This window comes from Kitasatospora sp. NPDC057940 (genome assembly GCF_042887425.1).
Lineage (GTDB): Bacteria > Actinomycetota > Actinomycetes > Streptomycetales > Streptomycetaceae > Kitasatospora.
Window position 1 is genome coordinate 156,563 of record NZ_JBHVPH010000012.1, and the last position, 56,968, is coordinate 213,530.

48 protein-coding genes and 2 tRNA genes (1 of these 50 only partly in view) are annotated in these 56,968 nt (G+C 73.5%); 27 read left to right on the forward strand and 23 right to left on the reverse strand.

What is annotated here, in order from left to right; translation table 11 throughout:
* Positions 1-111: 111 nt before the first annotated feature.
* From ACFVTF_RS20170 to ACFVTF_RS20180, 3 genes are all read right to left on the reverse strand, one after another.
* Complete coding sequence (locus ACFVTF_RS20170) at positions 112-846, reverse strand: DsbA family protein (RefSeq protein ID WP_371517429.1); 735 nt, start codon at positions 844-846, stop codon at positions 112-114.
* Between the two features lie 118 nt (positions 847-964).
* Positions 965-1,789 (reverse strand): class I SAM-dependent methyltransferase, encoded by an 825-nt coding sequence (locus ACFVTF_RS20175; RefSeq protein ID WP_387815138.1) that lies wholly within the window; start codon positions 1,787-1,789, stop codon positions 965-967.
* Positions 1,790-1,960: 171 nt separating this feature from the next.
* The gene (locus ACFVTF_RS20180) at positions 1,961-2,695 is read right to left on the reverse strand and encodes a chitinase (protein WP_387815140.1); all 735 of its coding nucleotides are present in this window, start codon (positions 2,693-2,695) and stop codon (positions 1,961-1,963) included.
* Positions 2,696-2,980: 285 nt separating this feature from the next.
* On the opposite strand from ACFVTF_RS20180, the gene ACFVTF_RS20185 reads away from it, so the two are divergent.
* Positions 2,981-4,915 carry a hypothetical protein gene (locus ACFVTF_RS20185; RefSeq protein ID WP_387815142.1) on the forward strand — a complete coding sequence of 645 codons (1,935 nt, stop codon included), beginning with the start codon at positions 2,981-2,983 and terminating at the stop codon, positions 4,913-4,915.
* 68 nt (positions 4,916-4,983) lie between these two features.
* Here ACFVTF_RS20185 and ACFVTF_RS20190 read toward each other — a convergent pair whose 3' ends face one another.
* Both ACFVTF_RS20190 and ACFVTF_RS20195 read right to left on the reverse strand, forming a co-directional pair.
* On the reverse strand, positions 4,984-5,253 hold the full coding sequence (locus tag ACFVTF_RS20190) for a DUF6011 domain-containing protein (RefSeq protein ID WP_387815144.1): 270 nt from the start codon (positions 5,251-5,253) through the stop codon (positions 4,984-4,986).
* Positions 5,254-5,378: 125 nt separating this feature from the next.
* Positions 5,379-6,956 (reverse strand): MFS transporter, encoded by a 1,578-nt coding sequence (locus tag ACFVTF_RS20195; protein ID WP_387815227.1) that lies wholly within the window; start codon positions 6,954-6,956, stop codon positions 5,379-5,381.
* 262 nt (positions 6,957-7,218) lie between these two features.
* Between ACFVTF_RS20195 and ACFVTF_RS20200 the strand changes: the two genes are divergently transcribed.
* Together ACFVTF_RS20200 and ACFVTF_RS20205 are read left to right on the forward strand one after the other, a co-directional pair.
* Entirely contained in the window at positions 7,219-8,214 is a 996-nt protein-coding gene (locus tag ACFVTF_RS20200; RefSeq protein ID WP_387815146.1) for an Lrp/AsnC family transcriptional regulator, read from the forward strand.
* Between the two features lie 82 nt (positions 8,215-8,296).
* Positions 8,297-9,064, forward strand: coding sequence for a TetR/AcrR family transcriptional regulator (locus ACFVTF_RS20205; RefSeq protein WP_371517422.1), 768 nt, complete (start codon positions 8,297-8,299; stop codon positions 9,062-9,064).
* Here ACFVTF_RS20205 and ACFVTF_RS20210 read toward each other — a convergent pair.
* Positions 9,051-9,464, reverse strand: coding sequence for a winged helix-turn-helix transcriptional regulator (locus ACFVTF_RS20210; RefSeq protein ID WP_387815148.1), 414 nt, complete (start codon positions 9,462-9,464; stop codon positions 9,051-9,053). The two genes, ACFVTF_RS20205 and ACFVTF_RS20210, sit on opposite strands and share 14 nt — an antisense overlap.
* A gap of 133 nt (positions 9,465-9,597) precedes the next feature.
* On the opposite strand from ACFVTF_RS20210, the gene ACFVTF_RS20215 reads away from it, so the two are divergent.
* The gene (locus ACFVTF_RS20215; protein WP_387815150.1) at positions 9,598-10,446 is read left to right on the forward strand and encodes an SDR family oxidoreductase; all 849 of its coding nucleotides are present in this window, start codon (positions 9,598-9,600) and stop codon (positions 10,444-10,446) included.
* Positions 10,447-10,599: 153 nt separating this feature from the next.
* A complete protein-coding gene (gene rarD, locus ACFVTF_RS20220) occupies positions 10,600-11,568 on the forward strand; it encodes an EamA family transporter RarD (RefSeq protein WP_387815152.1) in 969 nt (322 codons plus the stop codon).
* Between the two features lie 64 nt (positions 11,569-11,632).
* Here rarD and ACFVTF_RS20225 read toward each other — a convergent pair whose 3' ends face one another.
* The 3 genes from ACFVTF_RS20225 to ACFVTF_RS20235 all read right to left on the reverse strand — a co-directional run bounded on the left by ACFVTF_RS20225 (position 11,633) and on the right by ACFVTF_RS20235 (position 14,942).
* Positions 11,633-12,553: an ABC transporter permease gene (locus ACFVTF_RS20225; RefSeq protein WP_387815154.1), complete on the reverse strand. Its 921-nt coding sequence runs from the start codon at positions 12,551-12,553 to the stop codon at positions 11,633-11,635.
* Positions 12,540-13,574 carry an ABC transporter ATP-binding protein gene (locus ACFVTF_RS20230; RefSeq protein WP_387815156.1) on the reverse strand — a complete coding sequence of 345 codons (1,035 nt, stop codon included), beginning with the start codon at positions 13,572-13,574 and terminating at the stop codon, positions 12,540-12,542. The genes ACFVTF_RS20225 and ACFVTF_RS20230 overlap by 14 nt, the downstream gene beginning before the upstream one ends.
* Positions 13,575-13,652: 78 nt before the next feature.
* The gene (locus ACFVTF_RS20235; RefSeq protein WP_387815158.1) at positions 13,653-14,942 is read right to left on the reverse strand and encodes an outer membrane lipoprotein carrier protein LolA; all 1,290 of its coding nucleotides are present in this window, start codon (positions 14,940-14,942) and stop codon (positions 13,653-13,655) included.
* Positions 14,943-15,124: 182 nt separating this feature from the next.
* Here ACFVTF_RS20235 and ACFVTF_RS20240 point away from each other — a divergent pair, with 182 nt between their 5' ends.
* Together ACFVTF_RS20240 and ACFVTF_RS20245 are read left to right on the forward strand one after the other, a co-directional pair.
* A complete protein-coding gene (locus ACFVTF_RS20240; protein ID WP_387815160.1) occupies positions 15,125-17,734 on the forward strand; it encodes a bifunctional FO biosynthesis protein CofGH in 2,610 nt (869 codons plus the stop codon).
* Positions 17,735-17,941: 207 nt separating this feature from the next.
* Entirely contained in the window at positions 17,942-19,057 is a 1,116-nt protein-coding gene (locus tag ACFVTF_RS20245) for an ADP-ribosylglycohydrolase family protein (protein ID WP_371517415.1), read from the forward strand.
* A 234-nt stretch (positions 19,058-19,291) separates the two neighbouring features.
* Here ACFVTF_RS20245 and ACFVTF_RS20250 read toward each other — a convergent pair whose 3' ends face one another.
* From ACFVTF_RS20250 to ACFVTF_RS20260, 3 genes are all read right to left on the reverse strand, one after another.
* Positions 19,292-19,501 (reverse strand): DUF397 domain-containing protein, encoded by a 210-nt coding sequence (locus ACFVTF_RS20250; RefSeq protein WP_350877671.1) that lies wholly within the window; start codon positions 19,499-19,501, stop codon positions 19,292-19,294.
* On the reverse strand, positions 19,501-20,361 hold the full coding sequence (locus tag ACFVTF_RS20255; protein ID WP_350877673.1) for a helix-turn-helix transcriptional regulator: 861 nt from the start codon (positions 20,359-20,361) through the stop codon (positions 19,501-19,503). The genes ACFVTF_RS20250 and ACFVTF_RS20255 overlap by 1 nt, the downstream gene beginning before the upstream one ends.
* Positions 20,362-20,980: 619 nt before the next feature.
* A complete protein-coding gene (locus ACFVTF_RS20260; protein ID WP_371517414.1) occupies positions 20,981-21,724 on the reverse strand; it encodes a GPP34 family phosphoprotein in 744 nt (247 codons plus the stop codon).
* 298 nt (positions 21,725-22,022) lie between these two features.
* Here ACFVTF_RS20260 and ACFVTF_RS20265 point away from each other — a divergent pair, with 298 nt between their 5' ends.
* Positions 22,023-24,290, forward strand: a complete 2,268-nt coding sequence (locus ACFVTF_RS20265) for a hypothetical protein (protein WP_387815163.1) — start codon at positions 22,023-22,025, stop codon at positions 24,288-24,290.
* A gap of 137 nt (positions 24,291-24,427) precedes the next feature.
* Here the strand turns inward: ACFVTF_RS20265 and ACFVTF_RS20270 are convergent, their stop codons facing one another.
* Positions 24,428-25,960, reverse strand: a complete 1,533-nt coding sequence (locus ACFVTF_RS20270; RefSeq protein ID WP_371517412.1) for a glycosyltransferase family 39 protein — start codon at positions 25,958-25,960, stop codon at positions 24,428-24,430.
* Positions 25,961-26,689: 729 nt separating this feature from the next.
* Between ACFVTF_RS20270 and ACFVTF_RS20275 the strand changes: the two genes are divergently transcribed.
* The 3 genes from ACFVTF_RS20275 to ACFVTF_RS20285 all read left to right on the forward strand — a co-directional run bounded on the left by ACFVTF_RS20275 (position 26,690) and on the right by ACFVTF_RS20285 (position 29,867).
* Positions 26,690-28,135, forward strand: coding sequence for a hypothetical protein (locus ACFVTF_RS20275; protein ID WP_387815166.1), 1,446 nt, complete (start codon positions 26,690-26,692; stop codon positions 28,133-28,135).
* A gap of 149 nt (positions 28,136-28,284) precedes the next feature.
* Positions 28,285-29,577: a transglycosylase family protein gene (locus ACFVTF_RS20280; RefSeq protein WP_387815168.1), complete on the forward strand. Its 1,293-nt coding sequence runs from the start codon at positions 28,285-28,287 to the stop codon at positions 29,575-29,577.
* Positions 29,578-29,791: 214 nt separating this feature from the next.
* Positions 29,792-29,867 (forward strand) — tRNA-Arg (locus tag ACFVTF_RS20285).
* A gap of 101 nt (positions 29,868-29,968) precedes the next feature.
* On the opposite strand, the gene ACFVTF_RS20290 is transcribed toward ACFVTF_RS20285, so the two are convergent.
* Complete coding sequence (locus ACFVTF_RS20290; RefSeq protein ID WP_387815170.1) at positions 29,969-30,841, reverse strand: carbon-nitrogen hydrolase family protein; 873 nt, start codon at positions 30,839-30,841, stop codon at positions 29,969-29,971.
* A gap of 139 nt (positions 30,842-30,980) precedes the next feature.
* The gene (locus ACFVTF_RS20295; RefSeq protein WP_387815172.1) at positions 30,981-31,793 is read right to left on the reverse strand and encodes a phosphatase PAP2 family protein; all 813 of its coding nucleotides are present in this window, start codon (positions 31,791-31,793) and stop codon (positions 30,981-30,983) included.
* A gap of 441 nt (positions 31,794-32,234) precedes the next feature.
* On the opposite strand from ACFVTF_RS20295, the gene ACFVTF_RS20300 reads away from it, so the two are divergent.
* Together ACFVTF_RS20300 and ACFVTF_RS20305 are read left to right on the forward strand one after the other, a co-directional pair.
* The gene (locus ACFVTF_RS20300; protein WP_363585362.1) at positions 32,235-33,206 is read left to right on the forward strand and encodes a sigma-70 family RNA polymerase sigma factor; all 972 of its coding nucleotides are present in this window, start codon (positions 32,235-32,237) and stop codon (positions 33,204-33,206) included.
* A gap of 181 nt (positions 33,207-33,387) precedes the next feature.
* Positions 33,388-33,618, forward strand: a complete 231-nt coding sequence (locus tag ACFVTF_RS20305) for a hypothetical protein (protein WP_387815174.1) — start codon at positions 33,388-33,390, stop codon at positions 33,616-33,618.
* Between the two features lie 10 nt (positions 33,619-33,628).
* On the opposite strand, the gene mscL is transcribed toward ACFVTF_RS20305, so the two are convergent.
* The 5 genes from mscL to ACFVTF_RS20330 all read right to left on the reverse strand — a co-directional run bounded on the left by mscL (position 33,629) and on the right by ACFVTF_RS20330 (position 38,403).
* Positions 33,629-34,048 (reverse strand): large conductance mechanosensitive channel protein MscL, encoded by a 420-nt coding sequence (gene mscL, locus ACFVTF_RS20310; protein ID WP_363619194.1) that lies wholly within the window; start codon positions 34,046-34,048, stop codon positions 33,629-33,631.
* A gap of 30 nt (positions 34,049-34,078) precedes the next feature.
* Positions 34,079-34,342, reverse strand: coding sequence for a hypothetical protein (locus ACFVTF_RS20315; RefSeq protein WP_380491757.1), 264 nt, complete (start codon positions 34,340-34,342; stop codon positions 34,079-34,081).
* Between the two features lie 349 nt (positions 34,343-34,691).
* Positions 34,692-35,024 carry an FmdB family zinc ribbon protein gene (locus ACFVTF_RS20320; RefSeq protein ID WP_350877692.1) on the reverse strand — a complete coding sequence of 111 codons (333 nt, stop codon included), beginning with the start codon at positions 35,022-35,024 and terminating at the stop codon, positions 34,692-34,694.
* Between the two features lie 193 nt (positions 35,025-35,217).
* On the reverse strand, positions 35,218-36,600 hold the full coding sequence (locus ACFVTF_RS20325) for an MFS transporter (protein WP_387815177.1): 1,383 nt from the start codon (positions 36,598-36,600) through the stop codon (positions 35,218-35,220).
* Positions 36,601-36,918: 318 nt separating this feature from the next.
* The gene (locus ACFVTF_RS20330) at positions 36,919-38,403 is read right to left on the reverse strand and encodes a potassium/proton antiporter (RefSeq protein WP_350877694.1); all 1,485 of its coding nucleotides are present in this window, start codon (positions 38,401-38,403) and stop codon (positions 36,919-36,921) included.
* A gap of 311 nt (positions 38,404-38,714) precedes the next feature.
* Here ACFVTF_RS20330 and ACFVTF_RS20335 point away from each other — a divergent pair, with 311 nt between their 5' ends.
* Complete coding sequence (locus tag ACFVTF_RS20335; protein ID WP_387815180.1) at positions 38,715-41,426, forward strand: penicillin acylase family protein; 2,712 nt, start codon at positions 38,715-38,717, stop codon at positions 41,424-41,426.
* Positions 41,427-41,498: 72 nt separating this feature from the next.
* Here ACFVTF_RS20335 and ACFVTF_RS20340 read toward each other — a convergent pair whose 3' ends face one another.
* Positions 41,499-42,074 (reverse strand): 5-formyltetrahydrofolate cyclo-ligase, encoded by a 576-nt coding sequence (locus ACFVTF_RS20340; protein ID WP_371517400.1) that lies wholly within the window; start codon positions 42,072-42,074, stop codon positions 41,499-41,501.
* 101 nt (positions 42,075-42,175) lie between these two features.
* Between ACFVTF_RS20340 and ACFVTF_RS20345 the strand changes: the two genes are divergently transcribed.
* The 8 genes from ACFVTF_RS20345 to ACFVTF_RS20380 all read left to right on the forward strand — a co-directional run bounded on the left by ACFVTF_RS20345 (position 42,176) and on the right by ACFVTF_RS20380 (position 48,658).
* Complete coding sequence (locus ACFVTF_RS20345) at positions 42,176-43,087, forward strand: GGDEF domain-containing protein (RefSeq protein WP_387815182.1); 912 nt, start codon at positions 42,176-42,178, stop codon at positions 43,085-43,087.
* A 50-nt stretch (positions 43,088-43,137) separates the two neighbouring features.
* The gene (gene galU, locus ACFVTF_RS20350; RefSeq protein WP_363585354.1) at positions 43,138-44,058 is read left to right on the forward strand and encodes a UTP--glucose-1-phosphate uridylyltransferase GalU; all 921 of its coding nucleotides are present in this window, start codon (positions 43,138-43,140) and stop codon (positions 44,056-44,058) included.
* Positions 44,059-44,083: 25 nt separating this feature from the next.
* Positions 44,084-45,424: a gephyrin-like molybdotransferase Glp gene (gene glp, locus ACFVTF_RS20355; RefSeq protein WP_387815185.1), complete on the forward strand. Its 1,341-nt coding sequence runs from the start codon at positions 44,084-44,086 to the stop codon at positions 45,422-45,424.
* Positions 45,425-45,598: 174 nt separating this feature from the next.
* Positions 45,599-46,039 (forward strand): cyclic pyranopterin monophosphate synthase MoaC, encoded by a 441-nt coding sequence (gene moaC, locus ACFVTF_RS20360; RefSeq protein WP_387815229.1) that lies wholly within the window; start codon positions 45,599-45,601, stop codon positions 46,037-46,039.
* A 38-nt stretch (positions 46,040-46,077) separates the two neighbouring features.
* Complete coding sequence (locus tag ACFVTF_RS20365) at positions 46,078-46,581, forward strand: molybdenum cofactor biosynthesis protein B (RefSeq protein ID WP_371517395.1); 504 nt, start codon at positions 46,078-46,080, stop codon at positions 46,579-46,581.
* Positions 46,578-47,204 carry a GNAT family N-acetyltransferase gene (locus tag ACFVTF_RS20370; protein WP_371522704.1) on the forward strand — a complete coding sequence of 209 codons (627 nt, stop codon included), beginning with the start codon at positions 46,578-46,580 and terminating at the stop codon, positions 47,202-47,204. Before ACFVTF_RS20365 ends, ACFVTF_RS20370 begins: the two co-directional genes overlap by 4 nt.
* A gap of 149 nt (positions 47,205-47,353) precedes the next feature.
* Positions 47,354-48,502, forward strand: coding sequence for a gephyrin-like molybdotransferase receptor GlpR (glpR, locus tag ACFVTF_RS20375; protein ID WP_387815188.1), 1,149 nt, complete (start codon positions 47,354-47,356; stop codon positions 48,500-48,502).
* A gap of 82 nt (positions 48,503-48,584) precedes the next feature.
* A tRNA-Ala gene (locus ACFVTF_RS20380) sits at positions 48,585-48,658 on the forward strand.
* 247 nt (positions 48,659-48,905) lie between these two features.
* Here ACFVTF_RS20380 and ACFVTF_RS20385 read toward each other — a convergent pair.
* Positions 48,906-49,793, reverse strand: a complete 888-nt coding sequence (locus tag ACFVTF_RS20385) for a peptidase (protein WP_387815190.1) — start codon at positions 49,791-49,793, stop codon at positions 48,906-48,908.
* A 2-nt stretch (positions 49,794-49,795) separates the two neighbouring features.
* Positions 49,796-51,115, reverse strand: coding sequence for a VWA domain-containing protein (locus tag ACFVTF_RS20390; RefSeq protein WP_387815192.1), 1,320 nt, complete (start codon positions 51,113-51,115; stop codon positions 49,796-49,798).
* A 186-nt stretch (positions 51,116-51,301) separates the two neighbouring features.
* Here ACFVTF_RS20390 and ACFVTF_RS20395 point away from each other — a divergent pair, with 186 nt between their 5' ends.
* The 5 genes from ACFVTF_RS20395 to ACFVTF_RS20415 all read left to right on the forward strand — a co-directional run.
* Entirely contained in the window at positions 51,302-52,150 is an 849-nt protein-coding gene (locus tag ACFVTF_RS20395; protein ID WP_387815194.1) for an ATP-binding cassette domain-containing protein, read from the forward strand.
* Positions 52,147-52,830, forward strand: coding sequence for an ABC transporter (locus ACFVTF_RS20400; RefSeq protein WP_387815196.1), 684 nt, complete (start codon positions 52,147-52,149; stop codon positions 52,828-52,830). Before ACFVTF_RS20395 ends, ACFVTF_RS20400 begins: the two co-directional genes overlap by 4 nt.
* A 186-nt stretch (positions 52,831-53,016) precedes the next feature.
* Entirely contained in the window at positions 53,017-54,381 is a 1,365-nt protein-coding gene (locus ACFVTF_RS20405) for an FtsW/RodA/SpoVE family cell cycle protein (protein WP_387815198.1), read from the forward strand.
* Positions 54,381-55,901 (forward strand): penicillin-binding transpeptidase domain-containing protein, encoded by a 1,521-nt coding sequence (locus tag ACFVTF_RS20410; RefSeq protein WP_387815200.1) that lies wholly within the window; start codon positions 54,381-54,383, stop codon positions 55,899-55,901. The genes ACFVTF_RS20405 and ACFVTF_RS20410 overlap by 1 nt, the downstream gene beginning before the upstream one ends.
* 160 nt (positions 55,902-56,061) lie before the next feature.
* Positions 56,062-56,968, forward strand: the 5' portion of a protein-coding gene (locus tag ACFVTF_RS20415; RefSeq protein ID WP_387815202.1) for an amino acid permease. It continues 662 nt past the right edge of the window; only the first 907 of its 1,569 coding nucleotides appear in the window; the start codon lies at positions 56,062-56,064; its stop codon lies off the right edge, out of view.

Consider the following 56,968-nt stretch of genomic DNA (forward strand, 5'->3'; position numbering starts at 1 on the left):
CGCCACCCCCTTCCGGGTTTTGTCTGGGGGGCTCGTTTTTTTTTAAACGACACCGGCCGGGGGGGGCGCTGGACGGCGCCCCCGCCCAATCCCTCCCCCGCGCCCCTCACCTCACCGCTGCGGCAGCTCGCACCCGTCCGGCCCGCAGACCTCGCCGCTGCCGTCACCGCTCGTGCCGCCACCGGCGCCGCCGACCAGCAGCGGCACCACCACCCGGCTCTCCCAAGCCTGCTCCAGCGCCGCCGTGAACGTCTCGGCCGGCTGGGCGCCCGAGACCCCGAGCCGCCGGTCGAACACGAAGAACGGCACCCCGGTGGCGCCCATCGCGCCCGCCGTCGCCTCGTCCTCGCGCACCGCCTCCGCGTAGGCGTCCGGATCGGCCAGCACCGCCGCCGCGGCCTCCCCGTCCAGGCCCGCCTCGACGGCCAGTTCCACCAGCCGTCCTTCCGCGAACGCGGATCGCGCGTCGGCGAAGTTGGCCCGGTACAGCGCGTCCAGCAGCTCCCCCTGCCGCCCGTGGTCCTTGGCGAAGTGCAGCAGGCGGTGCATGTCGAAGGAGTTCGCCGCGTCGCGGCCCTCGCGGAGGTACGCCAGCCCCTCCCCGTGCGCGTTGTCCGCGATCCGGGCCTCCGCCGCCTCGGCCTGCTCCAGGCTGAGCCCGTACTTGGCGGCGATCAGCGGGACGACCGGTCGTGCCTCGGCCGGCGAGTGGGGGTCGAGCTCGAAGGAGCGGTGGACGACCTCCACGTCCCCACGGTGGGGGAACCGCTCCAGGGCCTGCTCGAACCGGGCCTTGCCGATGTAGCACCACGGGCAGTTGATGTCGGTCCAGATCTCCACGCGCACGGCGTCGCTCCCGTCTCCAGCCGTGCGGGGCCTTCCCGCACCCGGCTCCGTGGCCAACGCCGACGACCACCTGAATATTTCTCGTGATGAAATATTCAGGTGCCCGACGGGACCGGCCTCACCGCAGCCGCGCCGTCGCGAGGTGGATCCTGAACCCGTACGGGAGGTGCCCGTCCGCCGAGCCCGATGCCGCCCGGGCCTCCGCGAGGAACGCCTCGCGCAGGGCGGCGCGGGCCTCCTCGTCGAGCGGGCCCATGTCGTAGACGCCGGACACGGCCTCCCACACCCGTTCCGCCGGGCCGCCGAGGTCGATGAGGACCGTCTCCCACCCCACCGTCCCGAACCCGGCCGGCCCGAGCAGCCCGGCGAGGCCCTCGCGGCTCCGCGCCCGCCGATCGCCCAGCGCCGGGATACGACGGTCCGCGGGGAGCTCGGCGAGGGCGGCGGACAGCCGCTCGCCGAACCGCTCATGGACCTCGCCGCCGACCATTCCGCCGCCGAGTACGCAGGCGAGCAGTCCTCCAGGGGCGAGCACCCGGGCGATCTCGGCGGTGACCAGTTCCAGGTCGCCCATCAGCATCAGCGCGAGGTGGGAGACGCAGGCGTCGAACGCGCCGTCCGTGAAGGGGAGTTCCTGCGCCCGTCCGACGGCCAGCCGGGCGCCCGCGAGGGCCGGTCGGCGGCGGGCCAGCGCGAGCGCCTCGGGGGACAGGTCGATCCCGGCCAGCTCGCGACCGCCGGTCCCGGCGAGCAGTTCGAGCAACAGCCCGTCGCCGCAGCCGAGGTCGAGCACCCGGCGGCTCCCGTCGGCGCGGTCGCGGAGGACCTGGTAGCTGGTCCTGCCGTCCGAAGCCCTGGCGCGGCCGAGCACGTCCGAGGTCAGCGCCGGATGCTCGGCGTGGAAGGCCTTCAGGAACGCTTCCTGCGATGCGGTCGTCGTCATGTCCCCGAACGTAGGTACTCGGCGCCCCGCCCGCAGGCCGTTCGGCGGATCGGTGACGGTGGCCGGGGCGGGTGCCATCGCCACTCGCTCGTACGGCAACGGCCGCATCCGCGAAGCGCCCCCGTGAGCAGGAAGTCGGCCCGGCCGACTTCCTGCTCAACTCCCACCGCTTCAGCAGGAGATGTTGCCGCCGCCGACGTCGGTGCCGAGGACGCCGACGAACTTCTTGTAGAGGTTGATGCGGTCGTTGCGCTCGTCCGGGTTCTTGCCGTTGCACTCCAGGGCGCCGTTGATGCTGCGGATGGTCTCGCCGAAGCCCTTGCCGTTGACGATGGCGTCGTGCGCGGTCATCGTCCCGGCGCCCTTCTGGGAGTTCCAGAACCAGAGGCCGGTCTTCCAGGAGACGGCCGGGTTCTTCTCGACCTGGTACGGGTCGTGCAGCAGGTCGATGTGCAGGGCGTCGCCCGCCGCCTTGTAGTTGAAGTTCCAGCTGATCTGGAGCGGGCCGCGCCCGTAGTAGGCGCTCTGGCCGGCGGGACAGCCGTAGGGCTGCGAGGTGTCGCAGTAGTGCGGGTAGTTGGCGGTGTTCTGCTCGACGACGTACTTCAGGCCGCCGGTCTCGTGGCTGACGTTGGCGAGGAACGCCGCGGCCTCGCGCTTGCGGGTGGCGTCGTTGCCGGTGGTGGTGAACCCGGGGTAGGCGCTGAGGGCGTCGGTCAGGCCGCGGTAGGTGTAGAAGGAGTTCCGGCTCGGGAACATCTGGTTGAACTGGGCCTCGCTGACCACGAACGAGGCGGCGGCTGCCGGTGTGGCGTGCCCGGTGAGGGCGGTGGTGCCCAGGGCGACGGTGCTCAGGACGGCGGCCGAGGCGGCCATGGACAGGGTGCGGGAGAGCTTCATCGTCACTTCTCGCTTGTCGTCGAGGTGAGGGCGCTTCGGTGGCGCTTCGGGGTGCTCCGGGGATGCTTCGGGAGCGAAGAGCCGGGAACATCGTGGTGCGCCGATTCCGGGAAAAGGCGTAGACCAGCACCCAAACCACTCGTTCGAGGTGTATCCGGCCCAGAAGGTGGGCGTGATTCAGGCCAATTCCAGCTCGTCCGACACACCGACAGATTGATCATCCGGTCATCAGATGCGCGGGATAGCCTCGTCCGCGCACAGGGCAGACACCGCGAGCGGGGGGACGACCACATGGGGCACGCCGACGACGAGGGCGACGAGCGGCTGGCGGCGGAGGGCGAGGTGGCGGTGGCCCGGCTGGCGATCGACTCCGGAGACCTCCCGCACGCCGCCGACCACCTGGCCGACGCGATCCTCGCCGACCCCCAGCTCCCCGAACTGCACGAGGCGCTGGCCGAGTTGTGCGCCGCCGCCGGAGGACCGGCCGCCGCCCGCGACCTGTTCCCGCTGGACGGCCAGGTCTACCTGGGCACCGTCGCCTGCCGGGCCCACGTCGAGGCCGCCGCCGGGGACTGGGACACCGCCGTCGGCCTGCTCGCCTCCGCGATCCAGTACGAGCCCGCGAGACCCTGGGCGCACGCCGCCTGGCTCGCCCGCGAGGACCTTCCCGCCCTCGTCGACCCGGACGCCGTCGCCCAGGCGGTGGCCCGGGCCACCGGCGGACTGCCCGATCCGCTGCCCGCCGAACTCGCCGAAGCCGTCCAGCCGTTCGAGGACTTCGTCCAGTCCGTGGTGGCCCGCCACGGCGACCACGCACTGCTGCTCGCGATGGCCTCCGGCCTCACCCGCCGCCTCGGCGCCACCGACCGCGCCGTCGAACTCGCCGAACTGGCCCACCTGCTGTCCCCCGGCTACCTGCCGTCCGTGATGCTCGGCAACGCCCTGCGCGCGCACGGCCGGCCGGAACGGGCGCTCGCCGTCTGGGAGGCCGAACTGGCCCGGGTCGAACCGGAGCGGGACAACTCCAGCAGCTACCTCGCCGTCGACGTCGCCGAGTTGTACGGCGCCCTCGGCCGCCCCGCCGACGGCCTGCCCTGGCTGGACCGCGTGCTCGCCACCGAACCCGACCACCCCAAGGCGGCCCCCGCCCGGTACGGCCTGCGGCACGCCGCCGACGGCGACACCGCCCACCTGCTCGCCCTGGCCGACCACCACCGTGCCCACCCGGACCACGAGTACGCCCAGGACCTGCTGGAACGGCTCAGCCACCGGGAACCCTGGCTCGGCATGGTCTCCGGCGCCACCGAGGCGACCGTCAACGTGCTGCACCAGGTGCTCGCCGCCCCCGGCACCACCCGCGACAGCGAGATCGAGTGCAGCGCCTCCGCCATGGAACCGCCCAGCTCCCTGCTGGCCGTCCGCCTCGCCCTGCCGCGCTCCACCGTCGCCTACCAGTCCGTCGCCGAGCCCGACCCCCGGCTCCCGCTGGCCGAACCGGCCACCCGGATCTGGGCCTGGGACGGCACCGACCCGCGCCCGGCCGTCGCCCCGCCCGCACCGGACAGCGCCGAACTCGTCCGGGCCACCGCCGAGATCGTCTGGGCGACCGTCCCCGCCGCCTACGACCACGCCGTCCGGCTGGCCGGGCTGCCGCTCGACGACCTGCTCGGCGCGCTCGTCCACCCGCCGATGCCCCGGGAGGACGAGCTCGGCCGGGCCCTGCTCGCCCACCAGCCCGAACTGTGGGTGCGGGCCGTCCAGGTCTTCGCCTGCCTCGGCATCGCCCACCACCGCACCGACCAGCCGTGGGAGGACTCCGAGCGCCGCCGCGTGCTGGTCGACCTGCTGCTCGGGCCCGAGGACTGGGTGGTCGAGGCGGCCGGCTTCGCCCTCGTCGCGATCGGCTGGACGCACCCCGAGACCCGCGCCGACATCGCCGACCGGCTCCGGCAGCGGCTGCACTACAGCGCCCGGGCCCGCCGCACCCGTGTGGTGACCGTCCTGCGCTCGCTCGCCGCGCTGTCGCTCACCGCGCCCTGGCTGCCCCGGGCCGACCTCGACCTGGCCCGGCGGATGATCGAGCGGGCCGAGGCGCAGGAGGCCAGGGAGGCCCGGGAGGCGAGGGAAGCCCGGGAGGTCGGGGAAGTCCAGCAGGCCGAGGTGGCGCCCCAGGAGCAGCCGGAACCCCGCCCCGGCCTCCTGCGCCGCCTCTTCCGGCGCGCCTGACGGGCGCTACAACACCTGACGGGCGCTACAACAGGGGGCACCGGGCCACGCCCGTCACCCGACGTGCGTCACCCGATGCCCGGCAGCGGATCCTGGTCGACGTCGAAGCGCGCGACCCGCTCCGCCGGATCGCGGCACTCCGGGCCGAGCCGCAGGATCCGCGACTCCGGGTCGTGCAGCGGGCGGTGGCAGCGGCGGCAGGTGACGCGGGGCCGGATGGCCTCGGGGGTGTCGGTGCCCGGGAGCGGGTCCGGGCCACCGCTCGGGCCGCCGCCACTCGGGCCGCCACCGCTCGGGCCGCCGCCACTCGGGCCGTTGCTGGTCGGGACGCTGGTCATGGAGAGACGGTAGCCCGGCCTCGGGGAGCACCGGTACAGCGGTCGGCGCCGAGATCGATCACGGTCGGCCGGCGCACCGGCCGGGGGCTCCGCCGGGGTTCGCGGAAAGATCGCCGGGCGGGTCCTCAGGCCGGCTGCGCCGCAACCGGGACCGTAATCGGGACCGCAACCGGGACCGCGGCCTGCTCCGCTTCCGGCACCGGCCGTCCCGGACCAGCCGCCCTCGGTGCCGCGCTCGACGGGCTCCTCAGCAGCAGGGCGCAGGCCAGCGCGGCCAGCAGGGCGAGGCCGGCGGAGACCAGCAGGCACAGCCGCATGCCGTCCAGGAAGGAGTTGCTCAGCGCGGTCAGGGCCTGTCCCGTGGCGGGGCCGAGGTCGAGTCCGGCGACGGCGCCCAGGCCGTGTTCGCGGGCGGCGTCCAGGACGCGCGCGCCGGTCCGGTCCGGGACGCCGGCGTTCGCGAGCTGTTCGGGCAGGGCGTTCAGGGCACGGGTGGTGAGCAGCGCCCCGAGGACGGCGGGGCCGAGCGCGGCGCCGACCTGGCGGATCGCGTTGTTGCCGGCCGCGGCCATCCCGGCCAGGTGGAAGGGAACGGCGGAGACCGCGGAGGCGGTCATCGGGGTGAGCACCGCGCCCATGCCGAGTCCGAGCAGTACCAGCCGCCAGGTCAGCGCCGCGTAGGAGGTGTGGGCGTCGACGCCGGTCATGGCGAACATCGCGGTGGCGATCAGCACCAGCCCGGAGGTGATCAGCACCCTCGCCGGGATCCGGTGCATCAGCCGTCCGACCGGGAGGCCGGCCACCAGCGAGGTGCCGGACACCAGCACCATCCGCAGTGCCGCCTGCATGGTGCTCAGGTGCTGGACCAGGCCGAAGTACAGGCTGAGCACGAAGAAGAAGCCGATCAGGCCGAGGAAGCTGACCACGGCCACCAGCGCGGTGGCGGTGAACGCGGGGCTGCGGAACAGCGCCAGGTCCAGCATCGGGCCGGCACTGCGGAGTTCCACCAGGACGAAGGCTCCGGCGGCGACCGCGCCGAGCGTCAGCGCGGTGATCACAGCGGGTTCGTCGAAGCCTCCCGCGCCGCCCTCGATGACGCCGTAGACCAGTGCGGTGACGGCGACGGCGGCGGTGATCTGGCCGGGCCAGTCGAGCCGGCGGCCGTGCGGGGCGCGCGAGTCGGGCAGCCGGAACGCGGCGACGGCCAGCAGGGCCACGGAGAGCGGTATCGGCAGCAGGAAGATCCAGCGCCAGGTGGTGTGCTCCAGCAGGGCGCCGCCGATCAGCGGGCCGACGGCGAGCGGGGCCGTCAGGCTCATCGCCCAGAAGCCGATGAACCTGCCCCGCTCACGGTGGTCGGGCACGGCATGGCTGATCAGCGTGAGTGTGGTGGGCAGCAGAGCGGCGGCGCCGATGCCGGAGACCGCCTGCCCGACCCACAGTGCCTGCACCGAGTTGGACAGCAGCGAGATCGCGGCGCCCAGCGCACAGAGGACCATGCCGGTCTGGAAGACCTTCTTGCGGCCGTGGACATCGCCCCAGACGCCGGTGGTCAGGATCAGCGCGGCCATCGGCAGCACGAACGCGTCCGACACCCAGGACAGTTCGGAGGTCGACGCGCCCAGCGCGCGCTGGATCGCCGGCAGGCTCACCGACACGGTGGTGACGGGCAGGTAGGCGACGAAGACGCCCAGGCAGGCCATGACGAGCGTGGCGGCCCGTCCGGCCCTGGGGTCCGGCGTCGTTGTGGAGTTCACGGGGTCGTTCCTTCGGCTGCTGCGGGGGAGGCCCCGCGTTCTCGGAGCGCCGCCGGGAGCGTGCGCCCGCTCCCGGGGGCGACGGCCGACGGCAGCCGCCCGTGGAGCCGCCGATCAGCTTCTCCCCGAGGCGCCCGAAACCCGCGGTCGATCCCACGAAGCGTCCCGGAACCTCCAGCTGGGCGGTTGACGATGGGACCATTCCTCCATGGCTGACGATCTGGACCGCAAAATCATCCACGGTTTGCAGTGCGCGCCCCGGGTCTCGTTCCGGCGGCTCGGGGAGGTCATCGGTGTGTCCGAACAGACTGTGGCGCGCCGCTACACCGCCCTGCGGCGGGACGGCCTGCTGCGCGTCGTCGGACTGGGCAACCTGAACGCCGACGGCCAGGCGGAGTGGATCGTCCGGCTGCGCTGCCGACCTGATGCGGTGGCACCGCTGGCCCGGTCACTGGCCCGCCGGTCCGAGGTGGCGTACGTCGGCACCGCCTCCGGCGGCTCGGAGATCATCTGCATCATCCGGTCCCCCGCCGGAACCGACCGTGACGACCTGCTGCTGCGCCAGCTGCCGCGAGCGGGCGCGGTCCTGGACGTGAACGTCGACCTGGTCATGCGTATCTACGGCGGTCCCGGAACCGCGTCCTGGACCGACCCCGACGCCTCGCTCACCCCCGAACAGGTGCGGCGGCTGACCTCCGGACACCCCGCCCCGGCGATGGCCTCGTCGACGCCCCTGGGTGAACAGGACCTGCCGCTGCTGCGCGCGCTCGCCGAGGACGGCCGGGCCACCCATACCCACCTGGCCGAGGTCACCGGCTGGTCCAAGCCCCGGGTCGCCCGTCGCCTGGAGGCACTGGAGGCAGCCGGCTCGCTCACGTACGACGTCGACACCCTGCCCGAGCGCCTCGGCTACCGGCTCAACGCCACCCTGTGGCTGCAGGTCGACCTGCCGCGGCTGCACCAGGTCGGCGAGGAGGTCGGCGGCCACAAGGAGTGCGTGTTCGTCGCCGCGATCAGCGGACGCCACAACCTGATGGCCGTGGTCGCCTGCCGGGACACCCCCGACTTCTACCGTTACCTCACCGACCGCCTGGCCCACGTCGAGGGCGTCCGCGGCTACGAGATCAGCGTCCGGGTGAACCGGCTCAAGCAGTCCGCCTCGCTCATCCACCACGGGCGGCTGATCCACCCGGCGCTCGTATGACGCCGGCACCGGGCTGCCGGACCGCCGAGCGACCGGCCGTCGCTCCGTCGAGCTGCCGGCGGGGCCGTGAAAAGATCCCCTCATGGCCACGGACCGCAGCAGCGCAGGAGATCCGGCGCGCACCCTCGCCCTGCTCTGGGGGCTGACCGCCGAGGAGAAGCCCGGCCGGCGCGGCCCGCGGCAGGCCCGCTCGACCGGCGAGATCGCCGCCGTGGCCATCGCCCTGGCCGACGCCGAGGGCGTGGACGCCGTCACCATGCGCCGGGTGGCGCAGGAGCTGGGGCTGTCCCCGATGGCGCTGTACACCTACGTCCCCGGCAAGGCCGAACTGCTCGACCTGATGCTGGACACCGTCTACGCGACGACGCCGCGCAGCACCCCCGCCGACGACGGCTGGCGGGCCAGGGTCACCGCCGTCGCCGACGACAACCGGGCGCTGCACCGAGCCCACCCGTGGGTCTCGGCGGTCTCCACCAGCCGCCCGCCGCTCGGCCCGGGCCTGATGGCCAAGTACGAGTACGAGCTGCGCGCCTTCGAGGGCACCGGCCTGCCCGACGTCGAACTGGACGCGGCGCTCACCCACCTGCTGGGCTTCGTCCAGACCTGCGCCCGGATGGCCGCCGACGAGCGCGCCGCCCGGCAGGACAGCGCGATGACCGACGCGCAGTGGTGGGACGCCAACGCCGAACTGCTCGCCAAGGTCTTCGACGCCGAGCGCTACCCGGTCGCGGCCCGGGTGGGCGCCGCCGCCGGCGAGGCGCACGGCGGCGCGTACGACCCGGACCACGCGTACGCCTTCGGTCTGGCCCGCGTCCTGGACGGGCTGGCGGCCCTGATCAGCGAACGCTAGGCCGGGCGTCGTACTCCGCGCGGGCGGCCTCGACGGCGGGGACCCGCTGCTCGGACCAGTGCGCGAGGGCGGCGACCAGTTCGGCGGCCTCCCGGCCGAGCGGGGTGAGGCTGTAGTCGACCCGGGGCGGGATCACCGGGTGGGCCTCGCGGTGCACGAAGCCGTCGCGCTCCAGCGTCTGCAGGGTCTGCGCGAGCATCTTCTCGCTGACGCCGGAGACCCGGCGGCGCAGTTCGCTGAAGCGGTAGCCGCGCTCGCGCAGCGCGCCGAGCACGAGGACGCCCCAGCGGCTGGTGACGTGCTCCAGCACGCCCCGGGACGGGCACATGCGGTCGAACACGTCGGCCGGCGGCAGCTCGCGCAGCGGGACGGCCGGGCGGCCTTCCTCCAGGGTCCTCATGACTGTCCTGCCATTACCTTCATGTCAGTACCGTACTTTGAAGTGCGTACTTTCGAAAGGTTAGTGCAGTCCCTAGGGTGAGTTTCGAGGCAGGAACCCCATCGAGGCAGAAACCCACCCGAGGAGCATCCCCATGTACGTCGTCACCGGTGCCACCGGCCAGCTCGGCCGTCTCGTCGTCGAAGGCCTGCTGGCCGCGGTCCCCGCGAGCGAGGTGGCCGTCGCCGTCCGCTCCGCCGAGAAGGCGGCCGACCTGGCCGCGCGCGGGGTCGCCGTCCGCGTGGTCGACTACGACGACCCGGCGACCCTGGCCGGCGCCTTCGCGGCCGGCGACCGGGTGCTGCTGATCTCGGGCAGCGAGGTCGGCCGCCGGATCCCGCAGCACCGCGCGGTGGTCGACGCGGCCCGTGCGGCAGGCGTCGCGCTGTTCGCCTACACGAGCGCGCCGGGCGCGGCGACCTTCCGGCTGGCCGACGAGCACCAGGCGACGGAGGAGCTGATCCGCGCGTCCGGCCTGCCGTCCGTCCTGCTGCGCAACGGCTGGTACACCGAGAACTACCTGGGCGACGCGGCCGGCACGGTGGCGCGCGGCGTGGTGCTCGGCAGCGCCGGGGACGGCCGGGTGGCCACCGCCCCGCGCAAGGACTACGCGGACGCGGCGGTCGCCGTCCTCCTCGGCGAGGGCCACGAGGGCCGGGTGTACGAGCTGAGCGGCGACGCCGCGTGGAGCCTGGCGGAGCTGGCGGCCGAGCTGGCGCTGGTCTCCGGGCAGCCGGTCGCGCACCAGGACGTGGCGCCGGCGGAGCACCTCGCGGCGCTGGTCGGCGCGGGCCTGCCGGAGGGCTTCGCCGAGGTGCTGGTGGACGTGGACGCGGGCATCGCCCGTGGCGAGCTGGCCGGCACCCCGGGCGACCTGGCCCGGCTGATCGGCCGCCCGACCGTCCCGCTGGCCGAGTCGGTGCGCGCCGCGCTCCAGGCCTGAGGCGCTCCAGGCCTGAGGCGCTCCGGGCCGGCGATGAGCCCCGCGTTTCCCGAGGTCAGCGATGTCATGACCAAAATGCGGAAACGGAGATGACAGCCTGCCCCTCCGCCAGCTACCGTCACCTCGACACACGCGCGCGGAGGGCAGGCGGCCATGCCAGAGACAACCCAGCAGGACAGCGGTCGAGGCCTCTGGTACGGCGTCGCGGCCTACGGCATCTGGGGCCTCTTCCCCCTGTTCTGGCCACTGCTGGAGCCCGGCGCCGCCGACGACATCCTGGCCAACCGGATGGTCTGGTCCCTGCTCGCCGTGGTGCTGCTGCTGATCGCCCAGCGGCACTGGAGCTGGATACGCCCGCTGCTGCGCCAGCCCCGACGGCTCGCCATGCTGGCCGGCGCGGCCACGGTGATCTCGATCAACTGGGGCGTCTACATCTGGGGCGTCAACGCCGGGCACGTCGTCGAGACCAGCCTCGGCTACTTCATCAACCCGCTGGTCACCATCGGCTTCGGCGTCCTGGTGCTCAAGGAGCGGCTGCGGACGGCGCAGTGGGCGGCGGTCGGCGTCGGCGCGGCCGCCGTCGCGGTGCTCAGCGTCGCGTACGGGCGGCTGCCGTGGATCGCGCTCACCCTGGCGCTCTCCTTCGCCACGTACGGGCTGCTGAAGAAGAAGGTCGGGCTGAGCGGGCTGGAGAGCCTGGCGGCGGAGAGCGCCTTCATGTTCCCGTTCGCGCTCGGCTACCTGATCTACCTGGAGGTCAGCGGGCGCGGCACCTTCGGCCACACGGTGGCCGGCTCGTACGGCTGGGGGCACTCCGGGCTGCTGATGCTCAGCGGGGTGATCACGGCGATCCCGCTGCTGTTCTTCGGCGCGGCGGCCGTGCGGGTGCCGCTGACCGTGCTCGGGCTGCTGCAGTACCTGGCGCCGGTGTTCCAGTTCCTGATCGGTGTGGCGGTGTTCCACGAGTCGATGCCGCCCGCCCGCTGGGCCGGCTTCGGCCTGGTCTGGCTGGCGCTCGCGGTGCTCACCTGGGACGCGCTGCGCCAGGTGCGGGCCGACCGCGCGGGGCGGGCCGCGGCCGTGCCGCAGCCCGCCCCCGCCGAGGCGGCCGTCAGGCGCTGATCCGCCCCAGCTGATCCGGCCCTTCTGATCCGCCGCTTCTGGTCCGCCCCCGCCGAGGCGGCGGTCAGACGCTGATGTCCCGGCTGGTGAAGCGGGACCAGGCCGCCGCGCCGAACACGGCGACGTAGGCTGCCTGGAGGCCGAGGTCCTTCCACACGTCGTCCCAGTACATCGGCTGGCGCAGGAGGTCCGCGAAGCTGAGCCAGTAATGGGTGAACAGGAACGGCCTGACGGCGTCCAGCTGCGGGAAGGCGTCCAGGATCTGCACGGTGACCACCAGCCCGACGGTCGCGGCCATCGCCGCGATGCCGCTGCCGGTGAGCGTGGAGACGAACAGCCCGATCGCCACCAGCCCGGCCAGCGAGGCCGCCACCACCCCGGCCACGAGCACCGCCCGCAACAGCGCGTCACCGAAGCCGATGGTGTCGCCGGAGATCAGCGTCACCTCGCCGAGCGGGAACAGCGCGGCGCCGGTGGCCAGCGCCGCCGCCGCGACCGCCGCGGTGGCGGCCAGGCAGAACACCAGCCCGGCGGTGAACTTGGCGGCCAGCAGCCGGGTGCGCCCGGCCGGGGCGACCAGCAGGTAGCGCAGCGTCCCGGTGGCCGCCTCGCCGGCGACCGAGTCCCCGGCGACCACGCCGACCGTCATCGGCAGGAACACCGGCAGCGCGACCGCGAGGGCGGTGAAGACCAGGAACAGGCCGTTCTGGGTGGTCTGCGCGATGAAGTTCACCCCGCCGCCGCCCTCGTGCGGGCTGCCCGTGTTGAGCTTGACGACCACGCCGATCAGGATCGGCAGCACCGCCAGGATCCCCAGCAGCACCTTGGTGCGCATCCGGCGGAAGGTCAGGTGCAGTTCGTTGCGGAACAGCGCCAGGAACCCGGCCGCCGTCTGCGGCCTCCGCCCGGCCCGTACCGGCTGCGCACCGACCGGCTGCGCCCCGACAGATACCGCCCCGGCCTGTGACAGCTCAGCCTGCGACATCGAAGCCCTCCCCGGTCAGCGCCACGAAGGCGTCCTCCAACGTGCCCCGCTCCAGCCCGAACCCGTGCACCCGCACCCCGGCCTCGACCAGCGCCGCACACAGCTTCGGCAGCGCCTCCTCGACCGGGGAGCCGAGCGGGCCGAGCGCGCCGAGATCGCCGTCCACCCGCCCGTCGCCGGGCAGCAGGGAGCCGACCCGGTGGGCCGCCAGCACCTCCACGGCGTGCGCCACGTCCGGCGTGCGGACCACCAGCCGGCCCTGCGCGCGGGCGGCCAGTTCGGCGACGGTGCCCTGCACCACCAGCCGGCCCCGGGACATCACCGCCGCGTGCGTGCAGACCTGCTCGATCTCGTCCAGCAGGTGCGAGGAGAGGAACACCGTGGTCCCCTCCGCCGCGACCTCCCGCACCAGCGCCCGGATCTCGCGCATGCCCTGCGGGTCCAGCCCGTTGGTGGGCTCGTCCAGCACCAGCAGCTCGCGCGGCTGGAGCAGCGCCGACGCCAGGCCGAGCCGCTGCTTCATGCCCAGCGAGTACGCGCGGGCCTTCTTGGCCGCCGCGGCGCTCAGCCCGACCCGTTCCAACGCCGTCTCGACGCGCAGGCGCCGGGTGCGCGGGTCGGCGGTCGGGTCGGCGGCGTCGAACCGGACCAGGTTGTCCCGCCCGGAGAGGAAGCCGTACAGCGCCGGGCCCTCGATCAGCGCGCCCACCCGGGGCAGCACGGAGGCGACGGACTGCGGCATCGGCTCGCCGAGGACGGTGGCCACGCCGGAGGTGGGGGCGATCAGGCCCATCAGCATCCGGATGGTGGTGGTCTTGCCGGAGCCGTTCGGGCCGAGGAAGCCGAAGACGGAGCCGCGCGGCACGCTCAGGTCCAGGCCGTCCACGGCGAGCTGGCCGCCCCGGAAGCGCTTGGTCAGGCCGCGGGTCCTGATCACGTCGTCGGGCCGGGCGGAGCCGGAGGAACCGGCGGAGGCGGCGGAACCGGGGGCGGAGGGGGAGGAGGGAGAGGGGGAAGGCACGGGGCCCGGGCGCTGCTCGGCGCCCGGACCCCCGGCCGACTCCGTAACGTCCCCCGTTACGGGAGCCTTCGTCATCCGTCAGTTCACCCCGGCGGCGTGCTGGAGCACCGGCAGGGTCACCGCGCCGGCGAACACCCGGCCGTCGTCGGTGACCAGGACGTTCACCACCTTGGTGCTGATCAGCGTGCCGCCGCCGACCGGCTTGCCGAGCGACTTCACCAGCGCCTGCGGGTTCAGGGCCGCGCCCCGGCCGCCGTGCTTGCCGCCCTTGCCGCCGTCCTGCGGCGCGTCGACGGCGCCGCTGGGAAGCTGCGCCGAGACCACGGTCGTCCAGCCCTCGCCGATCACGTTCACGCCGCCGTGGTCCTGGCCCGAGGCGCCCTGACCGGCCTTGCCCCCGGGCGCGGAACCCTTGGGCGCGAAGCCCTGCGGCACCTCGCCCTTGGCGCCCTCGTCCGCCTTGTGCTCCGTCACCTTGGCGCCCTTGGGCACGGTGAAGTCGAAGGTCTTGGCGGCCGGCTTGGCGAAGGACACGTCGGTGAAGTGGACGTCCAGCACGGTGGAACCGTCGACGCCCTTGACCACCACCGAGAGCGGCACCCCGTTGTCGGCGGCGACCGCTATCCGGACCTCGGCGACGGTCGAACCGGACTGCGCGGGCTTGACGCTCAGCTGGTACGCCTTCTGCCCGGCCACGTTGGCGGTGCCGGCCACGGTGACCGACGTGGTGCCCGCGCTCGCGGTCAGGAACTGCCGGGCGGCCTCCTGCGGGGTCGTCGGCACCCCGGTCAGCGGCGCCCCGGGGTGCTGGCCGGCGGCGTCGGGGTGCTGGGCGCCCGCCTGGCCGGTCAGGCGCACGGCGGTGTTGGTCGAGCTGTCCCAGGCCCAGGCCTGGTCGCCGTTGTGGACGACGGTGTAGCCGGCCATGTCCTCCAGCAGGTCGACCCGCTGGCGGTCCGGGCCGTCCACCGCGATCCGCAGCGTCTGGTCACCGCCGAGCAGGCCGAGCAGCTTGGCCTGCGGGTCGGCCGCCGAGGAGCCCTGGCCGCCGCCGCGCCCGGCCGCCGCGCCGAGCCCGCCGGCCGCGGCACCCAGCAGCTGGCTGGGCAGGCCGAGGTCGGTGGAGACCGACACCGTGCCGGAGAGGCTCTGCGCGTCGGAGCCGAGCACCTTGGCCACCAGCTGCTCCGGCGTCAGCGAGGGAAGTTCGGGCGGGGCGTCGGCGGCCAGTGCGGGCACCAGCCCGACCCCGGCGGCGATCACCGCGGCCACCGTCAGCGGTACTCCGGCCCGCACCAGCATGCGCCGCCGTGAGCGGTACGGCACGCCGCTGTCCACGTTGTCCCCCGCCGCCGTGTCATTGGTCATGGCGTCCTCAACTCCTCTACGAACACGAGCGATTGGCTGTGCCCCTCCATTAGAGGCCCGCACTCCGCCCCCGTCATCGCCCTGCGGGGCCAGTTCGGGGTAAACCTCACGGGTACATCGACCCTGAGACGCCCTCAGGGTTGGCTACTCCGAACGTACGACACCTGGCGTAGGGTCGCGCCATGGACGGAACCGCCATGGACGCAAGCAACCCCCCGACCGCTAACGCGATGCGGCGCGCACTGCGCCGAGCCCGGGACGGCGTCGCCCTGGACGTCACCGAGACCGCGGTGCTGCTCCAGGCCAGAGGCGAGGACCTGAACGACCTGTGTGCGAGCGCCGCCCGGGTCCGCGACGCGGGGCTGGCGGCGGCCGGGCGGCCCGGCGTCATCACCTACTCCAAGAGCGTCTTCATCCCGCTCACCCGGCTCTGCCGCGACAAGTGCCACTACTGCACCTTCGTCACCGTCCCCGGCAAGCTGCGCCGGGCCGGCCACGGGATGTTCATGTCCCCCGACGAGGTGCTGGACGTCGCCCGGCGCGGGGCCGAACTCGGCTGCAAGGAAGCCCTGATCACCCTCGGCGACAAGCCCGAGGACCGCTGGCCCGAGGCCCGCGAGTGGCTCGACGCGCACGGGTACGACGACACCATCGCCTACGTGCGGGCGATGTCGATCCGCATCCTGGAGGAGACCGGCCTGCTCCCGCACCTCAACCCCGGGGTGCTCGGCTGGACGGACTTCCAGCGGCTCAAGCCCGTCTCCGCCTCGATGGGCATGATGCTGGAGACCACCGCCACCCGGCTGTGGAGCGAGCCCGGCGGCCCGCACCACGGCTCGCCGGACAAGGAGCCGGCCGTCCGGCTGCGGGTGCTGGAGGACGCCGGGCGCAGCTCCGTCCCGTTCACCAGCGGCCTGCTGATCGGCATCGGCGAGACGTACCAGGAGCGCGCGGAGTCGCTGTTCGCGCTGCGCAAGGTCTCCCGGGCCTACCACGGCGTCCAGGAGCTGATCCTGCAGAACTTCCGCGCCAAGCCGGACACGGCGATGCGCGGCATGCCCGACGCCGAACTGGACGAGCTGGTCGCCACCGTGGCGGTGGCCCGGCACGTGATGGGCCCGACGGCCTGCCTCCAGGCGCCGCCGAACCTGGTGGACGGCGAGTACGAGCGGCTGATCGCGGCCGGCGTCGACGACTGGGGCGGCGTCTCGCCGCTCACCCCCGACCACGTCAACCCCGAACGCCCGTGGCCGCAGATCGAGCGGCTCGCCGAGCGCTCCGCGGCCGCCGGCTTCGAACTGCGCGAGCGCCTCGCCGTCTACCCCGAGTACGTGCGGCGCGGCGAGCCCTGGCTGGACCCGCGGGTGCTGCCGCACGTGCGCGCCCTCGCCTACCTGGAGACCGGGCTGGCGAACCCGGACGCGGTGGTCCGCGGCCTGCCCTGGCAGGAGCCCGAAGACCTGCCCGTCTCGTACGGGCGGACCGACCTGCACGCCACCATCGACACCGAGGGCCGCACCGGCGACCGCCGGGCCGACTTCGAGGACGTCTACGGCGACTGGGAGGTGCTGCGCGAGCAGGTGCTCGCCGAGGGCGCGCCCGAGCGGCTGGTCGGCGACCTGCGCGAGGCGCTGGCGGTGGCCGCCGACGACCCGACGCGGCTCACCGACGACCAGGCGCTGGCGCTGTTCCACGCGGACGGCCCGGCCCTGGACGCGCTCTGCCGGATCGCCGACGACGTCCGCCGGGACACCGTCGGGGAGGACGTCACCTACTGCGTCACCCGGAACATCAACTTCACCAACGTCTGCTACACCGGCTGCCGCTTCTGCGCGTTCGCCCAGCGCCGTACCGACGCCGACGCCTACACCCTGTCGCTGGAGCAGGTCGCCGACCGGGCCGCGCAGGCCTGGGAGGTGGGCGCCACCGAGGTCTGCATGCAGGGCGGCATCCACCCGGACCTGCCCGGCACCGCCTACTTCGACATCGCCCGCGCGGTGAAGGAGCGGGTGCCCGGCATCCACGTGCACGCCTTCTCGCCGATGGAGGTGGTCAACGGCGCGACCCGCACCGGGCTGTCCATCCGCGACTGGCTCCAGCGGGCCAAGGAGAACGGCCTGGACAGCATCCCGGGCACGGCGGCCGAGATCCTGGACGACGAGGTCCGCTGGGTGCTCACCAAGGGCAAGCTGCCGGCCGCCACCTGGGTCGAGGTGGTCACCACCGCGCACGAACTGGGCATCCGCTCCTCGTCCACCATGATGTACGGGCACGTGGACACCCCGAAGCACTGGCTCGGGCACCTGCGGCTGCTCGCCGAGATCCAGCAGCGCTCCCTGGCGGCCAACGGCACGGGCGGCGGCTTCACCGAGTTCGTGACCCTGCCGTTCATCCACACCAACGCGCCGGTCTACCTGGCCGGCATCGCCCGGCCCGGCCCGACCGCCCGGGACAACCGCGCGGTGGTCGCGATGGCCCGGCTGCTGCTGCACCCGCACATCCCCAACATCCAGACCAGCTGGGTCAAGCTGGGCGCGGAGGGCGCCGCCGAGATGCTCCGCTCGGGCGCCAACGACCTGGGCGGCACGCTGATGGAGGAGACCATCTCGCGGATGGCCGGCTCGGCGTACGGGAGCTACAAGTCGGTGCGCGACCTCCAGGCGATCGCCGAGGCGGCGGGCCGCCCGCACCGCCAGCGCACCACCACGTACGGCGAGGTGCCGGCCGAGCGCCGGGCGGCGGCGCTGGCCTCGGACGGGCACCTGCCGGAGCTGCTGCCGGTCCTGGACTGATCCCGCCACTTCCCTGCCACCGGCCTCCCGGTTCCCCGGCCTGCTGGTTCCCCCGGCCCCGCTGCCGCCCGTACGGCGGCCGGGGCCGGGAAACCGGAGCACGAGGGACGCCCTTGATTCGCTCGGGTCTTCGAATACAGTGCCAGGGCGCGCGCCGCGGCCGTGCGTCGCGCAGCCCCCTGCCCCGAGGAAAGGCGCCCCGTCGTGATGCCACTGTGGTCACGCGCCCAGCAGCAGGACTTCCGCAGCCGGGTGCGGGGCTGTCTGCTCGGCGGTGCCATCGGCGACGCGCTCGGCGCCGGCGTCGAGTTCGAGCCGCTGGAGAAGATCCGGGCCCAGCACGGCCCGCAGGGCGTCACCGGCTACGTCCCCGCGTACGGGCGCACCGGCGCCGTCACCGACGACACCCAGCTCACCCTGTTCACCGTCGACGGCCTGATCCGCGCCCACATCCGGCGCGACACCGGCAGCTGGCACCCGCCCACCGACCTGCACCTGGCCTACCTGCGCTGGGCCGCCACCCAGCGCGACTGGGGCCCCGACGAGCGCCGCCCCGACCTCGGCTGGCTCGGCCGCGAGGAGTGGCTGTACGCCCAGCGCGCCCCCGGCCAGGGCTGCCTGTCCGGCCTGACCGGGGCCGACGCCGAGTTCCTCGGCACCGTGGAGCGGCCCAAGAACCCGCACTCCAAGGCCTGCGGCACGGTGGTGCGGGCGGCGCCGTTCGGCCTGCTCACCAGCTGGGAGCCGGGCCTGGTCTTCCAACTCGCGGTGGAGTGCGCGGTGCTCACCCACGGCCACCCCACCGGCTACCTCGCGGCGGGCGCGCTCGCGGTGATCGTCCAGAGCGTGGCCCGCGGCGGCACCCTGGAGGAGGGCGTCCACCTCGCCCTGGCGCTGCTCTCCGAGCGGCAGGCGCACGAGGAGACCACCGCCGCGCTGCGGGCCGCGCTGGACGCCGTCCGGGCCGGCGAGCCGTCCGCCGACCGGGTGGAGGCGCTGGGGGAGGGCTGGGTCGCCGAGGAGGCGCTGGCGATCGGGGTCTACTGCGCGCTGGTCGCGCACGACGTGCGCTCGGGCCTGCTGCTCGCCGTCAACCACTCCGGGGACAGCGACTCCACCGGCGCGGTCTGCGGGAGCCTGCTCGGGGTGCTGCACGGTGACACCGCGCTGCCGTCGGGGCTGGTGGCCGGGCTGGAGGGGCGAGGCGCCATCCTCGAACTCGCCGACGACTTCGTGCTGGAGCTGATGCACGGCACCGAACTGCACGATCCGCGCACCCCGGAGGGGCTGACCTGGGCCGAGCGGTACCCGGTGGTGCGCTGAACGGGGCGGACCGGACGGGAAGTCCGGGCGGGAAGGTCGTTCGGGAGGGAAAGCGGTCCGGGCGGGAAGGTCGTTCGGGAAGGTCGTTCGGGAGGGAAAGCGGTTCGGGCGGGAACGACGGTTGCCCGTAGCGTCGGCCGCCGGCGAGGGCGACGGCCACTGCTACGGGCAACCGGGCCGAGCTCGGATTCGCACCGGGGGCGCGGGGCCGGGTCGGTGGCCGCCGCCGCAGGGTCAGTGGCGGCCGAACACCCCGGTGGCCGCAGCGCTCGCGAACGCGGTCCAGGCCTCGGCGGAGAAGCGCAGCTGCGGCCCCTGAGGGTCCTTGGAGTCCCGTACCGCCACCGCCCCCGTGGCCGGCGTGGCGATCTCCACACAGGCGCCGTTGCCGCCGCTGTGGCTGCTCTTCCGCCAGCGGGTTCCGTGCTCGGAGGTGGTGCTCATCAGTGGTATCCCTCTTCAATCTCAGCTATCAGTGCCCGGCTCTCCGCCACGCCGAGTGCCGCCGCCCGCAGGTAGTCGTACAGACCGGTATAGCGGCGGACGTCCGCGTCCTTCTCCAGGTAGAGATCGCTCGTCACCCCTTCGAAGTAGACAACCGTGGAATCGGCTGACTCGGGGAACTCCAGCAGGGAGAATGTCCCGGTCATACCGGGGTGGGCCCCGGCCGAGAACGGGATCACCTGGATGGTGATGTTCGGGTGCTGGCTCAGCTCCATCATGTGCTTGAGCTGTTCGGCCATCACCTCGCGGCTGCCGACCTCGCGGCGCAGCACCGCCTCGTCTATGACGGTCCACAGGCTGCCGAGCTGGTTCTCGCCCTGGATGCGGTCCTGGCGCTTCATCCGGACCTGCACCCTGCGCTGCACGGCGAGCGCGTCGGTGTCCGGCTGGGTGCCCTCCACGACGGCCTGCGCGTACTGCTCGGTCTGCAACAGGCCCGGGACGAAGGAGGATTCGTACGCGCGGATCGAAGAGGCCTCGGCCTCCAGCCCGATGTAGACGCTGTACGGGGTCGGCATGTCGTTGAAGTCGTGCCACCAGCCGCGCTGGCGGGACTCCTTGGCCATCTCCATCAGGCTGGCGCGCATCTGCTCGTCGTTCACGAGGTAGACGTCGCAGAGGTCGCGCACGTCGCGCTGGCTGATGCTGCGGCGGCCGTTCTCCAGTCGGCTGATCTTCGACTGGGAGACCATCAGCCGGCCCGCCACCTCCTCCGCCGTCATCCCGAGGCCCTCGCGGAGTTTGCGCAGCTCCGAGCCCAGGCGCCGACGGCGCACGGTGGGATTGATGCTCGTCGACACATCGACCTCCGGCCGGACCTCTGGTGATCGTTGGATCGGCAGCCCTCGGAACACTTCGGACATTGGGACCAACCCCCCTGACTTGGAGCAGCATGTCACCTTGGGCCAGGTCGGCGTCAGGGAATCACAGCAGCGCAGTAGAACAGATCGTCGGAAAAGCACTTCTGCGAGACGGCGAGGGCCTTCGAGTGGTAATGCGGCTCAGCGGCTCGAACCGGTACGGGCTAAGGATGTGCTCCCCGGCGGCGCAGGTGCCAGTGGCACGTGCGAGGGCAGGACCGCCGGGCTCCCCGGACGGGCCCCGAAGGGCCTCCGGGGACGGCAGAGGGGCGGTCACCGGGCGACTTCCGTCGCGGGGCGACCGCCCCTCCGTGCTCCTGGTGGTGCGGGTGCTGCTTCGGTGGTGCGTCGGGTCCTTCAGCGCCGTTGCTCAGCGCCGTCGGGCGGCGTGAACGGGGCGGCGCGCGCCGTCGAGGGTGCCGCCGGACCCGTGGTGCCGGTGGTGCCCGTCCTGCCCGCCGTCACGGGCTGCACGGGCCGTACGGGCCGCGCAGGCCGTACGGGCCGCGCAGGCCGTACGGCGACCGGTGCGGCGTCCCGCGCGCCCGGGCGGTCCCGGTCAGCGGACGCCGACCCGTGAGGCGGCGACCCGCCCGGAGCCCCGGCCCGCCGCGCGGGCGCCCGAACGCCCGGTGCCGGTGCCGGTCCCGGAACCCTGGGCAGCACGGTTCTGCTGCGCCGGCAGGCCGTTCTGCACGTCCATCACGGCGTGCGCGACCATCCCGCCCAGCGGGTCGTACCGGATCAGGTCGCGCAGCCGCGACCGCGAGGACCGGCCCTCGTTGCCCGGATACAGGTGCTTGCCCAGGCCCACGGAATGGGCCAGCGCCGCCAGCGCCGCCGTCCGCGGGTCCGGCGGCACGCCGGTGCGGATGGCGGTGTCCAGCCGCTGTTTGATCGCGGCGTTGGTGCAGTCGTCCGACGCCTGATAGCGGGTCGTCGGCAGCACCCCGCACACCTGGCCCGGCACGGCCGTGACCATGCCGCAGCGCTCCAGGTGCGCCAGGTAGGTCTGCCGCAGCCCCAGCCGGGGCCCGCCGATCCAGTGCGCCGCGCGGACCGGACTGCCGCGTCGGCGCAGCAGTTCCAGTGCGTGGTCCAGGGTCGGGTCGCCGGTCGGCCGTGCGAGCACGACTGCGATCCGGTCTCCCTCCGGTACGATCCGTCCGGCCAGGGACAGCTCGACGAGCTGGGCCCCGGCGAGTCCGAGGTCGAGGGTCTGCGGCTGCGCCGTGGTACCCGTGGTCGGGTCCAAAGCGAGCAGCAAGAGTTCCTCGGGAACAGTTCTGCGGCTCTTGCCCATCCAAGCCTCCCCGCGTGGATGAGAGACAGGGTGACGCCTCTCACACGGGCTTGTCGAGTACGCCTCCGAATCGTGACCTTGCCGCGGAGGCGGGGAACCAGGGGCGGCGGGCCCGGCGTCTGACCGGTGAACAGACCGCAGTACGCCCGTGCGACGGCAATAAGCGCCGGTCGGGCGGGGTGTGCGCGGCCGGATCGGCCGGCGGTGGCGGAGACTGTACAGGTACACGGGGCGGGGCGTCGGCTTCCCGAAATCGGGTCTGCCGGTGCCCCGCCGGGCGTTGAGGAGGCTGGGATACGTGGGCGAGTCCCCCGACAGGGTGCTGAGGGACGGCGAGCGGGCGCAGGAGCGCGAACGCGAACGGACCGGGACGGCCGGCGGTGCGGGTCCGGACCCGGACGGTGCTCCGGACGGCAACCCGAACGGCAGCCGGGAGGCCGGGACCGGCCCCGGCGACGCGCCGGCGACGGGGGCCAAGCGCGGCTCGACCGTACAGCTCCGTGTCCGGGATGTGGACAGCAAGACCACGATGCTTCGGCTGCCGGTGGACAGTGCGACCACCGCGCTGCGGCTGCCCGAGGAGCTGACCAAGCCCGCCGGTGACGGAAGTTCCGACGTCGCTGCCGGGGAGGCGGAGGCCGTGACGGCCGCCGACGGCGAGGAGAAGGCGGCCGGGCGGCCGACCGGAACCGACCCGCGTCTCGCCATGCGGACGGCCGCAGCGGGTGCGGGAGCCGTGGCGGGGAGTGCGGAGAAGGGCACGGAGAAGGGCTCGGAGAAGGGGGCGGGGGAGGCCGGCGAGAAGGCCGCGTCCGAGGGCGACACGCCCGGGGCCGCCGCACCCGCCGAGGCCGCCGAACCCGCCGCGTCCGCCGCGTCCGCCGCGCCCGAGAGCGACGAACCGGACGAGGCGGCAGCCGAACCTGCCAAGCCCGAGGAGCCGGCTGAGCCCGCGCCTCCGCGCGCCTCCGCCGCCGCCGTGGCCCCCGCAGGCCCCGTAGCCGCCGCGTCCGGCACCGTGCCCGAGCCCCCGGCGCCGACCCCGCAGCCCGAGCCGTCCCCCGTCCCGGAGCCGGTACCCGAGCCGCACCCGACGCCCAAGCCCCTCCCCGAACCCGAGCCGCAGCCCGGCCCGGAGCCGCTGCCGAAGCCGACTCCCGCCCCCGTGCCCGGCCCCGCCCCGGCGCCCGAGCCACTGCCCACCCCCGACCCGCGGCCGGTGCCGCCCGTCCCGCCGCTGCCGAAGCCCGAGCCGCTGCCCCTCCCGGAGCCGCCGCCCGCGCCGGAGAACACCGCCGAGGCGATGGAGGTCCTGGCGACCCTCAACGCGCGCCCGGTCTCGCCGCTGCGCCGCGCGCTCAAGCGGATCACCATCTGGACGGCCTTCCTCGCCGTGGTGCTCGGTGCGGCGGTGGTGGCCCAGCTGCTGCGCCCGCTGCCGGACGCCAAGGTGCGGATGTCCGCCGCGGGCAGCTTCAGCTTCGCCGGCGACCCGCTCGACCTCGCCTGGCCGGCCAAGGGCCAGTCAGCCGCCGAGGTGGTCGGCGTCGGCAGCCTCGGCAGCTCCGGGCAGGAGACGCCGTCCGCGATCGCCAGCGTCACCAAGGTGATGAACGCCTACCTGATCCTGCAGAAGTTCCCGCTGAAGAAGGGGGAGAGCGGCCCGAAGATCACCGTGGACAAGCAGGCCGCGCAGGAGTCCGGCAACGTCGACGAGTCCCGGGTCACCCTCACCGAGGGCCAGGTGCTCACCGAGTACCAGGCGCTGGAGCTGCTGATGCTGCCCTCGGCCAACAACGTGGCCCGGCTGCTCGCCCGCTTCCACTCCGGCTCCGAGGAAGCGTTCGTCAAGCTGATGAACGAGACGTCGGCCAAGTTCGGCATGACCAACACCACCTACGCCGACCCGGCGGGCTTCCTCGCGGACACCAAGTCCACCGCCAAGGACCAGCTGAAGCTGGCCGAGCAGGTCATGCAGGACGAGATCTTCCGGCAGATCGTCTCCACCCCGGAGACCAGCCTCAACAACGTGAAGATCTCCAACACCAACAACCTGATCAACCCGAAGACCGGGGTCATCGGCGTCAAGACCGGCTCCAGCACCCCGGCCGGCGGCTGCCTGATGTGGGCCGCCTACAAGGAGATCGGCGGCGTGAAGCGGCTGATCATCGGCGTCACCCTGGGCCAGCAGGCCACCTCGCCCAACCCCGGCGACGGCATCCTGCCGACCGTGCTCAAGGTCAGCGGCAAGCAGATCCAGGCCGCGCAGGGCGGCCTGACCGGCCAGACCGTGGTGAAGAAGGGCGACGTCGTCGGCACCGTGGACGACGGCCTCGGCGGCAAGGTCCAGGTCGTCGCGACCAAGGACCTCGTGGTGGCCGGCTTCCCGGGCATCACCGGCACGGTCACCCTGGACGCGGCCAAGCTCGGCCACACCGCGAAGGCCGGCCAGGAGGTCGGCCTGCTGCGGGTGGGCGAGGGCGACGACAAGACGGAGGTCCCGGTGGCCCTCCAGTCCGACCTGAACCCGCCGTCCATCCAGTCCCGGCTGACCCGCACGCTCTGACACCGCGACGACGGAGGGGGAGCCGGTTCGCCCGGCTCCCCCTCCGTCGTGTTTCCGCGTGTTGCGGGTGGCGCCCGTCAGCCGTCGCGTGCCCCGGGCCCCGCTCGTCGGTCGTCGCGTGCTCCGGGCCCGTCCCGTCAGTTGTCGCGGTCGAGCAGCGCGACCGTGAACCCGCCGAGCGGCGTGACCTGGTCGGGCGAGCCGTACTGCGAGCGGAGGGCCTGGGCCTGGTCCTCCGGCATGGTGGTCAGCGGGTCCTCGGTGTCCCCGAGGACCAGCAGCCAGATCCGCGCCGCCTGCCCCAGGCAGGCCTCCGGCTGCGGGCACGGAGTCGGCGACAGGTCCTCCGCGTCGTCGGCGCTCTGCGCGACGAACACCGGGTACGGGTGGACGTCCGGCGGCAGGTAGTAGCTGACGCCCGGCCACACCATCGCCCAGGCCTGGTTGCCGAGCGGGGCCGCCATCCCGTCCCCGGACCGGTAGCCCGCGGCGATCACCCCGGCCGCCGCCCGGAACGGCTCCTCCGACCCGTTGTGCGAGCCCACGTAGCGCACCGCGGGCTGCTTCGGCAGCGCCGCCACGGCCGGGAGGGCGAGCAGTCCCAGCGCCAGCAGTCCCACCGCCGCCCTGGCCGGGCCCGGAGCACGGAAACGTTTCGCCCAGGCCGCCGCGACGCCGTACACCGCGCCGACCCCGCCCCCGGCCAGCACCGCCCACGCGGGCACCGTGAACAGCATGTACCGCTCGATGAAGTACGAGGTGCCGCCCTGCGACACCACCCACACGCCCACCACCGGCAGCCCCGCGAGTAGCAGCGCCTGCCCGGCCTGCACCCGCCGGCCCGGCAGCAGCAGCGCCGGCAGCGCCAGCAGCACGAAGGCGTAGAACACCGTGTGCGAGCCGAACAGGTGCTGGCCGAAGTGCACCAGGCCCCCGAGGTTCGGCTTCTCGATCCAGCCCAGCTGCCGGTCCGACTGCTGACTGCCGAGCAGCACCACCGGCAGCACCGGCACCGCGGCCACGCCCACCGCCACCGGGTACTGCCACAGCAGCCGCCGCTCCGCTGCCCCGCGCGTGCGCCACAGGTGCAGCAGCACCAGCGCGGCCTGCCCGGCCACGGTGCTGAACGAGATCAGGTGCCCGGCGCCGGCCGCCGCCATCGCGGCGCAGTACGGCGCCCACCGCCGCCACGTCGGCCGCTCCAGCGCCCGCACCAGGAACCAGGTGGCCGCCGCGATCGCGAAGGTCACCAGCGCGTACGCGCGCGCCTCCTGCGCGTACCGCGACACCTCCGGCGGCACCGCGAACAGCAGCCCCGCGCCGACCGCCGCCACCCGGTTGCCGAACAGCCGCTCGGCGGTCAGCGCCACGAACGCGGCCGCCCCCGCCATCGCCAGCACGGAGGGTATTCGCAGCGCCACCACGGAGTCGCCGAACACCGTCGTCCAGCCGTGCATCAGCAGGTAGTACGCCCCGTTGCTGGCGTCCACGTGCTGGAGCAGCCGGAGCAGGTCGCCCAACGACCGGGTGGCCACCGTCCAGGTGGCCATCTCGTCGCGCCACAGCTCCGGCGTCCCCAGCCGGTACCCGCCCACCGCCAGCATCACCACCGCGGGCCACACCCACACCTGCCCCAGCAGTCGCACCACCGGGTGCCCAGCAGGTCTCATCGGGTCCTTCGTCTCCTTCGCACGGCGCGGCAAGGCGGTCGAACACTTTTCCGGCAGGCTACTTGACCCGCTCTGACCCCTCGTCGGCACCCGCACCCCGACCCGGCCCCGGCACGGTCCCGACCCGGCCCCGGCGCGGACGCCGACCGCTCCTGGACGGAACGGTCCAGGGCCACTTCCGTCCAGCCGAAGCCCCTTCCACCGCCGCCGAGCTGCGACGAAGCTGGTGATCGCCGCCAGGGAGCACCGCTCGGGGCGGCACCGGAGAGCGCGTCACCGCGGGACGCGGCCACCGGATCCCACCCTCACGTCGCAGCAGGAGAGGACACCGTCATGCTCCGCACCGTCATGACCGAGGCCACCGCGGTCACCACCCTCGCCGTCGCGGCTGCCCCTTAGCGGGCGTCCGGGGCCGACGGCCCCACCACCTCGCCCCGGCCCCGCCGGGCCCCGTCGACCGGCCGCTCCTGCGGGGCGGCCGTCCCGCCGGGCCCGCTGCCGAGGCGGGCCGATCCGAGCGCCGTACCCCGGCCTCGCCGAGCGCCGCACCCCGCGGCGCCCCGCACCAGCGCATCGAACCAGCGCGTCGAACCGCCGCCAGGCCGACTGCTCCCGCAGGGCAGCCGACCGGAATCCGCGCGCCGCGTGAGCCGCCCGTCACCGTCGGGCCCCGGGCACCTCGAAGCCGGGCCCAGCCGCCATCCCGTCCACCACGTCCGGAGGTCCGCCATGTCCGCCAACCGTTCGAAGCTCGCCAACGTCGCCCTCGCCGGGGCCCTCGCCCTCGGCGCCGTCGTCTCCACCGTGTCGCTGACCGCACCGGCACAGGCCGTCGGCACCTCGTCCGTCAACGGACCGATCAGCCGCTCCGAGATCATCGCCCGGGCCCAGAACTGGGTCGACCAGGCGGTGCCGTACAGCCAGAGCCTGTGGCACAGCGACAGCAACGGCTCCTACCGGCAGGACTGCTCCGGCCTGGTCTCGATGGCCTGGCACCTCGGCTCCAGCCGGGTCACCTCCACCCTCGACGACATCTCCACCCAGCTCGGCAGCCTCGACGACCTGCAGCCCGGCGACATGATCGACAACATCAGCACGCACGTCGTGCTGTTCGCCGGCTGGACCGACGGCAACCACAACACCGCCGTGGTCTACGAGGAGCCGCGGCCGGGCCTGACCGCCCGCAAGATCAACTACTCGCGCAGCTCCCTGATCAGCGGAGGCTTCAAGCCCTTCCGCTACGACAAGACCGTCGACAGCACCCCGCTGCCGCCGAAGCAGGCGCCCGTGGGCTGGGGCGCCCAGGTCGTGGTGAACGGCGGCGGCGACGTCTTCCACAGCACCCGTTCCTCCAACGGGAGCTGGACCGGCTTCGGAAACGTGGAGAGCGTCGCGGGCGACATCGGCGGCGTCCAGTCCATCGCGGACGCCGGCATCAACGGCGACACCCACCTGCTCGCCGTCGGCGGCGACGGGAACATCTACCACACCATCCGCCACTCCAGCGGCAGCTGGGACCGCTTCACCGACATCGGCCCGCAGACCAACAGGCTGGGCAACGTCACCAAGGTCACCGCGGTCTCGATCGGCGGCGACCTGCACGTCGTCGCCGTCGCCGACGGCAAGCTCTTCCACACCGCCCGGCTCGCGAACGGCACCTGGCTTCGCTTCGGCGACATCACCCCGGCGGGCGGCGCCGTGACCAGCGCCTCGGTCGCCAGCGTCAACGGCGAACTCCAGGTCGTGACGGTCTCGGGCGGCACGGTCTACCACGCCATCCGCGCCGTCGGCGGCTCCTGGTCGGGTTGGGGCAACGCCTACGACGCCGCCGGGAACGTCGGCCCCGCCCAGGACGTGGCGGTCGCCGGCACCGGATCCGACGCGCAGATCGTCGTGGTGAACAACAACGGCCAGCAGTTCCACGGCGTCCGCTACGGCAACGGCACGTGGCAGCCGTTCGCCGAGCTCGCCCCCGTGATCGGCTCGTTCACCGCCAACCGGGTCAGCGCCGCCAACATCGACGGCGAGTTCCAGGCCGTCTTCATCACCAACGACGACCGGATCATGCACACCATCCGCGACGGCTCCGGCAGCTGGGACCCGGCGTCCCCGATCCAGCTGAACGGCGTGAGCGGCAACCACTACGCCGTCTCCATCGGCGGCACCTACAACTGACCGTCCCCGCCCGCCGGTTCCACCCGCCGGCCCACCGCTGCCCCGCCGCGGTGGGCCGGCCCCCTTCGCCGCCGCCCTCCTGCCGTCGCGCCGCTCACCCCCGGCTCCGTCCCGCGCGAGCCGTCCCGCCCCTCCGAGAAGAGGTCACGATGTCCCGCGCCTCCCGCCGACCCCGCGCAGCCGCCCTCGCGTTCACCGCCCTCGCGGCCCTGAGCCTGTCCACGGTGGCCGCCGGCTCCGCCCAGGCCGCCTCGGTGGCCACCTGGGACCGGGTGGCACAGTGCGAGAGCACCGGCGACTGGAGCTACTACAAGGCCGGCTGGCCGTACTACGGGGGCCTGCAGATCACGAAGAGCACCTGGGAGGCGTACGGCGGAACCCAGTACGCGCCGATGCCCCACCAGGCCACCAAGCAGCAGCAGATCCTGACGGCGGAGCGGATCCTGGCCGGCCAGGGCGCCGGGGCCTGGGCGGCCAAGTGCAACGGCGGCCTGAGCACCGACCACGCCAACCCGTACCCGTCGCCGACCGCGCCGGTGAGCAAGGCCGGCGACCTCTTCCACGCCACGCGCCTGGTGGACGGCAACTGGACGTCCTTCAGCCCGCTGGACGGCTACGCCGGCTCGGCCTTCTTCAACGGCTCGCAGGACGCCATCGCGGCGACCCCGGACGGCTCGACCCAGACGCTGGCCACCGGAGCCGACGGCAACCTGTACCACACGGCGCGCTACCCGAACGGGTCCTGGACGGGCTGGGCGCCACTGGACGGCTACGCCGGGGCGGCGCGGTTCGCGGCCCGGGCCGAGGCGATCGCCGGCATGCCGAACGGCGACACCCAGGTGATGGCGATCGGCAAGGACGGGAAGATCTACCACAACGCCCGTTACGCCTCGGGCTCCTGGCAGGGCTGGCTGCCGATCGGAGACTGGAGCGCGCAGAAGATCGCGGCCGCCGGACTGCCGGACGGCAGCATGCAGGTGCTGATCACCGGCAGCGACGGCAACGTCTACCACAACGTCCGTGCCGTGAACGGCACCTGGCAGGGCTGGAACGGCGTCGCGGGCCTCGGCGCCGCGACCTTCCAGGCGAAGGACGTCGCGATCGCCGGCATGCCGAACGGCGACACCCAGCTGCTGGCGACCGGCAGCGACGGGAAGATCTACCACAGCGCCCGCTACGCGAGCGGCTCCTGGCAGGACTGGAACGTGGTCGACGGATACGCCGGTGCGGCGGGCTTCCAGTCCGGGAGCTTCGCGATCACCGGCATGCCGAACGGCGACGCCCAGCTGATCGCCGTGGGCAACGACGGCGTCGTCTACCACAACGCCCGCTACGCCTCGGGAAGTTGGCAGGGCTGGTGGAGCACCTCCTTCGGCGGGCAGAAGGTCGCCGTCGCCGGCCTGCCGGACGGCAGCGCCCAGATGGTCGTCTCCCGCAGCTGAGCCCCGCCCCCGGCCCGGCGGGCAGCCGTCACCGCCCGCCCCGACGCCCCGTCGGAGCCCGGAGGGCGGCGCGCCCGGCCCCGCCGCCGGCAAGATCGCGAAGCCGCCGCCCGGGCGCCGCCCGACCCGCTACACTGAGCCGGTAGCGGCTTGCCCTCGGGCCGGCCGCCCCCGGATCCGCTTACGGGATGCAGTCGCTCCCCGGCGGATCCTCGCCTCAGTAGCTCAGGGGATAGAGCACGGCTCTCCTAAAGCCGGTGTCGCAGGTTCGAATCCTGCCTGGGGCACCACCACGCGTGGCCGCAGGCCCCCGCCCACCAGGGCGGGGGCCTGCGGCGTTTCCCGGACCGGGCGGCGCCGGGCCCGGCTCAGGCCAGGCGCCGGGCCCGGCTCAGGCCAGGGTGAAGAGCGCGCGCGGGGCGGCCGGGCGGGCGTTGGCGGCGGCCAGGTCGGCGAGCATGGTCTCGGTCTCCCGGGCGGCGCGCAGGACGGCCGGGTCGAGGTCGACGACGACCAGTTCGCGCCGGTCCTCGCCCGCCTCGGCGAGCAGTCGGCCGTCCGGGGCCCACACCGCGCTGCCACCGCAGGTGTGCCAACCGCCGGTGTGGCCGATGTGGTTGGCGAGCACCGTGTAGAGGGTGTTGTCGAGCGCGCGGGCGGGGAACCAGGTGCGGGACTCGTGGTGGCCGTGGCCGACGCTGAACAGCGCGCCGACCAGGTAGGCGTGGCAGCCGTCGAGGGCGGCGGCGCGGGCGTGCTCGGGGAAGCCCGAGTCGTAGCAGATGCCGAGGCCGAGCCGCCAGCCGTCCAGCTCCAGGGTGCAACCGGCCGCCCCGGGGCGGTAGTAGTCGCGTTCGGTCTTGAACAGGTGCTGCTTGTCGTAGCGGGTGGCGAGGCCGCCGTCCGGGCCGAGGACGAAGGCGGAGACCCGCAGCTCGTCGCCCACCTGCGCGGCGGCGCCGACGATCGCGGCGGTGCCGGTCTCGCGGCAGGCCTCGGCGATCGGCGCGAGGCGCGGATCGCCGGGCTGGACGGCGCACTTGAGCGGGTCGGTGCGGATCAGCTCGGGCTCGTAGCCGGAGAGGAACTTCTCGGCGAACAGCACCAGGCGGGCGCCGGCCGCGGCGGCCTCGCGGATCAACTCGGCGGCCTGGGCGGCGTTGGCGGGTATGTCACCGGCCACGGCCTGGGCCTGGACGGTGGCGATCCGCAGCGGGCGCTCGGGGTGGCGGACGGCGGCGGTGGGGACCGGGTCGGGAGACATGGCCGTCACGCTAGCGGACGGCTCCGGGCAGCCCCGGACGGCCTTGTACGGCCCTGTACGGCCTTGTACGGCCTTGTACGGTCCTGTGCGCCTTGTAAGGCCGACGGCCCCGGGCGACCGCACGTGGATGCCGACGGCCTCAGTGGACGGCCTCGTCCGGGTGGTCGGTGGCGGAGTCGCCCAGCGGGTCGGTGCCGCGCGGCGACCGGACCGAGGGCACGGTGATCCGCTGGACCCTCGGCCGGGTACGCCAGTTGACCCGCCGTACGTCGCGGGCGAGCGCGCCCGGTCGCCAGAGTTCGACGACGGCCGTCACGGCGCCCAGCACGAATCCGGCGGCCAGCCAGCCGGCGACCACGTCGCTCGGCCAGTGGACCCCGAGGGCGATCCTGGTCCAGCCGATGGTCAGCACCGTCGCCGCCGCCACCGCGCAGGCGGCGATCCGCCCGCGTCGGCGGACCCGGTACCAGACCAGGCCGACCAGCACCGCGCAGGTGATCGCCGAGGCCATGGCGTGCCCGGAGGGGAAGGCCGGGCCGCCGGCGTGCGAGACCGGGTCGGCGAAGGAGGGCCGTTGGCGGCCGACGGCCAGCTTCAGCGCCCACTGGCCGCCCCAGCCGACCAGGGTCTGGGCGGCCACCCAGCCGGCCAGGACCCGGGCGCCGATCAGCCACAGCCAGACGGCCGCGATGCCGAGCAGGGTGCGCATCGTGACCGTGCCGCCGATGTCGGAGAGCGTCTGCACCGAGGCGGTCCAGATCCGGTGCCGCCGGGCGAAGGTGTGCAGTTCGCCGATCCAGCTCTGGTCGAGTTGCTCCAGCGGATGCCAGTGACGGGTCACCAGGGCGGCGAGGAGGCCGAACAGCGCGGCACAGACCACCGCGAGCGCCGAATCCCGCAAGAGGCGGCGGTGACGCGCAGTGACGGCGGTCGAGCTGTTGGTCAGGTGCATGGCTGACACCTTCCCAGTGTCCCGGGGCGATCAGGACCACGGGTGATAGCGATTCGGCATCGTTTGTGGGGAGAACCTGCGTGCGCCGGGGGGCGGACGCCGGCGGAGGCCGGGGGCGCACGGGAACGCGCGTGCCGGTTCGGGGGTTTCACCCAGTGGAGCGACCGGTGGGGCGGCGGGCGCGTGCGCGGGGCGTGACGGAAGTGTTCGGAATCGGTCGCGGAAACGGCACCGAAGGTGCTCGGCCGGTCACGCGGTGTCCATAACCGGGGTGAAAACCGGCAGGATACTGCATCGCGGGGAAGAATCTGAGTGACTTGGGAATGTTGTCCGGATTCTGTTCGTTGGATCGTTACGTGTGAGCCCCGGCGGGGCCCGCATTTCTTGCCCTCTCGGGGGGCAGGCAGGCAGACCTCGGCAATTCCAGCAAAGGGAGCAAGCATGGCCACCCGTGCCGTCGTTCGCGACAGGGCCGACCGGACTCGCGCGGCCCGCCCGACCAACCTTGAGGCCGACCGCGACCTGGTCGGCATGTACCTCGACGAGATCGCCAGGACACCCCTGCTCGATGCCGCCGAGGAGGTCGAGCTCTCACTGCGGATCGAGGCCGGCGTGTACGCCCAGCACCTGCTGGAGGAGGGCGTGTTCCCCGAGGGCGTGAAGCGCGAGGAACTGGAGGCGATAGCCGAGGACGCCGAGCGCGCCAAGGACGTCTTCATCCGCTCCAACCTCCGGCTCGTGGTGGCGGTCGCCCGCCGGTACCCGCGCAGCGGCCTTCCGCTGCTGGACCTCATCCAGGAGGGCAACGCCGGCCTGGTGCGCGCCGTCGAGAAGTTCGACTACGCCAAGGGCTTCAAGTTCTCCACCTACGCCACCTGGTGGATCCGGCAGGCGATCACCCGGTCGATCGCCGACCAGTCCCGCACCATCCGGCTGCCCGTGCACCTGGTCGAGGAGCTGGGGCGGATCCGGCGCGTGCAGCGGGAGAAGTCCAAGGAGCTGGGGCGGGAGGCCGAGCCGGCCGAGATCGCGGCCGAGCTGGACACCACCGAGGCCCGGATCAAGGACGTGCTGGACTGGGCCCGCGACCCGGTCAGCCTCAACATGGCGGTCGACGATGAGGGCGAGACCCAGTTCGGCGACCTGGTCGAGGACACCGGGGCGACGTCCCCCGAGGACGCCGTGATGGTGATGCTCCGCCGCGAGGAGCTGGACGGCCTGATCGGGCGGCTGGACGACCGCACGGCCTCGATCATCCGTTCCCGCTACGGGATGGAGGACGGCCGCGAGCGCACCCTCACCGAGGTGGGCAAGCAGCACGGCCTGACCCGCGAGCGGATCCGCCAGATCGAGAAGCACGCGCTGGCCGAGCTGAAGAAGATCGCCGACCACGCGGGCTTCGAGGCCGCCTGAGAACCCGAGCCACTGGGAAGCCGAACCACTGAGAACCCGAGCCAACTGCCTGCGGCTCCATCCCGCCTCGGGCCCTGATGCGGAGCTCTCCGCACCAGGGCCCGGGGTGTGTCACGGGGCTCTTAGGCTGGAGGGACAGGACGATCCGGACGGCAGTCGACGGGAAGCGGAAGTGAACAGGGTGAGCGAGCAGGCGCGGGAGCCGGAGCAGGGACAGGGACAGGGAGAACAGCACGGGCGGGAGGAGCGGCCGGCGGCGCCGAAGGCCCGGCTGCTCTTCCGGGACCCGCTGGACCAGCAGTCCCGGGACGACACCGACACCGGCTGGGGTGAGCGCCCCGGGGCGGGGGAGAGCGGTGGGCGGGGGCTGGACTGGTACCTGAGCCAGCGCCCGCCGCACCACGGGGACTGAGGAGCGGTGCTCAGCGCTGCGGGGTGACCAGCGCGTCGCGGATCTCGGTGAGCAGTTGGACCTCCTTGGCCTCGGCCTCCGCCATCGTCTCGGCGGTGCTCTTCCGCCTGGCGGCGAGCCTGTTCATGGGCACGATCAGGACGAAGTAGACGACGGCCGCCGTGATCAGGAACTGCAGCAGGGCACTGAGCACCGATCCCCACAGGATGAGGATCCCGGACGTGACCTCGCCGGTGGCGTTCAGCTCGCAGGGGCCCTTGAGGCAGGAACTGTAGGACGCCAGGTCCTTCGTTCCGAAGACGCCGACGATCGGATTGATGACGCCCTTGACGAAGGCGTTGACGATGTTGGTGAAGGCCGCGCCGATGACGACGGCGACGGCGAGTTCGACGACGTTTCCACGCAGCAGGAATTCCTTGAAGCCTTTCATGCCGCCGTGAACGACGAAGTCGTTGCCCGGTTACGGGTGATCTTCCGTCGGTCCGGATTGACAACCCGTCCGGCCCACCGGGCCGCCCGGCGGCGACGGCAGCCCGGCCCGCGCGGGCCCGACCGCGAGCGCCGCGGCCACCGCGAGCAGCACCAGCGCGGGCACCCCGGCCCGGCGCCGTACGGCGTGCCGCCAGCGGTGCCACCCGCCGGCCCCGCGCCGGATCGGCGGGAAGCGCGGCACCTCCCGCCGGGGCGGTACGGCGGGTGCGGGCAGCGGTACGGAGAGGCTCATGGTCGTCATGGTCACCACCGAGGTCGTGGGGGGCCGCTCCTGCGCGGGCGGGCCGGTCGTTCTCCGGCGACCCCTACGATGTGCGCCGCGCCCCGCCCCGGAAAGCCCTTATCCGCAGCCTGTGGACAACTCGGGCCCTGTGGATGAATTCGTACACCCGCACGAGTGCATCCGGCCCGCCCAGGATGACGAACCGGGATGACGAACCGGGATGACGAACCGGGGCGACGAGTGGTGACGAGTGGTGACGACGAGCGGTGACGGCGAACCGGAACGACGAAGGCCCGCCGCCCCGCGAGGAACGCGGGGTGGCGGGCCCTGTCGATGCGCCGGGCGTCCGGCGCCGAGGTCAGCTCGCGGCCGGAGCCGGGCTGGAGGAGCTGGAAGAGCTCGAAGAACCGGAGGACGAGGACGTCGACGACGTCGAGGACGAAGCCGGGGTCGAGCCGGACGACGACGCCGAGGAGCTGCCGGAGGAGCCTGCGCCCACCGTGCTGCTGGAGGACGAGCGGCTGTCGGTGCGGTAGAAGCCCGAGCCCTTGAACACGACACCCACGGCCGAGAAGACCTTGCGGAGCCGTCCCTGGCAGTCGGGGCACGTGGTCAGCGCCTCGTCGGTGAACTTCTGCACCGCCTCCAGGCCGTTGCCGCACTCGGTGCACTGGTACTGGTACGTGGGCACTTGTCTTCCTCCTGGCACTCTCGCCTGATGAGTGCTAACGATGTTCAATGATGCGGCATTCCGCTGAATCAGTCCAGCGACTCCGATGTGAGATGAGCCGTGGCCGGGCCGCGCACGCTCATCCACCGGGGCTCCGGGCCGCCCCCACCGCGCGTCGCCCACGGCTCCGCGCGGTGCGCCACCGCGTGCCCGCTCAGCCCTTGGCCGCGCCCACCAGCTGCGTCGCGGCGCCGCGCTCCGGTGCGGCCGCGACCACCTGGCCCGGCCCGCCCGGCGCGGTCAGCAGGTGCCGCAGCGACACCAGCGCGATCAGGCCCAGACCGGCGCCGGCCACCGGCACCAGGAACCCGCTGGACGGCCCGTGGCCGTCGATCAGCTGCCCGGCGATCATCTGGCCGACGGCCAGGCCGAGGCCGATGGCGCCGGTCAGCCAGGTGAACGCCTCGGTCTTGGCGCCGTCCGCGACGAGCGTCTCGACCAGGGTGTAGCCGCTGATCAGGGTCGGCGCGATGGCCAGGCCGCAGACCAGTCCGGCGGCGGCGAGCGCGATCAGGTTGGGCATCGCCCACAGCGTCGAGCAGCCCAGCACCAGCAGGGCGTAGCTCATGATCATCCGATGCTGCACGGACCGCCGCCAGGCGATCACGCCGTACAGCACGCCGGCCACCATCGAGCCGCCGGCGAAGATCCCGTACACGGTGCCGGCGGCGCCGTGCTGCCCGACCGAGTCGGCGAAGGCGTTCACCGAGACCTGCATGCCGCCGAACACGGCGCCCACCCCGAGGAAGGCCCCGGCCAGCAGCCGGACCCCGGGGGAGGCGAGCGCGGAGGCGCGCCGCACGCCGGGCTGGGGCAGCGCCCGGGCGGGCGCGGTGCGCCGCTGGGCGGCGAAGGCCAGGCCGCCGACGAGGGTCAGCGTGGCCTCGGCGATCAGCCCGGCCGAGGGGCTGACCGTGGTGGCGACGGCGGTGGCCAGGATCGGGCCGATCACGAAGGTGAACTCGTCCGTCACGGACTCGAAGGCGAACGCGGTGCCCACCTTGGCCGCGGACGAGGCGGACGCGCCGTCCGCGGTGAACTTGGCGATCCAGCGGGACCGGACCATGGCGCCGATCTGCGGAACGCTCGCGCCGGCCGGGACGGCGGCCAGGAACAGGCTCCAGGCCGGTGCGTGGCCGAGCGCCAGCGCGATCAGCGTGCCGACCGAGGCCGCGTGCACCACGACGGTCGGGACGAGGACGGCGGTCTGGCCGTACCGGTCGGCGAGCCGGCCGGTCTGCGGGCCGATCAGGGCCTGGGCGACGGCGGCGACGGCCGCGACGGTGCTCGCGGTGCCGTACGAGCCGTGGGTGTCCTTGACGAGCAGCAGGATGCCCATGCTGAGCATCGCGTACGGCAGCCGCGCGAGGAACGCCGGCGCCAGGAACGTCCAGACGCCGGGCGTGCGCAGCAGTGCGCCGTATCCGACCCGCACGGGGGCGGCGGCATCGGCGGTGCCGTCGGCAGGGGTGGCGTCGGCGGTGTCAAGCGGGGTCGCGGTGTCCGCGGGGTCGTCGACCGTTCGGCGGGCCGTCACGGTCGGTCCTTCCTGCTGCCTGGTAGCGCGGCAGGGCATGGGGTGGCCCCGACGGCGCCGAGAGTCGTCCTCTCGCGCGTCGACCGGGGTAGATACCGGGCCGGCCCGGCGTGGTGGCCGAGGTCCTGACCGCGGCCGCCGAACGGTCGCGCCAACTCTGCTTCAGGCAGATGCTGGGTGTGATCTGACCATCATACATATACGCGCGTAGATGTCGCGCGAATCCCCAGACTACAAGGCACGTCCAAAATTGTCCTGCCCATCGAAGGTGAACAGCGGGTGAGGCCTTCCGGTCCACCCGCCGCCCACCCGCCGGGCTCAGCGCCCGTTCAGCCACCCCGCGAGCTTGCCGCCCTTGTCCACGGCCCGCAGCCGCCGCTCGGCCGCCTCGCCGACCTCGTCGGTGGTGACCACCAGCAGCTCGTCCCCGCCGCGCAGCACCGTCGCCTTGTCCGGCACGAAGGAGCTGCCCTCCCGCACCACCAGGGTGACGGCGGCCCCCTTGGGCAGCCGCAGCTCGCTGACCTCCACGCCGGACATCCGGGAGCCGGGGGAGAGCGTGACCGACAGCAGGTGCCCGTGCAGCTTCTCCAGCGGGGCGGACTCGATGTCCAGGTCCTGGCCCATCGAGCCCTCGCCGATCCGCAGCTGCTTGGCGACCCAGGGCAGGGTCGGCCCCTGGAGCAGGGTGAAGACGACGACCAGGATGAAGACGATGTTGAAGACGTCCTGGGCCTTCGGCGCGCCCGACACCAGCGGGATGGTCGCCAGCACGATGGGCACCGCCCCGCGCAGTCCGGCCCAGCTGAGCAGCGCCTGCTCCCGGCCCGGCACCTTGAACGGGGTCAGCGTCAGCACCACGGACAGCGGCCGGGCCAGGAAGACCAGCACGCCGCCGATCACCAGCGCGGGGACCACCGCGGAGCCCATGGTCTCGGGCGTGCAGAGCAGGCCGAGCAGCACGAACATGCCGATCTGTCCGATCCAGGCCAGGCCGTCGGCGAAGCCCCGGACGGCCGGGCCGTGCGGCAGCTTGGCGTTGCCGAGGATCACCGCGCAGATGTAGACGGCGAGGAAGCCGGAGCCGTGCAGCAGCGCGCCGCCCGCGTAGGCGAGCACGGTCAGGGCCATCACGGCGATCGGGTACAGGCCGGAGGAGGGCAGCGCGACGTGCTTGATCCCGTACGCGCCGAGCTTGCCGACCGCGAAGCCGACCGCCGCGCCGATCGCCAGCTCGGCGATGATCGTGCCGACCAGGACGTACCAGGAGTCCAGCTCGCCGGTGGTGGCGAAGGCGACGACCAGGATGACCACGGGTGCGTCGTTGAAGCCGGACTCGGCCTCCAGCAGGCCGGTGAGCCGGTGCGGCAGCGGGACCATGCGCAGGACGGAGAAGACGGCGGCGGCGTCGGTGGAGGAGACGATCGCGCCGAGCAGCATCGAGGTCCGCCAGTCCAGGCCGACCAGCCAGTGCGCGCCGGCCGCGGTGACGAACACGCTGACGCCGACGCCGACGGTGGCGAGCACGGTGGCGGCCGGCATCACGGGTCTGACCTCGCGCCAACTGGTCTTGAGGCCGCCCTCGGCGAGGATCACCACGAGCGCCGCGTAGCCGAGCACCTGGGTCAGCTCGGCGTTGTTGAAGGAGACGCCGATGCCGTTCTGGCCCAGGGCGACGCCGATCCCGAGGTAGATCAGCAGGCTCGGTAGCCCTGAGCGGGTGGATATCCGCACGGCGACCACCGCGACCAGCAGGATCACGGAGAACTCGAGGAGGAGCTGGTTCAGGTGGTCGATGTTCACGCAGTGGCACCTCGTGCAGGCAGGGGCGGGCGGGGTGTCTGGTGGTGCTGGAGGGCGCGACCCGTTAAGAAGGCGTCAATGCTCCTGTTGCGGATCGTTACTCAGTCTAACATTTTGCCATATCTTTAGTTTCTTTTCCTCCCCGGGCCCCCAACCGCCGCTTCCAGGGCTCCTCGTTGACCTCCTCCGATCCCACGGTGAGCGTCCCCCGTGCACGCCGCTCGGCCGACTCGGCCTAATGTGGTGCCCTGTCACGGCCCCCGGCCCTGGACACGCCCGCCCGCCCCGAAGTCAGGACCGCAAGGACCCAGATGCCCCGCTCGAAGAAGTTCCGGCGCGCCCGTCTGATCGTGATCGTGCTGGTCGTGCTGCTGGTGGCCGGCGTCGGCTACGGCGGCTACCGCGGGGTCACCGCGGTCCGCGCGTCCTTCCCGGAGGTCGACGGCACCGTCAAGGTGGCGGGCATGAGCGCGCCGGTCGACGTCAAGCGGGACGCCAACGGCATCCCGCAGCTCTACGCCGACACCAACGAGGACCTCTTCCGCGCCCAGGGCTACGTCCAGGCGCAGGACCGCTTCTGGGAGATGGACGTCCGGCGGCACATCACCGCCGGCCGGCTGTCCGAGATGTTCGGCGACGGCCAGGTCGACACCGACGCCTTCATCCGGACCATGGGCTGGCGGCAGGTGGCGCAGAAGGAGTTCGACACCAAGCTGTCGGCCGACACCAAGAAGAACCTCCAGGCCTACGCGGACGGCGTGAACGCCTGGCTCGCCGAGCACCCCGGCGGCGAGAAGGCCTCGCTGGAGTACGCCCTGCTCGGCGCCGTCAACGGCGACTACCAGCCCGAGCAGTGGAGCCCGGTCGACTCGGTGGCCTGGCTCAAGGCGATGGCCTGGAACCTCTCCGGGAACCTCCAGGAGGAGATCGACCGCTCGCTCCTGGCCCAGGACTTCGGTCCGGACAAGATCGCGGAGCTGTACCCCGACTACCCGTACACCCGCAACGGCACGATCGTGAAGACCGGCACGGTGGCCGGCGACAACTACCGCCCCGCCGACGGCTCGCCCCCGTCCGGCGGCGGCACCGCCACCACCCAGGGCGCGGCCACCACCAAGGCGCTGCTCCAGGGCCTCACCGACCGGATCGACGGCATGCCGCAGCTGCTCGGCCGCCCCGGCCAGGGGATCGGCTCCAACTCCTGGGTCGTCGCCGGCACCCACACCACCACCGGCAAGCCGCTGCTGGCCAACGACCCGCACCTCGGCCCCGGCCTGCCCTCGGTCTGGTACCAGATGGGCCTGCACTGCCGCACCAGCTCGCCGGCCTGCCAGTACGACGTCTCCGGCTTCAGCTTCGCCGGCATGCCCGGCGTGATCATCGGCCACAACAAGGACGTCGCCTGGGGCTTCACCAACCTGGGCGCCGACGTGACCGACCTGTACCTGGAGAAGGTCACCGGCCCGGACACCTACCAGGTCGACGGCAAGGACGTGAAGTTCGACCTCCGCAAGGAGACCATCAAGGTCGCCGGCGGCGAGGACCGCACGATCACCGTCCGCACCACCCAGACCGGCGCCCCGCTCATCTCCGACCAGAGCACCGAGCAGCAGAACGTCGGCAAGTACGCCCCCAACGGCAGCGCCGCCCCCGACCGCGGCACCGGCGGCTACGGCGTCGCCCTGCAGTGGACGGCGCTGAACCCCGGCAAGACCATGGACGCGGTGTTCGAGCTGGACCGGGCCCGCAACTGGGACGAGTTCCGGGCCGCCGCCAAGGACTTCGCCGTCCCCGCGCAGAACCTGGTCTACGCCGACGCCAAGCACATCGGCTACCAGGCCCCCGGCGACATCCCGGTCCGCGGCAAGGGCGACGGCAGCTACCCGGCCCCGGGCTGGGACTCCGCGTACCAGTGGAAGGGCTCGATCCCCTTCACCGCCCTGCCGTACAGCCTGGACCCGTCCGCGGGCTACATCGTCACCGCCAACCAGGCCGTGGTGGACCCGAGCTACAAGTACACGCTCACCAAGGACTGGGAGTACGGCACCCGGGCCAAGGAGATCACCGACCAGATCGAGGGCCTGCTCAAGAACAACGGCAAGATCTCGCCCGACGACATGCAGACCATGCAGCTGGACAACACCAGCATCATGGCCAAGACGCTCGTCCCGCTGCTGCTCAAGCAGCAGATCGACGACCCGTACGTGCGCGAGGCCCAGGACCTGCTGAAGGACTGGAACTACCACCAGGACGCCGACTCGGCCGCCGCCGCCTACTACAACGGCGTCTGGCGCCAGCTGCTCAGCCTCGCCTTCGGCCAGAAGTTCCCGGCCGACCTGCGGGCCAAGGGCAACTGCCTGCTGGTCCGCCAGCAGGACGACCCGACCAGGCCGGACAGCTCCAGCAAGATCGTCACCGAGTGCGGCACCCGCGACCCGGGCAAGGCCCAGCCGGACGGCGGCGACCGCTGGACCGAGGTGGTCCGGCAGCAGTTGGACAAGCCGGACAGCTCCTGGTGGACGTACATCGACTCCCAGCACAAGGAGCAGAAGGGCCTGGACAACCTGCTCAAGGAGGCGATGAAGGACGCCCGGCAGGACCTCACCTCGCTGCTCAGCAAGGACATCTCCACCTGGAGCTGGGGCCGCCTGCACAAGCTGACCCTGCGCGAGCAGACCCTCGGCACCGACGACTCCTCGATCGCCTCCGGCGTGGTCCACCGGCTGCTCAACCGGGGCCCGTACCGGCTCTCCGGCGGCTCCGCGGCCGTCGACGCGGCCGGTTGGAACGCGGCGGCCGGCTACCAGGTGGACTGGATCCCGTCGATGCGGATGGTGATCGACCTGAGCGACCTCGACTCCTCGCGGTGGATCAACGTCGGCGGCGCCTCCGGCCACGCCTTCCACGACAACTACAACGACCAGACCGACCTCTGGCTCAAGGGCAAGCTGCTGACCTGGGCCTACACGCCGGACGCGGTCGAGAAGGCCACCAAGCACAAGCTGGTGCTCACCAACGGCTGACCCCGTACGACCCGTACGACCCGCACGACCCCGGCGGCCCCGCTCCCTCTCCGGAGCGGGGCCGCCGCCGTCTCACCCCAGCCGCCGCAGCCCGGCGGGCGTGACCGCCAGGTCCACCGGGCGGTCGTGCGGCTCGGCCGGCACCTCGTCCAGCAGCTCGTGCTCGTAGAGCAGCACCGCCAGCACCGGCCGCGCGCCCGCCCGCCCCAGCCGGGCCAGCACCCGGTCGTAGCTGCCGCCGCCGCGGCCCAGCCGCAGCCCCCGCCGGTCCACCGCCAGGCCCGGCAGCAGCACCACGGAGGCCTCCGCGACCGCCTCCGGGCCGAGCCGGGGGCCGACCGGTTCCAGCAGCCCGCGCCCGGCCGGGGCCAGCTCCTGCGGGCCCTGGTAGGCGGCCCAGTCCAGGTCGTTGTCGGGCAGCAGCACCGGCAGCAGCACCCGCACCCCGCGCGCCCGCAGCGCGTCCAGCAACGGCCTGGTCCCGGGCTCGGCGCCCACCGACACGTACGCGGCCACGGTGGCGCCCGGCGCCGCCAGCTCCCCGGCGTGCCCGGCCAGCGCGTGCGCGGCCTCCGCGCGGCCCTCGGCGGAGAGCGCGCGGCGCCGGGTCAACAGCCGTGTCCTCAGATCGCTCTTCTCGTTGTGCATCGGATCCTCCGCAACTCTGTGCCGTCGAGCCGTGCCGCCGACCGGTCCCGCCGGCCGGCGTCATCGACGCGCAGAGCCTGACACGCGAAAGGGCGCCGCGATTGTCCACCCCGCTGCTGGTCCAGGCCCTGGCCGTGCTCAGCGCCCCCGCGCTGGCCGGCGCCACCGTGCTCGGGCTGCGGCTGCGCCGGTGCGGTGCCGAAGCCGCCGCCCGGCAGAAACGGCTGCGCGAGCGGATCGCCGAACTGGAGACCCGGTGCGCCGACCTGGAGCGCACCGCCTCCTGCGACCCGCTCACCGGCGTGTGGAACTACCGCCACCTGCAGCTCACCCTGGACCGCGAGATCGAGCGCGCCCGCCGCGCCGAGCGGACCGACCAGCCCGAAGGGCCGCGCCCGCTGGCCGTGCTGCTGCTGGAGATCACCGGCTTCGACGCGGTCGTCGCCGAGCACGGCCGCGGCCGCGCCGGCGCGGTGCTGCGCGACCTCGCCCAGCGGCTGGCGATGGAGATCCGCCGGGCCGACACCCTCGGCCGCTACAGCGGGGAGGAGTTCCTGGTGGTGCTGCCGGACACCGGCGCCGAGGGCGCCGCGCAGGTCGCCGAGCGCCTGGTCTGGTCGGTCCGCCGGCACCTGCTGCTCGACTGGTCCTCCGGCCCGCGCGAGTCCCGCCCGGCCCACGGCAACGGCCTCACCGCCGCCGTCGGCGTCGCCGTGCTGCCCGAGGACGGCACCCACGCCGCCGTGCTGCTGCGCGCCGCCGACCGCGCGCTCGCCGAGGCCAGGGCGGCCGGCGGCGACTGCTGGCGGGTCCGCCCGGGCTCCGGCGACCGGTCGGCGGCGCGGCCGCCCGCCCCGCCCGCCGCCGGTGCGCAGCCCAACGCGACTGCCGAGCGTGACCGTTCGGAAAAGCCGGGTAGTCTGTCGCCCTGTGCCGGCGGGGACCCCCTCGCCCAGCCGGTCAATTCCCATACGCCTGCCGCCGTGGCCGGGCCCCGCGACGTGCTGTCCTAGCCGTCGACCGCGCCCGGCCGGGCGAAAACGTGCCTGAGTAAGGTAAACGCATGACGACGACCAACTCCCGAATCCCGGTAACCAAGGCCGTGGTACCCGCGGCCGGACTGGGCACCCGCTTCCTCCCGGCAACCAAGGCCACTCCGAAGGAGATGCTGCCCGTCGTCGACAAGCCGGCCATCCAGTACGTCGTCGAGGAGGCCTCCTCCGCGGGGCTGTCCGACATACTGATGGTCACCGGCCGTAACAAGCGGGCCCTGGAGGACCACTTCGACCGCGCCTACGAGCTGGAGGAACTGCTCGCCCGCAAGGGCGACGAGGACCGCCTGCGCCGGGTCCGCGAATCCGTCGAGCTGGCCAACATGCACTACGTCCGCCAGGGCGACCCGAAGGGCCTCGGCCACGCCGTCTCGGTCGCCGAGCAGCACGTGGCCGGCCAGCCCTTCGCCGTCCTCCTCGGCGACGACCTGATCGACCCGCGCGACCCGCTGCTCGCCCGCATGATCGAGGTCCAGCAGGAGCTCGGCGGCTCGGTCGTCGCCCTCATGGAGGTCGACCCCTCCCAGATCCACCTCTACGGCTGCGCCGCCGTCAAGGCGAACGGCTTCGGCGAGGACGTCTTCCAGGTGACCGACCTGGTCGAGAAGCCCGAGACGAACGAGGCCCCCTCGAACTACGCCGTCATCGGCCGCTACGTCCTCGACCCGCTGGTCTTCGACGTGCTGCGGGAGACCCCGCCCGGCCGCGGCGGCGAGATCCAGCTCACCGACGCCCTGCGCGAGCTGACCACCCGCGAGCCGGAGGCCGGCGGCCAGGTCCACGGCGTGCTCTTCAAGGGCCGCCGCTACGACACCGGCGACCGCGCGGACTACCTGCGCGCTATCGTCCGACTGGCCTCCGAGCGCGAGGACCTCGGCCCGGAGTTCCGCTCCTGGCTGCGCGAGTTCGTCGCCTCCGAGCTGCAGGACTGACACGACGACAGAGAGCGAGCCGCCGATGACCGGGTCCACCCAACACACCACCGGATCCGCCGCAGCCTGCTGCGACGGAACCACGGACCCGGCACCGGCGGCCCCCCGCCTCTGGACGGTGGACGAACACCTCTCCGACGTCCTGGCCTCGGTCGGCCCGCTGCCCGCCATCGAGCTGCAACTGCTCGACGCCCAGGGCTGCCGGCTCGACGAGGACGTCCTCGCCGACGGCGACCTGCCGCCCTTCGACAACAGCTCGATGGACGGCTACGCCGTGCGCACCGCCGACACCGCCGGCGCCACCGACCCGTACCCCTCGGTGCTCGCCGTCGTCGGCGACATCGCGGCCGGCGCGGGCGAACTGCCCCGGGTCGGGCCCGGCCAGGCCGCCCGGATCATGACCGGCGCCCCCGTCCCGCCCGGCGCCCAGGCCGTCGCCCCGGTCGAATGGACCGACGGCGGCACCGGCACCGGCGTGCCCGCCGACGCGATGACCGCGCCCGTCGAGGACGAGGAGGTCCGCGTCCTGCGCCCGGTCGCCGAGGGCGCCCACATCCGCCGCCGCGGCAGCGACGTCGCGGCCGGCACCAAGGTCCTGGGGGCCGGTACCCGGCTCGGCCCCACCCAGCTCGGCCTGCTCGCCGCGATCGGCCGCGCCACCGTCAAGGTCCGCCCGCGCCCCCGGGTCGTGGTGCTGTCCACCGGCAGCGAGCTGGTCCAGCCCGGCGAGCCGGTCGGCCCCGGGCAGATCTCCGACTCCAACAGCTTCACCCTCACCGCGGCCGCCCAGGACGCCGGCGCCATCGCCTACCGGGTCGGCGCCGTCCCGGACCGGGCCGACCGGCTGCGCGCCGTCCTGGAGGACCAGCTCGGCCGGGCCGACCTGATCGTCACCAGCGGCGGGGTCAGCGTCGGCGCGTACGACGTGGTCAAGGAGGTCTTCGAGTCCTACGGCGGCGTCGACTTCCGCAGGCTGCGGATGCAGCCCGGCAAGCCGCAGGGCTTCGGCCGGATCGGCGGCCCGGCCGGCGTGCCGTTGCTCGCCCTGCCCGGCAACCCGGTCAGCGCCTACATCTCCTTCGAGCTGTTCGTCCGCCCGGTCATCCGCACCATGCTCGGCGCCGCCGACGTCCACCGCCCGGTGGTCCGTGCGCTCTGCCCGGCGGCGCTGCGCTCCCCGGCCGGCCGCCGGCAGTTCCTGCGCGGCCGCTACTCGGCGGCGGACGGCACCGTCGAGCCGGTCGGCGGCGCCGAGTCGCACCTGGTCGGCGCCCTGGCCCGGGCGAACTGCCTGATCACCGTCCCCGAGGCCGTCACCGCCCTGCCCGCCGGCAGCGAGGTCGACGTGGTCCTGCTGGGCTCCTAGGGCGTGTCAGCCACGCCCCAGGGCGTGTCCCGCGGACCAGGCCCCTCCCACGGGGTGGGGCGGGGGAGCTGTACGGTAGCGCGGTATTCCACCTGCGCGCCCCTGGAGCCACCCGTGACCACACCTCCCCCCGGCGACCGCCTCACCCACGTCGACGACCAGGGCGCGGCCCGGATGGTCGACGTCTCCGAGAAGGCCACCACCGCGCGCACCGCCGTCGCGGCCGGCCGGGTCCGGGTCTCCCCGAAGGTGGTCGAGCTGCTGCGCGGCGAGGGCATGCCCAAGGGCGACGCCCTCGCGGTGGCCCGGATCGCCGGGATCATGGGCGCCAAGAAGACCCCCGACCTGATCCCGCTCTGCCACCCCATCGCCGTCTCCGGCGTCACGGTGGACCTCACGGTCGCGGACGACGCCGTCGAGATCACCGCCACCGTGAGGACCGCCGACCGCACCGGCGTCGAGATGGAGGCGCTGACCGCCGTCGCGGTGGCCGGCCTCACCGTCATCGACATGGTCAAGGCCGTGGACAAGGGCGCCGCCATCGAGTCCGTCCGGGTGCTCAGCAAGACCGGCGGCAAGAGCGGCGACTGGTTCGCGCCGGAGGCGGGCGAGTGAGCGGGCGGAGCGAGCTCACCACCGAAAGGTCCGGGCGGATGAGGGCCCTTGCGGTCACCGTGTCCAACCGGGCCTCGGCCGGCGTCTACGAGGACCGGGGCGGCCCACTGCTGGTGGCCGGCCTGACCGCGATGGGCTTCACCGCCGACGGCCCCCGGGTCGTCCCGGACGGCGAGCCGGTGGAGGCCGTCCTGCGCGAGGCCGTCGCGGCCGGCTACGACGTCGTGCTCACCACCGGCGGCACCGGCATCTCGCCGATGGACCTCACCCCGGAGATGACCGCCCGGGTGATCGACCGGCAGGTCCCCGGCATCGCCGAGTCCATCCGCGCGTACGGCCGGGAGAAGGTGCCGACCTCGGCGCTCTCCCGCGGGCTGGCCGGGCTCGCCGGACGTACCCTGATCGTCAACCTGCCGGGCTCGACCGGCGGCGTCAAGGACGGCCTGGCCGTCCTCGAACCGCTGCTCGCCCACGCCGTCGACCAGCTCGGCGGCGGGGACCACCCCCGGCCGGACGCACCAGCTTCCGGGAGAACGCACTGAACGCCGGTTGGCCGGTAGAACTCCACGAGGGGGAGGTCGTGCTGCGCCCGATCCGGGCCCGCGACCAGCGCGAGTGGCAGGAGGTCAGCCTCCGCAACCGGGACTGGCTGCGCCGCTGGGAGGCGACCGTCCCGCCCGGTCCGGCCGGGCAGGCCGCCGGGCCGCGCCCGACGTTCCGGCAGATGGTGCGCTTCCTGCGCGGTGAGGGCTCGGCCGGGCGGATGCTGCCCTTCGTCGTGCTCTACAAGGGCCAGCTGGTCGGCCAGCTGACCGTCGGCGGCATCACCTGGGGCTCGATGTGCTCGGCGAACGTCGGGTACTGGATCGACGAGGCGGTGGCCGGCCGGGGCATCATGCCGACGGCCGTGGCGCTTTCCGTCAACCACTGCTTCCGTACCCTCGGCCTGCACCGGATCGAGGTCTGCATCCGCCCGGAGAACGCCCCGAGCCGCCGGGTGGTGGAAAAGCTCGGCTTCCGCTCGGAGGGAATCCGCCCGCGCTATCTCCACATCGACGGCGCCTGGCAGGACCACCTGGTGTACGCGCTGACCGCCGAGGAGGTGCCGGAGGGGATGCTGGAACGCTGGCGGTCGATCAGTTCAGGTCGTGAGTCAAGTAATTGAATATATGTTCGAAAAAAATATCGATATGGCATCGCCGCGACGGCGGACTGGCACAAATACCGGCAAAATAGTCGGAGAATCAGCTTGATCACACGACACGCCGAGCCAAATTGCTGCCAGGCCTTCCCGGCGCCCGTACGGTGTGGATCGTGAGCAGTAGCGGCCTTATCTACGCCGTCATCGTAGGGGCCTGGGCCGCCTATCTGGTGCCGATGTGGCTCCGCAGGCAGGACGAACTCAACGAGGCGCGCCCGACGGAGCGCTTCAGCACCGCCATCCGCCTGCTGGCCGGGCGTTCGGGGCTGGAGCGGCGGGCAGCCCGGGCCCTGGGTGACGAACCGCGTGACGACGAGCACAGCAGCGACGGCCCTCCCGGACGGGACGGGGCCGCCTCCGGCGACCCCGCGGCGGACTCCGCGCCGCCCGCCGTGGAGCCCGAGTCCTCGCCCTCCGGCGAGCCTCCGCCCGCGCCGGTGCCCGAGTCCTCGCCCTCGCCCGCGTCCTCGCCTTCGCCTTCGCCTTCGCCCGAGCGGGGTGCCCGGGGAGAGCGTCCGGGCTCCGCGCCGCACGGCGGGGCGCAGCGCCGGGCCCGGCTGCTGGCCCGCCGGCGCCGGATGGTCACCGCCCTCTTCCTGGCCTTCGCGCTCGGCGCCGTGGTCGCGGCGGTGGCCGGACTGGCCTTCCTCTGGGTCCCGGCCGTCCCGGCGATCCTCCTCACCCTGTACATCGGCCACCTGCGCAAGCTGGAGCGCCAGCGCTACGAGGTGAAGCTCGACCGTGCCCGGGCCGCCCAGGCGGCCGAGCGGCTGCGCAAGCGCGAGCAGCAGCGCGCCGAGGCCCGGAGCGTCCCGGCCGAGGCCGTTGACACCCAGGCCCACACCCAGGTCCACACCCAGCCTCACGTCCGGGCCCACGCCCCGGCTCGTGCCCAGGCCCCGGCCGCCGAGGGGCGGGCCGGACGCCGCCCGCACCTGCGGCTGGCCGCCGACCCCGGCGAGGCCGCCGTCTCCGCGCCGTCCGCCTCCGCGGTGGCCGAGGCGACCGAGCACGAGGAGTGGGTCGACGGCATGCGCGAGCGCGGCGCGGCCGGCCCGGACTCCTGGGAGCCGGTGCCCGTCCCGCTGCCGACGTACGTCACGGCGCCGGTCGCCCCCCGGGTCTCCCGGGGCCTCGACCTGACGGCTCCCGGCACCTGGACCGCGGGCCGCCCCGCCGAGTCCGCCCGCAACACCCCGCTGTTCGACCAGTACGCCGAGCCGTCGGCCCCGGAGGCCCGCCCCCGCGCGGCCAACGAGTGACCTCCCCGGCCCCCGGACCAGCACCGCATCGCCGGGGGTGGTCACGGACCCCCTCCGGAAGGTGCTAGAGTTTCTTCTCGTTGGGGCTGTGGCGCAGTCCGGTAGCGCACCTCGTTCGCATCGAGGGGGTCAGGGGTTCGAATCCCCTCAGCTCCACCCAACAAGGGCCCCGCCCGGTCGTCAGACCGGGCGGGGCTTCTGCGTTGTCCGGGGGTGATCCGGCGCGGGGGTGCGGGAGTTGGCCGTGTGACGACCGTCACGGCGGGGTGGGGCGGTGAACTGACGGTCGGTCGCGCGCGGGGGCGGGGGCGGGAACAAGGGCGGGAACCGGAGCGGGAACGGCCGAGGGCCGGCCGGGGAGTCCGGCCGGCCCTCGGGGTCGGGCGAGGTGGGGCGGGGTGGGTCAGGGGCGCTGGGAGCCGGCGTAGGGGCCGGGCTGGGGGGCGCCGGACTGCGGCGGGACGGCGCCGTAGCGGGGCGGGCGGTAGCCGCGGGGGTGCCGGGTCAGGTTGTAGCCCAGGACGCCCGCCAGGGCGGCCAGGGCGCCGCCGCCGATGGTCCAGTACCAGCGGCTGTTCCAGCCGGAGAACCAGCCGGTGTACCAGTGCTCCTCGGCCGCCACCGGGGCGGCCGCCTTGGCGGTGCCGGCGCCGCCGCCGGCCGGCGGGACCAGCGGGGCCTTGAGCTCGCCGCCCTCCGGCTGGGCGTTGTCCGCGTTGCCCTTGGCGCTGACGTGCAGCTGGACGGAGGTGGCCAGGCCCAGGTCGGGCTGCGGGACGTCGCTGACCGAGAGCCGCACGTAGTAGGTGCCGGGCAGCGGGTCGCCGGACCACGGCTCGGCCCAGGAGCGGATCTCGCGCAGGGTGCAGCTCAGCGTGAGCGTGCCGGTGTTCTGGTCGCCGGTGGCGTTCTGGGTGCCGGCGGTGCAGGACTGGCGGCGGCGGAGCCCGTCGAAGACCTCGGCGGACCAGGTCTGCGGGCCGTGCCGGTCGGTCGCGGGGGCCAGGTTGACGGTCAGGCCGATCGTCGGGGTCTGGCCCTCGGAGGCGCCGAACGCCCAGTACAGGTAGTCACCGGTGGAGGCGGCGACGTTGGCGTCCTGGCCGGGGGAGAGGTTGGTCGCGGTCAGGAAGGAGGTGCCGGCCTTGGTGGCCGGGGCCGGGGCGCCGCTCGCGCTCGCCGAGGGCGAGGGGGAGGCGGCGGAGGCGGTCGGGGCGGCCAGCGCGAGGGCGGGCAGCAGGGCGAGGGCGGCGAGGGCGCCGCGAAGGGTCGTGCGCGTGGTCGGTCGCATGGTCAGTTCTCCCGCCAGACAGAGATCCGCCAGCGGGCGATCCAGCCGAACACCAGGCCGAACAGCAGTCCGGCGAGGGTGAGGGTGAGCAGCAGGATCCAGCCGCGGCCCAGGCCCATCGCCGCACCCTCGGGGGCGGACGAGGCGGTGGCCAGGTCGACGGTCAGCTCCAGCGGCAGGCCGGGGTCGGCCTGGACGCCGGCCTGCGGGGCCAGCGAGTTGCTGACGACCAGGCAGACGGTGGTCTCCGGCTTGGCGCTCGACGAGGAGGTCGGGCCGGTGGTGATGTAGCCCTTGGAGTCGCTGGTGGACCAGCGCAGGCCGGTGGAGATCACGTCGGTGCGGCTGCTGCCGGCGTCGGTGCCGCGGACCAGCTCCTGGCCGGTCGCGCTGGTGGCCTGCAGCAGGACGCCGTAGTCCCGGGCCACCGCGCGGTCCAGGCCGACGCTGACCGAGGCGCGCAGCTCCTGGCCGGACTTGACCGGGACCTTGTAGACGCGGTGCTCGGAGAACTTCTCGCGGTCGCTGTACACGCCCGGGGCGAGCACCGGGGCGCTCTCGCACTTGTCGGCGCCGGAGGTCTTCACCGGGGTCACCGCGTAGGTGTCGTTGGAGCGGTCGACCAGCTGCTTCACCTTGTCGGTGAGCTGCTCCTGGGTGCGGACGTCGGTGTAGGTTCCACCGGTCGCGTTGGCGATGCAGAGCAGCTGCTGGCGGGTCTTGTCGTCGTGGGCCAGGCCGAGGGTGTCGACGACCAGGTGGATGCCCTGGGAGGCGAGTTCACGGGCGACGTCGCAGGGGTCCGGCGGGGTGCAGGTGTCCTCGCCGTCGGTGATCAGCACCACCCGGCGGGTGGTCTCGCCCTTGCCGAGGTCCTGGGCCGCGCCGCGCAGGGCCAGGCCGATCGGGGTCCAGCCGGTGGGCCGCAGGGTGGCGACGGCCGTCTTGGCCTCGACCTTGTTGGTCTTGCCGACCGGGTACAGCTGCTTGGTGTCCTGGCAGCCCTGGGTCTTGTCGTTGCCGGGGTAGTTCGCGCCCAGGGTGCGGATGCCGAACTCGGTCTCCGCGGGCAGCGCGTCGATCACGTCGTTCAGCGACTGCTGGGCCACCGAGATCCGGCTCTTGCCCTGGATGTCCCGTTCGTTCATGGAGCCGCTGACGTCCAGGACGAGGTCGACCCTGGGGGCCTCCTTGGGCGCGGCGGCTCCGGCTGATGGTTCGTCGGCGTGGGCGGGCAGGCCGATGAGCAGCGAGGCGCCCGTTATCGCCAGGGCGCCCAGCAGGCTGCCGAGCCTGGTCTTTGGTCGTCGTCCGGTATTCACCCGGTGATCCTAGGGATCATCAGTTCGCGATGGCCAAACGAGACCGGATCGTGCGCCACCCCGTCACGGCGTGAACTCCGGCGCGTGGAAAGGCCGTCGGGGCTGTGCGGACTTAGGTCCGCCCTACCCGGGCTGGATAGCCTTCCGTGCGGGTTTCGTGCGGGTCCGGGCGGGAATGGGGGCGCGGTGGAGCTGACGGGGGTCGGAAAACGGTACGGGCGGCGCGGGCGGTGGGTCCTGCGCGGGGTCGATCTCGCCGTCGGGCCGGGGGAGTTGGTGCGGATCGCCGGGGCGAACGGGAGCGGCAAGTCGACGCTGCTCCGGCTGGCGGCCGGGATCGAGCGGCCGACCGCTGGGCGGGTGGCCCGCCCGGGCGGTGCCGCGTACGTGCCCGAACGCTTCCCGCCCGCGCTGCCGTTCGACGCCGCCTCGTACCTGCTGCGGGTGGGCCGGGTGCACGGGCTGTCGGCGGAGCGGGCGCGGCGGCGGGCGGGGGACTGGCTGGACCGCTTCGGCATCGCGGACCGGGCGGGTACGCCGCTGAGCCGGCTGTCGAAGGGCACCTGCCAGAAGGTCGCGGTCGTGCAGGCGCTGCTGGCGCAGGCCCCGGTCCTGCTGCTGGACGAGGCCTGGACCGGGCTCGACCCCGACGCCAGGGCGGTGCTGGACGAGGCGGCCGCCGAGCGGGCGGCGGACGGCGGGGCGGTGCTGTTCGTCGACCACGACCCGGCCCGGCTGGCCGGGCTGACCAGCGCCGCCTACCGGGTCGGCGCGGACGGCGCGCTGCGGCCCGCCGAGGAGGCGGAGCCCGCGCCGGACGGCGGCGGCCCGGAGACGGAGGTCGAGGTGGACGTCCCGGACGGCACCCCGCTGCCGCCCCGGCTGCCCGGGGCGCCGCGGCTCACCCCGCTGGCCGGCACGGCCGTGCGGCTGACCGTGCCGGCCGCGCACACGGAAGCGCTGCTGCGTCGGCTGTTGATCGGCCGGCCGGCCGTCCGGGTGCTGGCGGTGCGGCAGCGGGAGGGGCGGCGGTGAGGCAGCTCGGGGCGCTGACCCGGTACCACCTGGAACTGCTGGTGCGCTCGCACGCCTGGCTGCCGCCGTTCCTGGCGTACGCGCTGCTGCTGGTGGTGGGCGTGTCGGCGGGCAACCCGCTGCTGGGCGACCTCGGCTACGGCGCGGCCGTGCTGCTGCCGGTGAGCGCCTGGTACGTGCGCAGCGCGCTCGGCGCGGAGCCGCCGGCCTCGCGGGCCTGCCTGGTCGCGGCGGCGGGGCCGCTGCGGGTGCACCTGGGCGCGCTGCTGGCGGCGCTGACGGCCGGGCTGGTGCTGGCGGCGGCCGAGGTGGCGGCGCTGTGGTGGCTGAGCGGGACGGTGGCCAACCCGGGGGTGGAGCGGCAGCCGCCGGTCGGACCGGCGCTGGCGGCCGGGGCGTCGGCCGCGGTGGTGTGCGTGCTGCTGGGGGTGGTGGCCGGGGCGCTGGCGAACCGGCCGGTGCCGGCGCGGCCGCAGTACGGCATCGCGGTGGCGCTGGTGCTGGCCGCGCTGGCGCTGGTGGCGCCCCTCTCGCCGGCCAACGCGGCGGTGCGCGCTCTGGTCTCCGCGGCCCGCACCGGGCGGGTCGTCGTGCCGTGGGCGGAACTGCCGCCCGCCGCCGTCCTGCTGGCCGCGGCGGCGGGCGGGGCGGCGGTGCTGGCCGGGCGGCGGCCCGAGTGAGCGGAGGATTCATGCCAAGGGAGGACACACCGCAGCAAAAAGCCGATAAATATGGATATTGCTCGTTAGGGTGACGAACCTGGGTGAACCGGCTTCGTGCCGCCGGTCCATTCCGATTGGCATCCCCCGGAACAGCGCTCCGGCTCCCCGCGACCCCCAGGACGGTCCGTGGCGACACCCCCCGCCGTGACGAGAACCGCAGCCCGGCCGAGCCGGCCGGTGCCGACCAGGCGCACCACCGAGCTGCTGCTGGTCCTGGCCGCCGTGCTGATCGCCGTGTTCGGCTACGTCGAGGTCGGCGTCAACCTGGACGGCAGGGTGCCGGCCGACGCGGCCGAGTACGGCGCCGCGCTCGGCGTGCTCGCCCTGCTGGCGCACGTCGTGGTCCGCCTGCGGGCCCGGTACGCGGACCCGCTGCTGCTGCCGATCGCGGTGCTGCTCAACGGGATCGGCCTGGTGGTGATCTACCGGCTCGACCGCGCCACCTCGGGCGTCGGCGCGGCCTCCACCCAGCTGCTCTGGTCGAGCCTGGGGGTGGCGCTGTTCATCGCGGTCGTGCTGCTGGTGCGCGACCACCGGCGGCTGCAGCGGTACGCCTACCTCGGGGCGCTGGTGGCGCTGGTCCTGCTGGTGCTGCCGATCTTCTTCCCGCCGGTGTACGGCTCGCGGATCTGGATCGTCGTCGGGCCGCTGTCCTTCCAGCCGGGGGAGTTCGCCAAGATCCTGCTGGCCGTCTTCTTCGCCGCCTACCTGGCGGTGCACCGGGACGCGCTGGCGCTCACCGGCCGCCGGGTCTGGCGCTGGCAGCTGCCCCGCGGCCGGGTGCTCGGGCCGGTGCTGCTGATCTGGGCGGCGTTCGTCGGCGTCCTGGTGCTGGAGACGGACCTCGGCACCTCGCTGCTGTTCTTCGGCCTGTTCGTGGTGATGCTGTACGTGGCCACCGCGCGCACCGGGTGGATCGTGATCGGGCTGGTCCTGGCGGCGGTCGGGGCGGTCACGGTGGGCTGGCTCTCGCCGCACGTGCACAGCCGGGTGGCGGACTGGCTGGACCCGCTGGGCTCGATCGCGGCGGGCAAGGGCGCCAACCAGATCGCCCAGTCGCTGTTCGCCTTCGCCTGGGGCGGGGAACTGGGCACCGGGCTCGGCAACGGGCACTCGGTGCTGATCGGCTTCGCGGCCAAGTCGGACTTCATCCTCGCCACCATCGGCGAGGAACTCGGCCTGGCCGGGCTCGTCGCGGTGTTCCTGCTGTACGCGCTGCTGATCTCCCGGGGGTTCCGGACGGGCATCGCGCTGCGCGACCCGTTCGGGCGGCTGCTGGCGATCGGGCTGGCCGCGATCGTCGGCCTCCAGGTGTTCGTGGTGGCCGGCGGGGTGCTCGACCTCATCCCGCTGACCGGGATGACGCTGCCGTTCGTCGCGCAGGGCGGCTCCTCGGTGGTCACCAACTGGATCATCGTGGCGCTGCTGGTGCGGATGAGCGACATCGCGCGCCGGCCGGCCCCGGCCCCGGCCCCGCCCGTGTCCGCGTCCGTGTCGGAGGAGGACTGATGGCGCGCACCCGCTCCCGTCCGCGTGCCCGGGGCAACGGGCCGCAGGGCCTGCCCGGCATCTCCGTCACCGGGCGCCGCGCGGGCGTCTTCTGCCTGCTGCTGGTCGCGGCGCTGTGCGTCCAGGCCACCCGGGTGCAGGTGTTCCAGGCCAAGGACCTCAACCACAACGCCGCCAACCAGCGGCTCACCATCGAGCGGTACTCGCAGCCGCGCGGCAACATCCGGGTCGGCGCGGACACCGTGACCGGCTCCGAGCCCACCGGCGGCCGGTACGACTACAAGCGCACCTACACCGACGGCCCGACGTACGCGGCCGTCACCGGCTTCGCCTCGCAGGCGTACGGCAACACCCAGCTGGAGGGGGTCGAGGACGACCTGCTGTCCGGGACGGACAGCAGACTGGCCGGCTGGGCGGTCTGGGACGCCGTCGCCCGCCGGCAGAACCCCGGCGGGGACGTCTACACCACCCTGAACCGGGCCGCCCAGGAGGCCGCGATGCGCGGGCTCGGCAGCCAGAAGGGCGCGGTGGCCGCGATCGAGCCGGCCACCGGCCGGATCCTCGCCCTGGCCAGCACGCCGTCCTACGACCCGGGCAGCTTCGCCGGCTCCGCCGCGGCCGACCAGGCCGCCTGGAACCGGCTGCAGGCCGACACCGACCAGCCGATGCTCAACCGGGCGCTGCGCCAGACCTACCCGCCGGGCTCGACCTTCAAGGTGGTCACGGCGGCGGCCGCGCTCGCGGCCGGGGTGGTCACCGACCCCGACGCGCCGACCGACGCGCCGTACCCGTACGTGCTGCCCGGGACGACCACGCCGCTGGTCAACGACACCTCGGCGTGCGACCGGCCCGGCCAGTCGCTGGACACCGCGATGGTCTACAGCTGCAACAGCGTGCTGGGCTACCTCGGGGTGCGGACCGGGCTGGGCCCGATGGTGGCGATGGCCGAGAACTTCGGCTTCAACGACGCCAGGCTGGACATGCCGGTGCGCCCGGCCCGCTCCAACTTCGACACCACGATGAACCAGTCGCAGGTGGCGCTCTCCTCGATCGGGCAGTTCGACACCGCGGCGACCCCGCTGGTGATGGCGATGGTCGCGGCCGGGATCGCCAACGACGGGACGGTGATGCGTCCACAGCTCGTGGACAAGCTGACGAAGGCCGACGGCACCGCGGTGCAGCTGATGAAACCCGCCGTGTACCGGCGGGCGATGACCCCGGCGGTGGCCGGGCAGGTGCAGAAGCTGATGACCGACGTGGTGGAGAACGGCACCGGCGGCAACGCCCGGATCGGCGGCGCGGTGGTCGGCGGGAAGACCGGCACCGCGCAGCACGGGGTGGACAACAGCGGGACGCCGTACGCCTGGTTCATCTCCTGGGCCAAGCCCGCCGGCTCGGACGCGGTGCCGCCGGTGGCGGTGGCCGTGGTGATCGCGGACAGTGCCGCCACGGACGTCACCGGCGGCGGGCTGGCCGCGCCGATCGCCCGCTCGGTGATGCGGGCGGTGCTGGGCCGCTGAGCCAGTGCTTTAGCTGCTGGGCGGCGAATCCGCCGTCTGCGAAGTGTCCGGTTTGTATAGACTGATGCGCCAATTCGTACAATGCGCCGATCCGGACTGTTCGTTTGCGACACTGGTGCTTTCGCGGGGTACTGTCCCATCTTTGTTCGGTTGGTCCCCGATGACACCCGATGGCGCGTCGAGTGACCGGCCGCCAGGACACCCTCCCCCGCCCAGAAGGACCGCAGCTGTGACCAGCAACTCTCTCGGTGCGCGTCTGCTGCGACGCAAGCCCGTCTCGTCCCTCATCGCCGAGAGCGAGGGCCGGGACGGCCCCCCGGCCGGCGCGCCCGAGGAGGGCGGACGCTCCGGCATCCACCTGCGCCGCACGATCGGCCTCTGGCAGCTGTCCTCGATCGGCATCGGCGCCACCATCGGCACCGGCATCTTCTTCGTGCTCAGCAGCGCGGTGCCCTCGGCCGGCCCGGCCGTCATCCTGTCCTTCGTGCTCGCCGCGGTCACCGCCGGACTCACCGCGCTCTGCTACGCCGAGATGGCCTCCGCAATCCCGGTCTCCGGATCCTCGTACTCCTACGCCTACGCCACCCTCGGCGAGGGCGTCGCGTTCGGCGTCGGCATCTGCCTGCTGATGGAGTACGGCGTCTCCGCCTCCGCGATCGCGGTGAGCTGGGCCGAGTACCTGAACAAGTTCCTCCACCTGGCCTTCGGCTTCACCATCCCGAAGGAGCTGTCCGGCGCGCCGGACACCACCCACTGGTTCAACCTGCCGGCGCTGCTGCTGGTCGCGATGGTCTGCGTGCTGCTCACCCGCGGCGTCAGCGAGTCGGTGAAGGTCAACGCGGCCATGGTCGGGATCAAGATCCTGATCCTGCTGCTGTTCGTCGGCATCGCGCTCACCGGCTTCCACTCCGGCAACCTGACCCCGTTCATGCCGCTCGGCATCGGCGGCGTGCAGGTCGCCGCCTCCAGCATCTTCTTCTCCTTCATCGGCCTGGACGCCGTGTCCACCGCCGGTGAGGAGGTCAAGAACCCGCGCCGCACCCTGCCACTGGCGATCATCATCTCGC

Bases quoted from the DNA above. Each gene is read 5' to 3' on its own strand.
- ACFVTF_RS20175 (WP_387815138.1), bottom strand. From the start codon at position 1,789: ATGACGACGACCGCATCGCAGGAAGCGTTCCTGAAGGCCTTCCACGCC.
- ACFVTF_RS20185 (WP_387815142.1), top strand. From the start codon at position 2,981: ATGGGGCACGCCGACGACGAGGGCGACGAGCGGCTGGCGGCGGAGGGC.
- ACFVTF_RS20190 (WP_387815144.1), bottom strand. From the start codon at position 5,253: ATGACCAGCGTCCCGACCAGCAACGGCCCGAGTGGCGGCGGCCCGAGC.
- ACFVTF_RS20195 (WP_387815227.1), bottom strand. From the start codon at position 6,956: ATGGCCTGCCTGGGCGTCTTCGTCGCCTACCTGCCCGTCACCACCGTG.
- ACFVTF_RS20200 (WP_387815146.1), top strand. From the start codon at position 7,219: ATGGCTGACGATCTGGACCGCAAAATCATCCACGGTTTGCAGTGCGCG.
- ACFVTF_RS20205 (WP_371517422.1), top strand. From the start codon at position 8,297: ATGGCCACGGACCGCAGCAGCGCAGGAGATCCGGCGCGCACCCTCGCC.
- ACFVTF_RS20210 (WP_387815148.1), bottom strand. From the start codon at position 9,464: ATGAGGACCCTGGAGGAAGGCCGCCCGGCCGTCCCGCTGCGCGAGCTG.
- ACFVTF_RS20215 (WP_387815150.1), top strand. From the start codon at position 9,598: ATGTACGTCGTCACCGGTGCCACCGGCCAGCTCGGCCGTCTCGTCGTC.
- rarD (WP_387815152.1), top strand. From the start codon at position 10,600: ATGCCAGAGACAACCCAGCAGGACAGCGGTCGAGGCCTCTGGTACGGC.
- ACFVTF_RS20225 (WP_387815154.1), bottom strand. From the start codon at position 12,553: ATGTCGCAGGCTGAGCTGTCACAGGCCGGGGCGGTATCTGTCGGGGCG.
- ACFVTF_RS20235 (WP_387815158.1), bottom strand. From the start codon at position 14,942: ATGACCAATGACACGGCGGCGGGGGACAACGTGGACAGCGGCGTGCCG.
- ACFVTF_RS20240 (WP_387815160.1), top strand. From the start codon at position 15,125: ATGGACGGAACCGCCATGGACGCAAGCAACCCCCCGACCGCTAACGCG.
- ACFVTF_RS20245 (WP_371517415.1), top strand. From the start codon at position 17,942: ATGCCACTGTGGTCACGCGCCCAGCAGCAGGACTTCCGCAGCCGGGTG.
- ACFVTF_RS20250 (WP_350877671.1), bottom strand. From the start codon at position 19,501: ATGAGCACCACCTCCGAGCACGGAACCCGCTGGCGGAAGAGCAGCCAC.
- ACFVTF_RS20260 (WP_371517414.1), bottom strand. From the start codon at position 21,724: ATGGGCAAGAGCCGCAGAACTGTTCCCGAGGAACTCTTGCTGCTCGCT.
- ACFVTF_RS20270 (WP_371517412.1), bottom strand. From the start codon at position 25,960: ATGAGACCTGCTGGGCACCCGGTGGTGCGACTGCTGGGGCAGGTGTGG.
- ACFVTF_RS20275 (WP_387815166.1), top strand. From the start codon at position 26,690: ATGTCCGCCAACCGTTCGAAGCTCGCCAACGTCGCCCTCGCCGGGGCC.
- ACFVTF_RS20280 (WP_387815168.1), top strand. From the start codon at position 28,285: ATGTCCCGCGCCTCCCGCCGACCCCGCGCAGCCGCCCTCGCGTTCACC.
- ACFVTF_RS20290 (WP_387815170.1), bottom strand. From the start codon at position 30,841: ATGTCTCCCGACCCGGTCCCCACCGCCGCCGTCCGCCACCCCGAGCGC.
- ACFVTF_RS20295 (WP_387815172.1), bottom strand. From the start codon at position 31,793: ATGCACCTGACCAACAGCTCGACCGCCGTCACTGCGCGTCACCGCCGC.
- ACFVTF_RS20300 (WP_363585362.1), top strand. From the start codon at position 32,235: ATGGCCACCCGTGCCGTCGTTCGCGACAGGGCCGACCGGACTCGCGCG.
- mscL (WP_363619194.1), bottom strand. From the start codon at position 34,048: ATGAAAGGCTTCAAGGAATTCCTGCTGCGTGGAAACGTCGTCGAACTC.
- ACFVTF_RS20315 (WP_380491757.1), bottom strand. From the start codon at position 34,342: ATGAGCCTCTCCGTACCGCTGCCCGCACCCGCCGTACCGCCCCGGCGG.
- ACFVTF_RS20335 (WP_387815180.1), top strand. From the start codon at position 38,715: ATGCCCCGCTCGAAGAAGTTCCGGCGCGCCCGTCTGATCGTGATCGTG.
- ACFVTF_RS20340 (WP_371517400.1), bottom strand. From the start codon at position 42,074: ATGCACAACGAGAAGAGCGATCTGAGGACACGGCTGTTGACCCGGCGC.
- galU (WP_363585354.1), top strand. From the start codon at position 43,138: ATGACGACGACCAACTCCCGAATCCCGGTAACCAAGGCCGTGGTACCC.
- glp (WP_387815185.1), top strand. From the start codon at position 44,084: ATGACCGGGTCCACCCAACACACCACCGGATCCGCCGCAGCCTGCTGC.
- moaC (WP_387815229.1), top strand. From the start codon at position 45,599: ATGGTCGACGTCTCCGAGAAGGCCACCACCGCGCGCACCGCCGTCGCG.
- ACFVTF_RS20365 (WP_371517395.1), top strand. From the start codon at position 46,078: ATGAGGGCCCTTGCGGTCACCGTGTCCAACCGGGCCTCGGCCGGCGTC.
- ACFVTF_RS20385 (WP_387815190.1), bottom strand. From the start codon at position 49,793: ATGCGACCGACCACGCGCACGACCCTTCGCGGCGCCCTCGCCGCCCTC.
- ACFVTF_RS20410 (WP_387815200.1), top strand. From the start codon at position 54,381: ATGGCGCGCACCCGCTCCCGTCCGCGTGCCCGGGGCAACGGGCCGCAG.